The sequence below is a fragment of the Dactylosporangium sp. NPDC050588 genome (assembly GCF_040654975.1).
GTDB lineage: Bacteria > Actinomycetota > Actinomycetes > Mycobacteriales > Micromonosporaceae > Dactylosporangium > Dactylosporangium maewongense.
In genome coordinates this window covers 1-56,277 of record NZ_JBFAJA010000073.1, presented here as the reverse complement: position 1 = coordinate 56,277, position 56,277 = coordinate 1, and the positions used below count along the sequence as shown (strand labels likewise).

Here is a 56,277-nt window from a genome sequence, read left to right as displayed (position 1 = left end):
GCGCGGGCGGGCCGCAGTCTCGTCGAGGTGGCCCTGGCGGCCGGCATCTCCCCCGAGACGCTGCGCAAGATCGAGACGGGCCGCCTCCCGGCGCCGGCGTTCGGCACCGTGGTCTGCCTGAGCCAGGCCCTGGGCGTCCCCCTCAGCGACCTGGCCGACGCCTGGCTCCCCGACACCCCCGTCCGTCAGGCCTCGTAACTTTCACGCGGCCGCTGGCCGTACACCGGCAGCCGACGCATTCCGTTGACCGCCGTCGATGCGGTGGGCCAGGCTCGGGCCATGCCCGGAACTCGATCGCTGCTTCGGCTGGCGTCCGTCGCCGGCACCGCCATGCTCGCCGGCGCCCTGCTGGTGGCCGTCAACGACGCCAACGGCAGCGTGGCGGCCACCCCCGCCCCGCCCCCGCCCTCAACCTCGGGAACGCCCAACACCTCGCCGTTCCCGCCGACCCCGCCCACGAACCTGCGGGCGACCGCGGTGACGTCCACGTCGGTGACGCTGACCTGGACCGCCTCGAGCCGCGGCTGCTGCGCGGTCACCGGCTACGACATCACGTCCATGCCGGCCTTCAACGACTACGGCCGGGTCATCGCCGTCGGCGACGTCACCACGGCCACCGTCACCACCGACATCCGGCCGGGCCAGCAGTACACCTTCCAGGTCTCGGCCCACGACGACCTCGGCCACCGCTCCGGCGGCTCCAACACGGTCGTCGTCGTCACGCCGGTCACCGACACGGGCCCGGACACGGTGCCGCCCGCCGCGCCGACCGGCCTGCGGGCCGACCCGACCAACGGGCCCAGCACCACGCTGACCTGGTCGCCCTCCACCGACAACGTGGCCGTCACCGGCTACAACGTCTACCGCTTCGACGGCGTGTTCATCTCCACGCTGCTGACCACGGTCCCCGGGACCACGTACACGGCGGCCGTGGTGTCGCCCCGCGACCAGTTCTACGTCCGGGCCCGCGACGCGGCCGGCAACGTCTCGATCGCCTCCAACACGGTCGTCGTCACCGGCGGGACCGGCGGGCCGGGCAGCCCGTCCGCGAGCTCGCCGCCAGTGCTTTCATGCCGCGCCACGTTCACGTACACATCGGTGTGGGCCAGTGGGTTCGTCGCCGACGTGACCGTCACCAACACCGGGACGACGCCCATCTCCGACTGGGTCATCACCTTCACGTTCCCCGGCGACCAGCGCGTCACCCAGGCCTGGAACGCCACCTCCGGCCAGACCGGCGCCGCGGTCACCCTCACCCACACGAGCTGGAACCGGGTCATCCCGCCCGGTGGTTCGGTGACCGTGGGCATGTACGGCACCCGGACCGCACCGCCCACCCCGCCGCCGACCGTCTACGTCAACGGGGTGCCCTGCACCGCCTGACTGTCCACATGCGACTCCCGCCCGCACTGCCGTTTCGCCTGGTAGCGTAGACGGTTCCGACGGGCGGGAGGTGCGGGATGCGAGTCGCTTCCGTCCTGCGCACGACCGCGGTCGGCCTGGCGCTGAGCGCGTGCGTCCTGCTGCTCGGGCTCTCCCGGGCCCACGACGCGCTGCCCGGCGACACGTTCCAGTTCGCCCGCGGCACGGTCGCCATCGCCACCGCCGGTGCCGAGACACCGCACGGCAGGAAGCTGCCCGAGTCGCGGGACCTGCGGTCCGGCGCGCCGCACTGGCTCGCCGTGCTCCCACCCGTCGCCGACGCAGACCCCGTCCTGGGGCCGGCGTGCCGCGGCCAGGCCGCCGCCACCGTCCACGCCGGACGGCCGGCTGCGGCGCCGACCTGCCGGGGCCCACCCACCTCCTGAGCGTCCACATTGTCCGCAGCCGCGACCCCGCCGGGGTCGACGGTCTCATCGCGTTGACCCTCAGGAGGTCGTCCGTCATGAACCCCACACCGCCGATCACGCCGGGCCGCCGGCGCTCCCGACCCGGACCCCCACCGCCGCCGGCGCCGCGCATGGCCACCCGGCGGAGCGTCCCGCGCAGCACCAGCGCTCCCCTGCCCGGCATCGGCACGCTGCACGTGCTCGCCGCCCGGGACGGGCACCACGTCGGCGTCATCCGGCACGACGACGACCGGCGGGAGCTCGTCGTGTACGACCCGGCCGACCCGGACACCCGCCTCACCGGGGTCCTGCTCACCGCCGCGGAGGCCCGCACCGTGGCCGAACTGGTCGGCACGACAGGCCCGATGACGCACTGCGCCCGCCTCGACCGGCACGCCGACGGCGTCGCGGTGCTGCAGGTCCTCATCGGGCCGGACTCGCCGCGGATCGGACGGCCCTTGACCGGCACCGGCGTCGCCGGCGCGACCGTGATCGCCGTGGTCCGCGGCGAGCACGTCGTGCCCTCCCCCGGGCCGGACCTGCGGTGCCGGGCCGGCGACATCGTGGTCGTCATCGGGCGGCCGGACGCCGCGTTCGAGGTGATCGACTCGGTGACGGCGGTCTGATGTACCGCTTGCTGTATCGCCAACAGGATCGCTGAGTGCCCTACCGCCGGACGCACCCGGGTGGTGCCATCGAGTGCACCGAGCAACCATGCTCGTCGATGTTGTCCGGAGGCGGTCCCATGCGTTCGCTGTGCAGGCGGTACATCGTGACGGCGCTCGTCGGCATCGTGGGTGCGGCGGTGTCCGCCGTGCCCGCCGGCGCGGCGCCGTCACCGCTCGTCGTCGACCAGGCCTGGGCCGACGAGCTCGTCTCCCTCGCGGGCGCCGACCAGGCGACCTTCGGCGGGGTGAGCGTCGACGAGGCCAGCGACGTCCTGACCATCCGGTACGCGCCGGGCCGGCTCGCCGCGGCGCGTTCCAAGGTGGGCTCCAGCGCCGCCGGTCAGGGCGGGCGGGGATGGCGGGTCGACCTCGTCCCGGTCAGCCACAGCCTGGCCGAGCTGGACGCGGTGCGCCAACGCGTCGGCCGGTGGCGGCCCGGCGGCGCGTCACTGTCGGAGTGGTACGTCGACGTCACCCACAACCGCGTCGCGGTCGGCGTGACGGAGCTGTCGCCGCGGCTGGTGGCCGCCGCGCGGGCGGAGTTCGGCGACCGGGTCGCCCTGCACCAGGCCGCGCGGGCGACCAGGGCGAGCCGGACCGTCGACTGGAAGCCCTGGGCCGCCGGGATCCGGATCACCTCCGGCGGCACGGCCTGCACCGCCGGGTTCTTCGTCGAGGTGCCCGGCACGCCGGCCACCCGCAGGATGGTCACGTCGGGCCACTGCTTCGCCAACGCCGCGGTCGTCTCCAACAACGGTGTCTCGATCGGCACGGTGAGCGGCCGGACGCTGACGGACAACGGCAAGGACGTCGAGTACGTCCTCGGAACCTTCACGCCGTGGACCTACAAGGGCCCGTCGACCAGCGACTACGGTGACACCATCCGCGGGACGAAGGCCTCTGTGGTCGGCCAGACGTTCTGCACCAACGGCGCGTTCGGCGGCGAGGTGTGCTCGGGCACGGTCGACGCGACGAACCTCTGCGTCCTGATGACCGACGGCATCACCACGTGCAGCCTCGACCGGCTGGTCAGCGGCGGCGGTGTCATGACCCGGCTGGGCGACAGCGGCGGCAACGTCTTCACCTATGACGCGGCCGGGCTGAAGATCGGCGGGATGATCGTGGCCATGTCGCCGGGCGGCACCACGACGTACTTCCACCCGGCCGCCGCCGTGACGCCGATGGGCTGGCGGGTCTCCGTCGGCTGACGCTCAGCGCGCCGTGGTGAAGTGCCGCTCCAGGCGGTCGAGCAGCGCGGTGCACCGGCGGACGTCGCCGAGGTCCTCACCGAGGGCCTCGGCGAGCTCGCGGGCCCAGACGGCGCGCAGCGTCCGCAGGTTGGCGGCGGCGCGTTCGGTCGGGTGGACGGCGACGCCGCGGCCGGCGGTGGCGCGGCGGGCGACCATGCCCTTCTCCTCGAGGCCGCGCAGGGCGGTGCTGACGTTGGTGCGCTGGAGCCCGGCGCGGTCGGCGATCTGGCTGGGCGAGGCGCCCGGGAAGAGGTCCACGACCCGCATCACGTGCCGCTCGGTCTCGGTCATGGGCACGACGTCGGGGCCTTCCGGTGTACGGGCGCGCACCAGCCGGCCGACATTGAGGATCAGCTGCGCCAGGTCGGCGAGATCGGTGTCGTTGCCCACGGTTCACATCCTAGTGGATTATGACATCATAGTTATGTGCTGATAACCCTGGCCGGTCAGGACCTGCGCCGCGGGCGGCGGGCCCGGCTGGCGGTGGTGCTCGGCTCGCTCGCCGCGTTCGGCCCGCTCACCATCGACATGTACCTGCCGGCGATGCCCGGCATGGCACACGATCTGCACACCGGCGCACCGCTGGTGCAGCTGACGCTGACCGTCTTCGTGGTCGGGCTCGCCGCCGGCCAGGTGATCGCCGGCCCGCTGTCGGACGCCTGGGGACGCCGCCGGCCGCTCCTGCTGGGCCTGGCCCTGTACGTCGCCGGCTCCCTGTGGTGCGCGTTCGCCCCGGACGTCGGCTGGCTGATCGCCGGCCGGGCCGTGCAGTCCCTCGGCGCCGCGACCGGCGTCGTGCTGTCCCGCGCGATCGTCCGGGACCTCTTCGAGGGCACCGCCATGACCCGCTTCTTCTCCACGCTCATGCTCGTCAACGGCGCCGCCCCGATCCTGGCGCCCGTCGTCGGCGGCCAGCTGCTGACCGTCGCCACCTGGCGGGCGGTGTTCCTGGTGCTGGCCGGGTTCGGCACCGTCCTGTCCGTCGCGGTCGTCCTCGCGCTGCCCGAGTCGCTGCCCCCGCAACGTCGCCGGTCCGGCTTCCGCGACACGCTGCGCGCGTTCCGGACCCTCGGCACCGACCGGCACTATCTGCGGCACGTCCTGGCCGCGGCGCTGATGTTCGCGGCGGCGTTCGCCTACATCTCCGGCTCGTCGTTCGTTCTGCAGGAGGTGTACGGGCTGAGCGCCCAGCAGTACAGCCTCGTCTTCGGCGGAAACGGCCTGGGCATCGTGCTCTTCGGCCAGCTCAACGGGCTGCTCGTCGGCCGGGTCGCGCACGAGCGCACGCTGCTGCGCGGCGCCCTCTGCGTCGCCGTCACGGGCGCCGCCGGCGTCGTCGTCGCCGCCGCGGCCCGCCTGCCGCTGCCGGTGCTGCTGGTCTGCCTGTTCGTCGTCGTCTCGATGCTGGGCGTCGTGCTGGCCAACGCCACCTCGCTCGCCCTCGCCGGGCACGGCGCCTCGGCCGGTGCCGCATCCTCACTGCAGGGGCTGCTGCAGTTCCTGATCGCGGGCGTCGCGGCGTCCGCCATGAGCCTGGCCGGCCAGGCTTCCGCCGTACCGATGGCGGCGACGATGCTCGTCTGTGCCGCCGCGGCGCTCGGCGTGCTGACGCTCGCCCGGCAGCCGGTATCCGCCCGGTCCACTTTCCCGTCCTCGCCGTGACTTCGTTCAGCCGATGTACGTGGCGACGAGCGACGCCGCGGTCGGCGTCACGCGGATCTCCGTTGTCCGTAGCCGCGGATGCTCCAGCCAGAACATGCGTGCATCGTCGAGCTGTCCCGCGTGCCGGGGCGGCCAACCGGTCATGGGCGTGAAGTCATCGATCACCACCACGGCACCGAGGCGGAGCCAGTCGGCCGGTTCGAGTGGTGGCTCATCCGCCTTGCCCTGGCCGCCGCCGTCGAGGACCAGCATGTCGAACGGCGCCTCATCAACCAGATCGCGCCAATCACCGCGGCGGACCTTCACCCGCGGGTCATCGGCGAACAGCTGTTGCGCTCGCTGGGCTCGATGCGGTTCTCGTTCGATGCTGAACAGTTGAGCGTCAGGATGCGCCCCGCTGACCATCCACGCCAGGCCGACGCCGTAACCGGTGCCGGTCTCGGCGATGCGTCCGGCGCCGATCCCAGCGGCCAGCAGCCGCAGCAAGCGACCGTGCTCAGGCAGGCACGACGCGGTGAAACCAGCGTCGCGGGCCGCCGCTACCGCGACGGCGACACGATCCGGCAGATCAAGCTGAGTCTCGTGCCGCGCGGTTCCGCCGATCGCCATAGCCGAATGATGCCGTATCCCGTCACGATGCCGGCGGGTCCGCCGGTCTGGCTCGCTGCGGCTGGATCGTCTCGTGCCGGGCGAGCATCGCCACGAATGAGTGGAGCGATCATGCTGGGTGACGCCGTCGAGTCCGCCGGGGTTGGAGACCCGTACCTGCGCCGCCCAAGTGCTGGCCGGCGCCGGCCGTGCCCCCTTACGCTGCCGCGATGCTCTCCACGATCTTCGACGGCATCGGACGTCATCCGCGATCGGTGATCGGTGGTGTGCTCCGGGCGCTGCACGGCGGCACCGCGCCAGCCGGTCGACGGGCACACCCGGCGAACCCCGTGAACGACCGATGACTGCTGCGCCGCCATCGGTCCGCCTCATCAATGGGTGGTGGCGTGGAGGGCGAGGGCCTCGCGCAGCCCGTCGGTCGCCGTGGCGTAGTCGCCGGTGGCGAGGTGGCCCATGGCCTGGTTCTGCGGTTCGGCCGCACGGTGGCTGTCGACGACCTCACGCTGTGCGGTCACGGCCTGCGCGAACTGCCCGGCCTCGGCAAGCCCGGACGCGAGCGCCATGAGGACCCTCGTGTCGACGTCCGCCGGTCGTGGGCTGGTCCGCCGGGCGGTACGCCGCAGCCTGGTGCCGTGCGACCAAGGCGCGCTCGTCGGCGTGGACGACCGAGCACAGCTGGGCCAGCGAGGCAAACGCCCGCGACGCGCCGGCGAGATGCGCCGTGGCTCCATCGGCCGCCAGGACCCGCCAGAGGTCGGCGGCCTCCTCCAAGTACGGGAGGCTTTGCGCTGGCCGCTCGCGCCGAACCTGCCAACCGAACCTCACCAGGCACTGAGCCAGCTCGGGAACGCCGGCGGCCGGGTCGAGCCTCGCCAGCTCCCGACACTCGGCGATCATGTCCTCGGTGACCAGCTCAGTCCTCATCGAGGCCTCCGTGCCGCTCGGCGAGTGCGATCGGCAACGATACCCGCGCACCCCTTCGATCGACCGGTCCATGCGTTACGGACTACACCTCCGGTTGAGCTGCCGTCACTGACCGGCTCGGGTTCGGGTCCGGTGTGGCGCTTGACGGCGTCGCCGCCCGCTCCACGACGTGGGCAACCAGGAGGGTTACGAGGGTCAGCAGGGCGAGGAAGGTGCGCACCAGGTGCAGTCGCTGCCAGCGGCTGCGGACCTCGGTCCAGTCGTCTGGTGGAGCCTCCGGGTTCCACGTGTCGCCGATGGCGTTGAGTGGCTCCAGCCGGATCACGGTCAGCCCGATGGTGACCACGATGAGCAGGATCGCCACGACCGCCGCGACGAAGGCCGGCTTCGAACGGCCGTAGCCCAGCACCGCGGTGAGGGTCAGCAGGCCCAGACAGGTCAGCAACATCGGTGGCATGGCCCGGCTCATGTCGGTGTTCATGGCTTGCCACCAGCGCGTGTAGGCGTCGGCGGGCAGACGGGTCACGCTCGGCGCGAGGACCACGAACAAGACGCCGCCGGCATACAGCGCGACGAGCGCCGTCGCCAGGGCACGCACGATCTCGAATGACCAGATACGCATGACCGGACTCCACTCGATTGGATTGACTTATATTGAATAGAATGTCTTCCACTGAAAATTCTGACAACATGGTGTCCGATGACCGACAAGCCCAAACGCCGGTACGAGAGCGAACTCCGCCGCGAGCAGTCCGACGGCACGCGCCAGCGAATTGCCGACGCCGCCCGGGAACTCATGCTCGCCCGCGGTTACGCCGACACCACCATGGGCGACGTGGCTGCCGCGGCCGGCGTTGCGGTCCAGACGCTTTACGCCGCCTGCCCCGGAGGAAAGGCAGGCCTGGCGAAGCTGGTCTACGACACGACCCTGGCCGGCGACGCCGCGCCGGTCGCGATGAGCGAGCGGCCGGCCGTGGCGGCGATCATCGCCGAGCCCGACCCGGCGCGCAAACTGCGGCTCTACGCCAGCATGGTGGCCACCACGGCCGAACGCATCGCCCCGGTGCACGCGGTGCTGCGCGCGGCGGCCGGCGGCCTGGGTTCACTCCTGCAGGAGTCGGAGGCCCAGCGCCGCACCGGGACCCGCGGCCCAGCCGGCATGCTCGCCGCGGCCGGCGCCCTGCGACCCGGCATCGACGCGGACCGCGCGGCCGACATCATCTTCGCGCTGACGTCGATCGAGGTCTTCGAACGACTGACGACCACCTGCGGCTGGCCCATCGACGACTACGCCGACTGGCTGACCTCCACGCTCGCCGACGCGCTGCTGCCACACCAGCCGGACCGGCACACGCAGCCCGTGGACTGACCCACAGGCCCGAAACACCAACGCTGCCAGCGTGTCCGTCGAGGAGAAGCCTACGATCATCACCGTGGCCGAGACCGTGATGCTCATGTTCAGCTACTTCGAACACGACTGGGACGAGAGCATCGACAACCCCGAGGCCGCGACCACGGAACTGATGCGGCGCGTCACCGAGGGCGATTGGACACCGTACAGCGGCGACGAACCCGACCCGGACGACATCGCCACGATCGAGGACCTCGAGGCCCGCGCCCGCGAATCGATCGACGCGTGGAACGTGCCCGACGACGCCGTCCGCATCCCCATCGACAAGCTGCGGGCGGTCATCGCCGCCGGCGGCTGGACATTCGTCGCCGGCGAGTTCACGGAGCTCGTCGGAAACCACCACGACACCGAGTACGTCGTCCAACTCACCCGGTAGCCGTGTTCGAGCTGGGGGTTGTGGGGGGTTTGGCTCAGTCGTCGCCGATGTCGAGGGTGTGGTCGGGGCGCAGGATGGCGTCGGCGGGTTCGGATTCGCTCGGGTGCGGGGTGGGGGCCGCCGGTTTGCCCAGGGCGAGCAGGCCCTTTTCGGCGCTGGCGCAGTCCATCCACGCGACGTAGGAGTCGGTGTCGGCGATCCACATGCCGCGGTCGTTCTTGCGCACCTGGTCGGGCTTCGGGAACTCCCAGCGGATGCTGTCGTGCACGGCGGCGATCGGGGTTGGCTGGCGTACGTCGAATGCGTAGACCCAGACGAAGTTGGTGGTGACGCGCAGGGTCTGGATGCCGTCGACCTTGGCGGAGTCGAAGGTGACGCGGCCGCTGACCCGGGGCTGCTCGTCGGGGTCCAGTGTCGCGGACGGGTCGATCCAGGTCACCGCGTTGAGGCGGGTGGCGCCGGTGAGCCACTTCGTGGTCCCGGTGCGGGCGTTCGGCGCCAGCAGCGCGAGGAACGTGGAGTTGTCGTGCCCGACGAGCATCTTCTGGTCCAGGCGGCCGGCCACCAGCGCCTGGTGCACCAGTTGCAGGTCCGCGCCCACCTCGGCCTGGGTGAAGCCGGTGACGGCGGTGGCCGGCGGCATGGTGATCCCGGCGTCGCCCTTGGGGTACGTCGCGGCCGCGGTGCCGTCGAACGGGCCGGTCGGGGCGGCGCTCGCCGAGGTGGTCACGGAGATGCCGCTGGGCACCGGCTGCGTCGGGTAGGCGGCCGGACCCGTGTCGCCGCCGGCCGGATCGGCCGTGAACGCGGCTCTCACATACGGGAAGGCGGCGGCCAGGAGCACCGCCGCGGCGACGGCGCTGGCGATCCAGAGGGTCGTCTTGGCGGCCTCGGACCAACGGAAGAGGCGCGCCACGCGCCCCCAGCGGTGGGCCCGCTTCGCCCGCCGTTCGACGTCCTTGGCCCAGTCGTCAAGCCCGTGGAACGGGTCGTCGTCGTGGTCGTTCATTGTGCTCTCATCCGCCCGGGCTTGATCATCTGGCGGCACAGTATGCACGAGCGGCCGGACGCTGAACAGCCGTCCCGCGGCGACGGCACAGCCACTATCTGGGACGGCGTGATCGGCACCGGGGCGCCACGAGCGCCTGCCAGAACGCCAGGTCGTGCGCAGTCGCTTCCACCAGGTGGGAGGTGTGCGGGCATGGTGTGGGAAATTTGGCTCCGGTACCCACTGTGAGAAACCTGGGCTGCACCGCTAAGGTGCACCGACAGGCCGGGCCAACGCTGTCCCACCGTATTCCGATGCACCCACAGGCAACGGTGGAGGTCAGGCATGCCCGATCCGATGGGCTTCATGAAGTACCGGCGTCAGCTGCCGCTGCTGCGTCCTGTGACCGAGCGGGTCGCGGACTGGCGCGACGTCTACCAGCGCGCGGACTCGCAGCTCATCCACGAGCAGGCCGCCCGGTGCATGAACTGCGGTGTCCCGTACTGCCACAACGGCTGCCCGCTGGGCAACCTGATCCCGGACTGGAACGACCTGGTCCGCACCGGCGACTGGGAGCGCGCGGCCGACGTGCTGCACGCGACGAACAACTTCCCCGAGTTCACCGGGCGGCTGTGCCCGGCGCCGTGCGAGGCCGCCTGCGTCCTCGGTATCGGTGACGACCCGGTCACGATCAAGCAGGTCGAGGTCGAGATCATCAACCGCGCCACCGACGGCGGGCCGCTCAAGCCGTTCCCGGTGGCGGCGCCGTCGGGGCGCAGCGTGGCCGTGGTCGGGTCCGGCCCGGCCGGTCTCGCCGCCGCGCAGCAGCTGGCCCGCGCGGGTCACGCGACCACGGTGTACGAGCGCAGCGACGCGATCGGCGGCCTGCTGCGCTACGGCATCCCGGACTTCAAGTTCGAGAAGCACCACATCGACGAGCGCGTCGCCCAGCTCGAGGCGGAGGGCGTGACGTTCGTCACCAGCTGCCACGTCGGCGAGGACGTGTCGCTCGCGGACCTGCGCAAGCAGCACGACGCCGTCGTCCTGGCCTGCGGCGCGCTCGACGCCCGTGACGTGCCGGACACCCCCGGCCGTGAGCTGAGCGGCATCCACCAGGCGATGGAGTACCTGGAGGGCGCCAACCGGGTCGTCGCCGGCTCGCTGGACGCCCCGCCGATCAGCGCCGAAGGGCGTCACGTCATCGTCGTCGGCGGCGGTGACACCGCGGCGGACTGCCTCGGCACCGCCCACCGCCAGGGCGCGGCCAGCGTCCAGCTCGTCGAGGTCGCCCCGCTGCCCCCGCCGCAGCGCGACCCGGCCCGCAACCCGTGGCCGACCTGGCCGATCATGCTGCGCAGCGGCTCCGCCCACGAGGAGGGCGGCGAGCGCAACTTCGGCTGCGCGATCCGCCGCTTCATCGGCACCGAGGACGGCAAGCTCCGGGCGGTCGAGCTGGTCGACGTCCTGCTCGGCCCGGGCTTCACCCTCACCGAGGTCGAGGGCACGGTCCGCGAGATCCCCGCGGACCTGGCCCTGCTGGCGATCGGTTTCGGCGGCACGCAGGACGGCGCGCACCTCGAGCAGGTCGAGCTGACCCGCAACCGGCGCGGCACGATCGACACCGACGCCGCCTGGCAGACCGACGCGCCGGGCATCTTCGTCGCCGGCGACGCCCGCCGCGGGCCGTCGCTGATCGTGTGGGCGATCGCCGAGGGCCGCTCCGCGGCGGCGGCGGTCCACGAGTACCTCGGCACCGGCGGCGCCCTGCCGGCGCCGATCACCCCGTCCTCGATGCCGCTCGCCGCGCACTGAGCGCACCCGGCGACACCGTGCAGGGCGGAGCGGCATCACCGCTCCGCCCTCCCCCTTTGCGCACCGGGTCCCGCCGGCGCCGTCAGTCGTCGACGGCGAACATCCCGGCGGGGATGCCCGGGGCCTCGTACCGGCGCCAGATCCGGCGGAAGCCGGGCACCTCGAGGTAGCGCCGCACCGCGGCGAGGCCGCTGAGCCAGCCGGCCCAGCCCGGGTAGGGCGGGTTGTCCACGTCGAACCCGCTCTGCACGAACGTGAGCCGGGTCCGGCCGCCCGAGCCCTCCAGCTCCCAGGTGGAGGTGAGCCCGTCGGGGAACCGCAGCGACGCCCGGCGCCCCGGCTCGAACTCGACGAACCTGACGCCGCCCGACGGGTCCAGGTCGAAGCCGCCCATCGCGAACCGGCCGTCCACCCTCGGCTCGATGTCGACGCGGACGCCGGACCATCTGGTGTAGCGCTCCGGCTGGGTGAGCGCGTCGAACACCGCCTGCGGCGCGGCGTCGATGACCACCGAGCCCTGCAGCTGCGGTGAGGTGTAGTCGCACTTCGGGGTCAGCTCGCGCCCCGCCAGGTGGTCGTGCAGGTTCTCCAGGGCGAGCGTCCAGAACGTCTGCAGCTCACCACGCGGCCCGGCCATGTCCGACAGGACCTCCGCGAAGGTCGGCAGGTCCGTCTGCGTCAGGGTGAGCAGCGTGCTCTCCGTGCCGTCGGCGCCGGCCTCGTGCTCGGTCAGGGTGATCTCGACCGTGGTCTCGACACCGCCGACGGTCCAGGCCAGCCGCAGGCCGCGCTCGTCGGCGGACAGCACCCGCTGCCGCGGCTCGGCGCCGTCGGGCGTGTGGCGGCCCCAGAACTGGAACCGGTCGGGCAGCGTCACCTCGGCCTGCTCGGCCAGCCACACCCGCAGCGCGGCCGCGTCGGTCAGCGCGGCGTGGACCACCTTCAGCGCGGCCGGCATGACCGCGCTCAGCCGCAGCTCACTGTGCTCTGTCATTGGGATCTCCTTCGGTACTGCCTACTGGAGCCGCCGAGTTGGGCGAGGTCACTCATGCGAAAGCGAGTCTTTACGTAAAAAGATGTTTTGTCAATCGCCCACGCGCAGCCCGTCCGCCGCCGTGTGAGGCCCGTGTGAGCCGTGTGCCGAGCACGTCCGGCAGTCGCCCCGGCGACGGATCCGGTACGCGGCCGCGGCGACGGCCAGGGCGGCGCCCCATACCGGCCACAGCAGGGCGGGGCCCATCATCGCCAGCTTGTCCGGGTCGGGGTCCAGGTACAGCACGCGGGCGAACATCAGGCCCGCCGACGTGACCGCCATCGCGACGACGACCGCGGGGACGACGGCGAGGCGGTCCGGGCGGCGATGGCCGGCGACACGCTGATCAGCCCGCAGCTGACCGTCCGGCTGCTGCGCCGCCTCCAGCCGCTGCCCGCATCGGCGGCCGGCGTCTCAGGCGTCTCAGGGCTGACCGGCCGGGAGCGGGACGTCGCCAGGGCGGTGGCGGCCGGCGGCACCAACGCGGAGATCGCCGAGTCGCTCAGCATCTCCGCCGGGACGGTGAAGACCCACGTCGCCAGCATCCAGGCCAAGCTCGGCGTGCGGAACCGGGTCGGCATCGCCGCCCGCATGTGGGCCGCGGGCGAGGCCGGCCGGCCGCCCGACCCGGCCGGCTGACACCGGCGGACGACGGACGGTCGCAACCGGGGTGCAGGCGGGGAGCAGCCCGCGGGCCGCGCTCAGCCCCGGACCGTGCGCCCCGATGTCGTGGTGTCGGACGACGGCCAGGCATTCGAGGGGCGGCGGCAGTGCAGCGTTCGCAGCGACGGCGGTGGTACGCCGTGACCGGCCTCGCCGTGATCATGCTGAGCCTGACCGGGCTGAGCGTCACCGGGGTGGCGCAGACCCGCCGGTCGGCGGCGGCCGTCAGCAAGGTGTGCGCGCTCGCCGCCGCGTACGGCCGCATCCACGACGCCGTCATCACCGAGGAGCGCAGCGAGCGGCTGTACCGGGTCGAGCCGGGATCGGTCGTGCGGATGTCGCACACCACCGCGGGCGCGTCGCTGCAGGACGCGCTGCTCGACGTGGAACGCTTCGGCACCGACACCGACCGGCGCCTGGCGACCGAGCTCGGCGCGCTGCACGGGCAGTACCTGCAGGCGGTCACCGACGTCTTCGACGCCGTCGACGACGGTGACGTGGCCCGGATCGACACCGGCCGGGCGCAGTCGCTGTTCGAGCGGATCAACCGGATCGTGCAGACCGCGACCGTCGAGCGGGACGCGCAGGCCGCCCGCGCGCTGCGACACCTTGAGCGGGTCGAGACGCTCGCGTTCATCGCGACGGTCGCCGGGTTCGCGGTCGGGCTGGTGCTGATGACGGTGCTGCTGGTGGCCAGCGTGGGGTACCAGCGCCGGCTGATGCGGCACGCCGCCTCCAGCGAGTACCTGGCCTCGCACGACCCGCTGACCGGCCTGCCGAACCGGACGCTGTTCGCCCGCCGCGCCGCCGACGCGCTGCAGGACGCGCAGGACCGCGGCGCCGGCACCTCCGTGCTGATGCTCGACCTGGACCGGTTCAAGGAGGTCAACGACACCCTGGGCCACCACTACGGCGACGAGCTGCTGCGGCAGGTCGCGGCCCGGACCAGCGCCACGGTGCGCTCCGGCGACCTGGTCGCGCGGCTGTCCGGGGACGAGTTCGCGATCCTGCTGCCGCAGGCTGCCGCGCACGACGCCGCCCGCCTGGCCAACCGACTGCAGAGCGAGCTGCACCGCAGCTTCGTGCTCGACGACGTGACCGTCGACATCGAGGCCAGCATCGGCGTCGCGGCGGCACCGGAGCACGCCACCACGGTCGAGGCCGCCCTGCGCTGCGCCGACATCGCCATGTACAGCGCGAAGGACACCAAGACCGGTGTCGCCGTCTACGACCCTGCGATGCAGGTCGAGGACGGCAGCCGCCTGCTGCTGCTCGGCGACCTGCGCCGCGCCCTGGACAGCACCGACCAGCTCACCCTGCACTACCAGCCGAAGGTCCGGCTCGACGACGGGCAGGTGTCCGGTGCCGAGGCCCTCGTGCGCTGGCAGCACCCGACCCGCGGCGCGATCCCGCCGGCGGAGTTCATCCCCGTCGCCGAGACCACCGGGCTGATCAGCCGGCTCACCCTGTACGTGCTGCGCGCCGCGCTCGGTCAGGTCCGCACCTGGCTGGACGACGGCCTGACCCTGCCGGTCGCGGTCAACGTGTCGCCGCGCTGCCTGCTCGACGCGGGCCTGGTCGGTCACGTCGTCGCGCTGCTGCGCGAGTTCGACGTGCCGGCGTCGCTGCTGCGGCTGGAGGTGACCGAGTCGGCCGTCATGGCGAACCCCGCGACCGCCACCGCCACCCTCACCGAGCTGCACGAGCTCGGCGTCCGGCTGTCGATCGACGACTACGGCACCGGCTACTCGTCCATGGCGTACCTGAAGCGCCTGCCCGTCGACGAGCTGAAGGTCGACCGCACGTTCGTCCTGCACATGGACGCCGACCACGACGACGCCGTCCTCGTCCGCGGCGCGATCGAGCTCGGCCACAACCTCGGCATGACCGTCGTCGCCGAGGGTGTCGAGGGCGTCGTCCACGTCGCCGCCCTGCAGGCGCTCGGCTGCGACATCGCCCAGGGCTACCACTACGCCCGCCCGATGCCCGCCGCCGACCTCAGCCGGTGGATCAGCGACCAGCGCCCCGCCACCGTCCCGGTCGGCTGACGCCGCTCGTTCCACCGCCGCGCAGGTAAGCGCGCAGCCCTCGGCAAGCCCGGGGCTGCGCGCTTCTTGCATGCCTGCCGCATGATCGCCCCACAGGGTCGATCTTGCCGGCCTCGAACCGGCCGAACCGGACCCCTGCTGCGCATCGGCGTGTGTGTCATGAAGCAGAGGTGCACGCAGCACTGCACGGGGACGTCGCCCATGTCCCTGGGCCGTGACCGACCGCCGCCAGCTGTGATCCGCATGGGTTCCAGCACCGCGCCGATCCCACCGACCGGGGAAAGGCCCTCAGCTCACCGGCGTCGGCGTCAGGGTCGCCAGGAGCGCCCGTTGCGAAGGGGTGTCCGACCATGCGTGCCTGCCTGCCCCCGTCCGGTCCTCGATGAGGAGAGCAGCGGTCAGACAGGCACCGGCTCGTACCAGAGACCTGCACGCAGCAACCGGCACGCCGCGGGCCCGTATGTAGGGTCCGCGGCGTGCCGGGAGGGAAGGTCAGCGGCTGGTGGTGGCGGGCGCGGGGGCGTCGCTGAGGCGCCAGCTGTTCTTGCCGGCGGACTTGACCGCGTACATGGCCGTGTCGGCGCGGCGGAGGAGGTCGGCGGCGCCGCCCGGGGCGTCGCTGACGGCGGCGATGCCGATGCTCGCGCCGACCCGGACCGGGTTGCCGCCGATGACGGCGTGGGCGGCGACGGCCTGCACCAGGCGGCTGGCGAGTCCGGCGGCGCGCCCGCCGGTCTGGCCGGTGAGCACGACGAACTCGTCGCCGCCGAGGCGGCAGACGACCGCGTCGTCGCCGGCCTCGCGGGTCAGCCGGCCGGCGACGTCGCACAGCAGCTGGTCCCCGACGACGTGCCCGAAGGTGTCGTTCACCGCCTTGAACCCGTCCAGGTCGATGAGCAGCAGCGCGGTGTCGTCGCCGGTCGCGGTGAACCGCTCGATCGCCTCGTCCACGTGGCGGCTGAACGAGGCCCGGTTCGCCAGGCCGGTCAGCTCGTCGTGCCACGCCTGGTGCCGCAGTTGCTCGGTGAGCGCCCTGTTCTGCGTGAGCAGCCGGTTGTTCTCGTGCAGGGCCGCCAGCTGGCGGGTCGCGACCAGGACCAGCAGGACGCCGGTGCCGGCCAGGACTCCCCCGCGGCGCCAGTCCAGCCCGGGGCCGACGACGGCGACCAGCAGCCCGAACGCGGCGGCGGAGGCGCCGTACGGCAGGACGCTGAACGGCCGGTCGCGGCGGGTCAGGGGCGGCACGGTGCCGGCGACGCTCGCCTGGTGCTGCAGCACCGCCCCGGTCAGCGAGGACAGCTGCGCCAGCAGCAGCAGGACGGTCGGGGCGATCGGCGCTTCCTCCTGCCCGACGGGCAGCGCGGTGGCGACGCCCGACAGCGTGATGCAGGCGGCGTAGCAGGCCAGGGTCGGGCGGGTGAGCAGGCCGGCGCCGACGAGCGCCACGCGGAGCACGCCGAACCCGGCGACGAGCACCGTCACCGGCAGGGCCAGGGTCTCCGACAGCGACAGCCAGCCGAGGTCCGGGGCCCAGTGGCTGCTGACCGTGAAGTACCAGATGAACGCGGCGGTGCCGACGAGCACGATGCCGGCGTCGAGGCCGACGCGCAGCTTCTGCGACCGGCTGTGGGTGACGGTCGGGTAGCGGAACACGGCGTACATGGTGAACACGCCGGCGACCGGGTAGACCAGTTGCGCGCCGTACATCGACACGGACCGCCCGCTGACCGAGGTCGTCAGCAGCGCGGCGAGGTCCACGGCCATGCCGATCGCGTACACCAGCAGCGCCCGCGCCAGGCTGACCCAGAACCGGGCGGCCGCGGGCGGCACCCCGGGGACGCGCGACGTGCGGCGCACCACGAACGTCAGCGCACCGAGCAGCCCGAGGTCGGCCAGGACCGTCACCGGACGGGAGGCGTCCGGCGGCAGCAGCAGCCCGGCCAGCACCGCCAGCATCGCCAGCACCGCACCGGCCGGCAGCAACGCGCCGACCCCGCGAGACAGCCGCATCCTCAACCCTCCTCACCCCTGCCAGCTGGTCGTCGGCAGACATCGGCACCGTCCGGGCCGACTTGAACAATCCCCGCACGCCCGGTCGGCCAGGGTACCGGCGGTGCGGCCACGCTTACCCGGCGCACGGATGGGAACCAGTACCTGCAAGAGGTCCTGCGCAATCCCAGGAGGAGCAGATGCCAGCCGGTTCCAATGCCAAGCGCGAACGGCAGTACGAGCACATCAAGGAAAGCGTGAAACGGCGCGGCAGGTCAACGGACGTCGCCGAGGAGATCGCCGCGCGGACGGTCAACAAGGAGCGGGCCCGCGCGGGAGAGTCCCGGACGGCCAGCCGGTCCTCGATCAACGACGTGTCGTCCGGGCATCGCGGCGGGAAGCGCTCGCATTCAGGCGCTCAGGGGCGCACGAAGGAGCAGCTGTACAACGAGGCCAGGCAGCGCAACATCAAGGGGCGCTCCGCCATGAGCAAGGCCGAGCTGGAGAAGGCGCTGTCCCGCTGAACGGCGCTCAGCGGAGGCTGTCGTCGAGGGTGATGACGACCTTGACGTCCTCGTCGGTGGCGGTGAACGCCTCCGCGGCCCGCTCCAGCGGCACCCGGCGGGTGATCAGCCGGCCGAGCCAGTCCCGGTCGGCCTCGGCCAGCGCGTCCGCGGCCGTGGCGTAGTGGCCGAGGTTGGCGTTCACCGAGCCGACGATCACGTCGTTGTCCAGGACGATCTCCCGGTTGAGGTCGCCGGCGTCGACGGTGACCCGGCGCCCGGCCGAGGAGACGCCGGTGAGGCAGACGATCCCGTACGGTGCGGTGCCCGCCAGCGCGCCGAACACCACCGACCCGACACCGGTCGCCTCGACGACCACGTCGGGGCGCACGGCTGACATGACCGTGTCGATCGGCTCGTGGTGGTACGCGGCGCCGAGGTCGTGGACCAGGCCCGGCTTCGGACCGGCGGTGACGCGGTCCAGCACGTGCACGTCGAGGCCCCGGCGCACGCCGAGCAGCGCGGCCAGCAGTCCGATCGGCCCGGCCCCGGTGACCAGCACGGTCTTCGGCTCGAACCAGGCACGGGCGCCGATCTTCTCGATCTCGTCCCACGCCTTCGCGACCACGCTCGCCGGCTCCAGCAGCATGCCCACGCCGGCGAGGCCCGGGTCGAGCTTCACCGCGTAGCCGGACTCGACGGTCCAGGCCTCGCTGGCGTACCCGTCGAGCTGTTTGATGCCGCGTTCGGTGTACCGGCCGTTGCGGCACAAGTCGAACTGCCCGTGCGCGCAGGCACCGCACGGCACCGGGTCCGGGCGGCGCACCACCCCGACGACCAGGTCTCCGGGCGCGAAGCCGCTGCCGGACGGGGCGTGCCGGACCCGGCCCAGGGACTCGTGGCCGATCACCAGCCGCTGCCGGTCCGGCGGTGCCCACCCGTAGTCACCGTGGGTGATCTCCTTGTCGGTGCCGCACACGCCGACGGCCAGCCCTTCGACGAGCAGTTCGCCGTCGCCCGGCTCCGGGTCGGGGACGTCGGTCACGGCGAGGGATCGCTGCTGCTGCGGGATGACGGTCAGGGCACGCATCCGGTGCTCACCTCCATGATCGATCCGGCTGATGACCGGCGCATCTGCGGCATACCCCGTGCACGGTGCATCCATGTACCGGACACGAATGGCGGCTCCGCCGGCTCCTCAGCGAGGCGCGAGCGGGTGCAGGGCCCGCGGCGGCACCGGGTGTGCGCTGATCTGGCCTTCGGGGTCGGCGACGTAGAGGCGGTCGGCGGCGACCGCCACCGCGAGCGGTGCATCAGGCAGGGCGACGACGTGCCGGGCCGCGCCGGTGAGCAGGTCCCACACGGTGAGCGCGTGCCCCGTCGCGGCGGCCAGGACCGCACGGCCGTGCAGGACGCCGACCGCGGGCGCGCTCAGGTCCTGCACGGTGTCCGGCAGCGCCGGGCCGGCCGGGCGGCGCAGGGCCAGGTCGAGGACGCGGTACTCCCGCCAGTCGGTCTTCACCAGCAGCGCCGGCCGCCGGCCGAGGGCCCACGGGCCCCAGCGGTAGCCGCGCACGAACACGGGCGGCCCGACCGGCCGGCCGCCGATCGCGTCCCACAGCCAGCAGCGCCAGTCGGTCCGCGGCGAGTCGTCGTCGGGCTCCAGCCAGGCGTACGCCCCGCCGGCCACGGCGACGAGCTCGTCCACCCGCCAGCCGCCCGGCGCGCTCCACGGCGCCCGGAGCGCCTCGCCGGTGCGCAGGTGGTGGTAGTGGACGCGCCGCCAGTCGCTGCTGAGCACCGCCGGCCGCCCGGACACCACGGCCGCCGCCACGGTGTAGACGCCGTCGCCGTCCGGTTCGAACCGGCCGACCGGCTCCGGGCCGTCGAGGGTGAGCCGGTGCACGATGCAGTCGTAGCCGCGGCCGCGGACGATCGAGTACGCCTCGCCGTCCGCCGCGAACGTCGACAGGTTCGTGTCGGGGCGGGAGAAGCACCAGTCGTAGGGCATCGGCCACCCGCCGAGCAGCCGGCCCGTGTCCGCCTCGTGCAGCGTGCAGGCCGTGGCCTGGTCGACCGTGCTGAACATGCCCGCGACGACGGCCACGCCGCCGACGGTGGCCGTCCGCAGGGCGCCGAAGTCCCACGTCCGCACCCGACGCATCGTACGGACTCCGGCGGGCGTTCACTCCTTCACTCCTATGTGCTCCATCGGCGGGACGCGCAGCAGGCGGCCGATCGGCAACACCGTGGTGAGCAGGGCGAGCAGCGCCGTGCCGGCGATGACGGTGGCCCAGCCGATGGGCGGCACGTAGGGCAGCGGTTCGCCGGTCACCGCGTGCACCACCATGGTCAGGGTGGCCAGGGCGATCGCCGCGCCCATGAGGACCGCGACGCCGAGGAGGCCGGCCTGTTCGGCGTGGACCATCCGCTTCGCCTGGCCTCGGGTGACGCCGGCGAGGCGGAGCACGGCGAGCTCGCGGCGGCGGGCGAGGGCCGCGATGACCATCGTGTTGGCGGCCGCGAGGGCCGCGTAGCCGACCATGACGCCGACGAGCAGCCTGTTGAGCCAGGCGCTGACGGCGAGGTCGGCGGCGAGCTGCCGGGTCTGGCCGCTGGTGGCGACGAGCGTGCTGCCGGGGTGCCGGGCCGTGAGCGCCGACGGGTCCGCCGGACCGGACGTGCTGATGAGGACCTCGTCGTCGACGTCGCGGGCGGTGTGACCGGCGACCGTGTCGCGCGTCAGGGTGATGTCGCCGAAGCCGAGGCCGCGCTCATAGACGGCGACGAGGGTGAGCCGCACGGGTGTGCCGTCGCCGAGCCACAGCGGGACCGTGTCGCCGATCTTCCAGCCGTGGGTCGATGCTCTGATCGACGATGCGGCCACGGTACCGGTGGACAGGGCAGAAAGGTCGCCCTGGCGCACTCGCAGGTCCATCGTGGCGGTCAGATCCGGCCCGGAGACCGCCTGGGCGCCGACCGTCTCCGCGCCGTCGAGGACCTTCACGATGACGGACGTGCGCCGCACCGACGTGGCGGCCCGGACGCCGGGAAGCTTCCGCGCCTCGTCGGCGGCGCCGGCGGGCAGCCCGGCCGGGGAGACCAGGGCCTGCGAGGCGCGCAGGCCGTCGCGGCGCTGGGCGAGGGTCTGCCGTTCGAGGTTGTCCTGCAGGAACCACACGGATCCGCCGAGCCCGACGGACAGCACCAGCGCGGTGAGCACGGCGGCCGTGCCGCGCGCGTTCGCCTTCAGGTTGGCGGTCGCCAGGTATCCGCTGGTCCCCCACACCGCGCGCAGCACCGGCGCCAGCGCCTGGGCCGCGGCCCGGTTGATCCACGGCGCGAGGAGGCCGAGCGCGGTCACGAACAGGTACAGCATGCCGACCGCGGCGGCGAGCGCCGCCTGCCCGCCGGCGCCGAGCGTGAACGCGCCGGAGGAGCCCGCGCCGGCGAGCGCGACGAGCCCGCAGACGAGGCGCACCTTGCCGCCGCGGGACGGCTCGACCGCCACCTCGCCGAGGGCCTCGACGGGGCGGATCGCGGTGACGCGGCGGGCGGCGATCAGCGCGGACAGCACCGCGACGAGCGTGGTGACGCCGGCGGCCGCGACGGTCGCGAGCGGGCCGTCGGCGATCGGGAACGTCGCGGGGACGAAGCCGCGGCCGACGAGCTGGTCGCGCACCCACCGCGTCGCGAGCAGGCCTGCGGGGACGCCGACCGCGACGGCGGCGAGACCCACCGCGGCCGCCTCAGCCATGATCATCCGGCGGACCTGGCCGGGGGTCGCGGCGACGGCGCGCAGCAGCGCGAGGTCGCGTCGGCGGTGCCGCACCGACAGCCCGACGGTGGCGGCGACGACGAACCCGATCAGCAGCACGACGTACCCGCCGAACGCGCCGCCGGCCTGGATCAGCAGGTCCCGCGCGTCGAGGTCGGCGGATCCCTCGGCCAGGCCGCGGTCCGCGCCGGTGTAGACCTTGGCACCCGCTTCGGCCGCGAGCCCGCGTACCGCCGCCGCGAGGGCGGCCTTGTCGGTGCCGGGTTGCGCGACGACCCCGATGGCGGCGACCCGGCCCGGGTGCGCGGACAGGGTCGCGGCGTGCGCGTCGGTGAAGAACACCGCGGGTGCCGGCCCGTCGACGACGCCGCTGACCAGGTACGTCCGTGCGGCGCCGCCGACGACCAGGCTCGCCTGCTGGCCGGGCGCCATCCCGAGCCGCCGGTCGACCGCGATCTGGTCCTCCGCGGCCGGCGGGGCTCCGGCGACGAGCCGGAACGGTGTCAGTGCGGCACTGGCCCAGCCGTGTCCGGTGCCATCGGGCAACCCGACCGGCACGGGGTCGTCGGCCGCGACGGTGGCGACCCCGGCGAGCCCGCGGATCCGCTCGGCCAGGTCCGCCGGGACGGTCCCGCCCTCGGGGAGCCGTACTGTCGACCGGACGACCTCACCGTCGAGGTCCTTGGCGCTGATGGTGATGTCGCGGTGGGCGACCACCACGTCGGCCGCGGCGTATCGGACCGGATCCGGCTTGTACCGCAGCCCGGACTCGACGAGCGCGCCCATGGCCATGAGGATCATGACGCCCGCGGCGAGGGCGACGAGCGACGCGACCGCCGAACCGGGACGGTGCCGCAGCATCCGCAGTGCCAGTCTGGTCATGCCGCCACCGCCCGGCGGCGGCCCAGCGACGCGAGCTGCTCGGCGATGCGCTCCACGCCCGGCTGCGGCAGGTCGCGCACGATCCGGCCGTCGGCGAGGACCAGGACCCGGTCGGCGTACGAGGCGGCCACCGGGTCGTGCGTCACCATCACGACCGTCTGCCGGTGCTCGTCGACGACGGCGCGCAGCAGGCTCAGCACGTCCGCCGCGGTCTCGGTGTCCAGCGCCCCGGTCGGCTCGTCGCAGAAGATCACCTCGGGGCGGGTGGCGAGGGCCCGGGCGATCGCGACCCGCTGCTGCTGCCCGCCGGACAGCGCGGACGGCCGGTGGTGCAGGCGTTCCCGCAGCCCGACCCGGTCGACCACGTGGTGCAGCCACGGCTGGTCGGGCCGGCCGCCCGACAGGCGCAGCGGGAGCACGATGTTCTCCTGCACCGTCAGCGCGTTGACGAGGTTGAACGCCTGGAACACGAAGCCGATCCGGTCGCGGCGCAGCTTCGTCAGCCTCGTCTCCGACAGCCCGGACAGCTCGGTGCCGCCGATCCACACCCGGCCGGACGTGGCCCGGTCCAGGCCGGCCGCGGTCTGCAGCAGCGTGCTCTTGCCGGAGCCGGACGGCCCCATCACCGCCGTGAACGTGCCGCGGTCGAACCGCACGTCCACGCCGGCGAGCGCGGTGACCGCCTGCGGTCCGGTGCCGTATGTGCGGGTCAGCTGCTCGACGCGGACCGCCGCGCCGGCGTCCTGTCCAACGTTCATGTCCATGCCGACGACGCTATGGCGGCACCCCGTCCATGATCGATCCAGCGTGCTGGCGGACCGTGGTACAGCAGGCTGTACCTGCTCCCGCGCTCAACCTGTGCTCACCCTAGGCGCCGGGTGTCCTCCAGGTGCCGCAGGACCGCCGTCACCCGCCGGTCGGCGCGGTCGTCGGGCGCGAGGCCGAGCTTGGCGAAGATGCTGCGGATGTGCTTGTGCACGGCCCCTTCGGTGACGAACAGCCGCTCCGCGATCGCCGTGTTGCCGAGACCTTCGGCCATCAGGGCGAGCACGTCGCGCTCCCGCGGGCTGAGCAGGCTCAGCGTGCTGTCGGGGCGGGTGCGGGCGAAGAGCTGGCTGACCACCTCCGGGTCGATCGCGGTGCCACCGCCGGCGACGCGGTGCAGCGCCTCGAGGAACTCCTCGACCCGGCCGACCCGCTCCTTGAGCAGGTAGCCGAGCCGGGCCGCTCCCCCGGCGAGCAGGTCGGTGGCGAACGCCTGCTCCACGTACGCCGACAGCACCAGCACCGCGAGGTCCGGCTGGCGCCGCCGCGCCTCGACGGCGGCCACGATGCCCTCGTCGGTGTGGGTCGGCGGCATGCGGACGTCGACGATCGCGACGTCCGGCCGGTGCTCGTCGACCGCGGCCAGAAAGGTGTCCGGCGCGCCGGTGACGGCGACCACGTCGAGCTGCTCGGCCCGCAGCAGCAGGGCCAGGCCTTCCCGCAGCAGGGCGTCGTCCTCGGCGATCACGATCCGCACGGCAGCTCCACATGTATCGTCGTCGGCCCACCCGGTGGGCTGGTCAGGGTGAACCGGCCGTCGTGCGCCTCGACCCGCCGGCGGATGCCGCCGATGCCGGAGCCACGGCCCTCGTCGGCGCCGCCGTGGCCGTCGTCGGTCACCGACACGTGCAGCCGGTCGGTCCTTCTCGTGACGGTGACGGCCACGGTGCCGGCGCCGCTGTGCCGGGCGACGTTGGTCAGCGCCTCGGCGACCACGAAGTACGCCGTCGCCTCGACCGATGCCGCGCACCGCCCCGGCACGTCCACCTCGACGGTGCACGGCACGCCGCAGCCGGCGGCCAGGCCGTCGAGCGCGCCGGCGAGCCCGCGGTCGTCGAGCACCGGCGGCAGGATCCCGCGCACGACGGTGCGCAGCTCCGCGAGCGCCAGCTCGGCGGCGTCGTGGGCGCGGTCCAGCACCTCCGCCGCCAGTGCCGGATCGCGGGCGAGGGCCCGCCGGGCGGCGCCGAGCAGCACGGTGACCGCGACGAGCCGGTTCTGCGCCCCGTCGTGCAGCGACCGTTCGATGCGGCGCAGCTCGACGGCGTGCGCGTCGAGGGCGGCCGCGCGGGTGGCGGTGAGCTCGGCGATCCGCAGCGACATGTCCACGTCCCGCGGCGGCGGAAGCCACCGCCGCCCCGGCGCCGCCTGCCAGCGGGCGATCCGGGGGCCGAGCGCGACGGACACGGCGAGCCAGCCGGCGCCCATGAGCGCGACGGCGAGCGCGTCGGGCAGCCCGTCGATGCGCCAGGTGACGTAGCCGGGGCCGCCCACGTCCGGCGGCAGCGCCCAGTAGTACAGCGGGAACAGCAGGTACTGCACCGCCGACAGCGGCAGCGCGAGCCCGATCATCCCCAGCGCGAACCCGCCCGTGCCGTGGACGGCGACGAACGCGGCATCCCGCCGGACCCACGGGTCGCGCACGGCGTCGCGCCAGCCGGCCGGCACCGGCGGCGGCGACGGCAGGACGGCGTCCCATCGCGACAGTCGCGCCCGCTCCCGGTCGGCCGCCCACCGGGCCGCCTTCAGTGCCGACGGGATGGCCACCAGGCCGATGCCGGCCAGCGACGCGGCCGCCGTGACGAACAGCAGCAGGGACGCGCCGAGCGCGAGGGTCGCCGTGCCGAGCCCGCCGACGACGCGTTCGAACGCGTCGACGGACGCGCGAACCCGGTCCCGGACGAACTGCCGCACGGCAGAGACGATAGGCGACGAGCGGGACGGCCGGCCGCTCGCGCCCCGGAAAGTACAGCCTGCTGTACCCGGGCCGGCGCGTTGGCTGGATCGCCGGCGGTCCGCGGCGGCCATAGCGTTGCCGGCATGACCGACCGTTACCGCATCGCCCCGGCCCAGACCCCCGCCACCGAACGCCGGGGCGTGCTGCGCCCCGTCCTGTGGCTGCTGCTGATCCTCGGCGCAGCCGTCAACGCCACGATGTCCGGCCTCGGCGCCAACCCGTTCGTCGGCGCCGCCTTCGGCGTGCTCACCGTCGCCTGCGCGACCACCCTCGTCGTCCACCACTACCGCCACCGCGCCCGGTGACCTGCCGCCACCGCGCCCGGTGACCTGTCGGCGGCGCGGCCGGCGGGCGCTGCCGGTCAGCACGCGGTCGCGGTGACCGTGCCGGCGGCGTCGAGCGTGATACCGCTGGCGGCGGGCGGCTCCTCGTTCAGGTAGCCGGCCGTCACCAGGTCGCCGACCGCCGCCGGCTTCGCGTGCTCATCGGCGACGTACGCCTGATAGGCGATCTCGACGGCCCGCTTGTCGGCCTCGCAGGCGGTCGACCTGCTTGTGCCGGTGAGGTCGCCGACCGAGGTGACAGCGATCGCGCCGAGCGCGGCGACCACGACGGCCGCAACGAGCATCTCGTTGACCGTGGAGCCGGCGTCCCGCTGCTGCCGGGGCGCCGTGATGCGACGAAGCACGAGGTATTTCTCCATCGAGGGGGGACGGGGACGGGCGGCTGCCGGGACGCGGCGATCCGCCACAGCCGCCCGTCGGCTCCGGTGCGAAACGGTAGCGGTTCGGTTGCAGGCGTCCTGTCCACCGGTCGGGCACGTGTATCCGCCCACCACCCGACACGCGGCCGCTCAGCGCACGGCCGCTCAGCGCACGGCCGCTCAGCGCACGGCCGCTCAGCGCACGGCCGCTCAGCGCACGGCCGTCCGGCGCACGGTCGTCCGGCGCACGGCCGCTCAGCGCACGGCCGCGGGGGCCGGGCCGGTGGAGGCGCGGACGATCAGCCGGGCCGGCAGGGACGTGCGGGTGCCGCCGGGGCGGTCGCGGTCGTTGAGCAGGTCGGCGAGCAGGTCGATGCCGGCCCGGCCGCACTGGTCCTTCGGCTGGCTGACGGTGGTCAGGGCGGGAGTGACCAGGGCCGAGGCCGGGATGTCGTCGAAGCCGACGATGCTCACGTCACCGGGCGCGGTCACCCCCCGGGCGCCGAAGCGGCTGGCGAGACCGAGGCCGATCATGTCGTTGTAGGCGATGACCGCGGTGACGCCGGCGGCCAGGACCAGGTCGGCGACGGCGACGCCGCCCTCGAAGTCGGGTGAGACGTTGCCGGCCTCGACCCCCTCGAGGCCGAGGCCGGCCGCCACGGTACGGAAGGCGCGCAGGCGCTCGCGGTTGACCCATGAGGTGCGGGGGCCGGCGACGTAGGCGACCCGGCGGTGGCCCAGCGCGGCGAGGTGGGCGAGCGCCTGGCGGATGCCGTCGGCGTTGTCGAAGATGATGGACGGCAGCTGGCCGACCCGGCGGTTGAGCAGCACCACCGGCAGGTCGCCGCAGACGGAGCGCAGCTCGTCGTCGCCGGCGCGGGGTGCGCACAGCACGAAGCCGTCGACCTGCTTGGTCAGCGTCCGGATGAGGTCCAGCTCGGTGGCGGGATCCTCGTCGGAGTCGGCCAGCAGCACGGCGAGCCCGAACTCCCGGGCCCGGCGCTGGGCGGCCTTGACGATGCCGGCGAACAGCGGGTTGGCGATGTCGGGCACCAGGAACCCGATGGTGCCGGTGCGCCCGGTGCTCAGCCCCCGGGCGATCCGGTTCGGCTCGTAGCCGAGCTGCGCGACGGCCCGCTCGACCCGCTCCCGGGTCGCGGGCCGCACCTGGTCCGGGGCGGCGAGCGCGCGGGACACCGACGACTGGGAGACCCCGGCGAGCCGGGCGACGTCCTTGATCGTCGCCGCCATCCGCAGCTCCTCACGTCGTCCTGGAAGCGGTTCCAGATCTTGTCAGTTCGTCGACGGTAGCACGAAGCCTATCGATGCGAAACCGGCCTATTGCAAGGTATTGACAAAACTCGCTGCGGCGGACCACTGTGGGAACCGTTTCCGGCGCGCTCCAACCGCCAACCCGCCCGGAGACCCAATTCGCCGCGCGCGCCGCTGCGCACACCTCACCGCCACAAGCGCAACGGATTCGCCCGCACCTGTCGAGGAGAGTCGATGCGATGAAGAGAAGGAACGTGCTCGGCCTGGCCGCCGGGCTGTCGATCGGTGCCGTCGCCGCCGGGCCGGGCCGGGCCGACGCGGCCGTCGGGGAGCAGCTGGGCAACTACGCATCCCACCTGACCGACGCCCGCAGCGTCACCGTCACCAGCACCACGGGCCAGCGGTTGCGGATCACCGCGTACGGCAACCAGATCGTCCGGGTCCGCGCGATCCGCAGCGGCGAGACGTTCTTCGCCGACTCCCGCTACGAGATGGTGGTGCCCGCCAACCACGCCGGCATGGGCGGCACCCTCACGGTCACGAGTGACAGCACCAGCCTGACCATCGTCACCGGCGCGGCCGACGGCATCCGGATCGTGCTGCAGAAGAACCCGCTGCGGCTGGAGTTCTACCACCGCGGCACCGGGGCGCTGCTGGCGAAGGAGGACGCGACCCGCAGCATCACCTGGGGCGGCACCAACAACAGCGTCGTCACCGAGGCGTTCGTCCCGCCGCCCGCCGACGAGCACTTCGTCAAGGCGGGACACGGGCTCTACGGGCGCTCCCCCAGGGTCGACCGCACCGGCGACGTCGTGTCGCACAACTACGGCACCGTCCGCAACGACCAGGCGCCCGCGATCGTGCCGCTGTACCTGTCCACCAAGGGCTACGGCGTCTTCTTCAACACGACCTTCGACACCACGTTCGCCTTCGCCAACGGCACCGCCAGGGACTACGCGTTCTCCGCGGACGATCACAACACCGCCGGCGTGCGGCCGCAGATGGACTACTTCCTCATCAACGGCCCGGAGTTCGCGAAGCTGCTGGACCGCTACACCCACCTGACCGGGCGGCCGCGCCTGCCGCAGATCGCCATCTTCGGGCTGCACATGTCGGACAAGAGCTTCCCCGACGTCAGCGACCAGAACTGGTGGCGCACGAAGATCACCCAGCACCGCAACGCCGGCTACCCGTTCGACCACCACGTCAACGACAACCGCTGGCGCAACGGCACCGGCGCGTGGGGCGGCTCCTGGTTCGAGTTCAGCCCCACGCGGTGGCCGGACCCGGCCGGCTACCAGGCGTGGGCCGCGGAGAACGGCGTCACGATGACGCTGGACTACAACCGCAACAACTCCAACCTCATGGCCGTCTGGGTCGGCGGGCCGCCGCCCGGCTACAGCTTCAAGGCCGGCGACCTCACCGGCGTCGCCGACAGCGGCTCGGTGCCCGACTGGACCAACCCCGCGACCCGCGCCTGGGTGTGGAACGTCTTCTGGACCAAGGCCCTGAACCCGGCGCTGCACTTCCCCGGCGACGGGCTGTGGCTCGACGAGACCGACGAGCTGGGCCCCATCCCGTTCAACGCCGACTCCGCGGGCGGCAAGAAGTGGTCGGAGCTGCGCAACGCGTACTTCTTCTACCTGCACAAGGGCGTCGGCGAGGAGGGCTGGGACCCGCAGGCGGCCGGCCACATCGGCACCGCCAAGCGGCCGTGGACGTGGAGCCGCGGCGCGTCGGCCGGGCAGCAGCGCTACGGCCACTACTGGACCGGCGACATCGCCTCCACCTACGACGAGATGCGCCAGCAGATCCGGGGCATGCTGGCCGGCGGGATCGGCGGATTCCCCTTCTCCAACATCGACGGCGGCGGCTTCCACGGCCAGACCGGCGGCCTGATCCCCGAGCCGTTCTACCGCAACTGGGCGGCCGCCTGGTCGAGCCTGTCGCCGATCTGGCGGCCGCACAGCGGGGCCAGCACCACATCGCAGGGCGCGATCGCGTCCCGCTGGCCGCTCGACCAGAGCGCCGTCATCCAGGCGGACTTCCGCAAGTACGGCGAGCTGCGGTACACGCTGCTGCCGTACATCTACAGCATCGCCCACGAGGCGAGCACCACCGGGATGCCGATGGCCCGGGCGATGGTCATCGACTACCAGAACCAGCCGAACGCCTACTCGCACGACCTGCAGTACATGTGGGGGCCGTCGCTGCTCGTCGCGCCGGTGACGTCCGACGGCGGCGCGACCCAGAACGTCTGGCTGCCCGCCGGCGCCACCTGGTACAACTTCTGGGCCGACATCAAGCACGTCGGGACCGACGCGTCCGACCTGCCCTACGTCACCCACACCGGCGAGATCATCCTCTTCGTGAAGGCCGGCGCGATCCTGCCGAAGTACCAGTACGCGCAGAGCACCGCGTACCTGAACAAGCGGCAGCTGGAGATGGAGGTGTACGCCGGCGCGGACGGCACCTTCAACCTGGTGGAGGACGACGGCGTCACCGAGGCGCACCGCGTCTCCGGCGCCAGGGCCGTCACCACCCTGACCTACACCGACGCGGCGACGAGGACCGTGATCCGGCACCCGCAGGGCACCTACGACGGCGCACCCACCGCGCGCCGGTACATCGTGCGCGTCCACGGCCTGACCGCCCCGGTCGGCATGCGGGTCAACGGCGGCGCGACACTGCCGGCCTACAGCACCGAGGCGACGGCGATCACCAGCGGCGGCGGCACGGTGTGGGACGCCACCCGCAAGGTCCTGTCGGTCGTCACCGCGTCGATCCCGGTCGTCGCCGGCGGCGGGGTGGCGGCCACGGTCGAGCCGAGCGGCGCGGCCTTCCCGGCGGTCACGGGCGGCACCGCGTACCCGGCGGAACGGGCCCTGCTCAGCGGCGCCGTCATCGACACCCGTCACGCGGACTACACCGGGACGGGCTTCATCGACTTCGCCGACACCTCGGCCGGCGGCGCCTATGTCCAGTGGACCGTCAACGTGCCCGCCGCGGGCACCAGGACGCTGGCGTTCCGCTACGCCAACGGCGGCACCGCCAACCGGCCCCTCGCGATCTCGGTCAACGGCACCGGCGTCAACGGCGCCCTGGCGTTCAACCCGACCGGCTCCTGGGACGCCTGGAGCACGACCTCGTTCACCGCGTCCCTGCCCGCCGGCAGCCAGGTCACCGTCCGGGCCACCACGACCGGCGCCAACGGGGCGAACATCGACAGCCTCACCATCACCTGAGCCACAGCGACCGGCTTCCGGCGGACCCGTCGCGGCCCGCCGGGAGCCGGTCTCAGCCGTGGACGGCCACCGGGCGGGGCGCGGCGGGGTCCGGCGCCGTCGGCAGGCTCGGCCACTCGGCGGCGGAGCGGTGCAGCAACGCCTCGACGTCGCCGGCGGGCAGCGGGCGGGCGAAGTGGAAGCCCTGCGCGGTGCGGTACCCGAGCAGGGTGAGCTCGGTCGCCTGGGCCGGGTCCTCGATGCCCTCCGCGACGGTGTCGATGTGCAGGATCTGGCTGAGCCGGATGACGGCCTCCGCGACCGCGGCGCGCGACGGTCTCCAGGGCGCAGATCGAGATCCCGGCCGCCTGCGTGTTGTACAGGTCGGTGAACCGGAACACCACCAGCCCGACGAAGAGCAGGCACACCACTCTCGTCACGTTCGACACACCCATCGCACCGCCCCGGAGCGCACACGTCCGGTCCCCTATCGGACCGGGCCGCGGCGATCTGAGCGCTTCCCGGCTCCCGTCGCGACCTGCCTCTTCGCGGCCATTCTCTTCGCTGCCTATTCCTTCGCTGCGCGCCCGAGGCGGACGGCGGAGATCAGGAAGAAGACGGCGCCGGGGATGGCGTAGGCGATCGCGTTGGTCAGCGCCGGGTCGTCCGCGGCGGCGCCGGCGATGAACGACCCACCGGCGAGCACTGAGATGCCGCCGCTGATGATCATCGGCCACTGGCCGCCCATGCGGCGGCGGGTGACCCCCACGGCCAACTGCACCAGTCCTGCCACGACCGCCCACGCACCCCAGACGCGCAGGACCGCCGGGATGCCGTCGGCGCCGGCGAAGACCAGGCCAGCGGCGGCGAGCAGGCTGACGGCGACGTTCACGTAGAGCAGCGCGGGCGATCCGGTGCCGCGGGAAGCCCGGGCGTCGACGACGGCCGCACCCACGTCGAACAGCGGATAGAGCACCAGCAGCGTCCTGGCGAGCGGGCCGAGGTGCTCGGCGGTCGTGAACATCACGAGGGCCCAGACGATGGCGAACGCGAAGCGGACGAAGTACAGCCTCCGCAGGGCGGACGCCGTCGCCTCGATGCCGGACGTGGTGAGCGTGGTCATGGCGTTCCTCCAGTGGGAGAACGAACGTTCTGTCTTGGCCCAGCGTGCAGGCTTCGCGGAGGCCTGTCAAGACCGAACGTTCTATCTCTAAGATGGAGCCCATGGCACTGGGTGGAGTTTCCGAGGCACGGCAGCGGCTCCTGGTCACCGCCGCCGGGATCTTCTACCGGGAAGGCATCCACTCGGTCGGCGTCGACCGGATCATCGGCGAGGCGAAGGTGACCCGGGCCACGTTCTACCGGCACTTCCCCGGCAAGGAGGACCTCGTCCTCGCCTACCTGCAGGCGGCCGACCAGCAGATCCGGGGACAGGTGGACGCGGCCCTGACCGCCGGCCTCCCGGCCCCCGACGCGCTCCGCGCCGTCGCGGCGTCGATCGCCGAGGGCATCCGGTCGGACGGCTTCCGCGGCTGCGCCTTCCTGAACGCCGCGGCCGAGTACCCGGACCCCGGCCACCCGGTGCACCAGGCCGTCCTGGCACACCGGCAATGGTTCCTCGACACGGTCACCGCCCTGACGGGCAGCGATCCTCGCGCGCAGCGGTTCGTCATGCTCCGCGACGGCGCCATGGCGGCCGGCTGCCTGTCCGACCGCGACCAGGTCTGCGCGACCTTCCTCAGTGGCGTCGACGACCTCATCCGGTCCGGCGCGGGTGGCTCATGAGCGCAGCGCCCGCCCCGGGTACGCGTCCGGCAGCAGCTCGCCGTCGCGGATGACGGGCTCGCCGTTGACCAGCAGATGCCGGACGCCGTGCGACGGTGCCGTCGAGGCGAGCACCGTCGCCTGATCCGTGACCCGCTCCGGGTCCAGCACGACGACGTCGGCGTCCGCGCCGATGCCGAGGTGCCCCTTGCGCCGGGCGGCGGGCGCGTGCGCGTCGAGCAGCCGGGCCGGCAGGTAGGAGCAGCGCCGGAACGCCTCCGGCCAGTCCCAGATCCCGGTCTCCCGCACGAACCGCCGCAGCGCCTTCGCGAACGTGCCGGCCGTGCGCGGGTGGGTCGCGCCTTCCGGCAGCGGCCACTGCCGCGTGTCGCGGGTGCCGTCGTTGAACGTCACCGGCAGCGCGTCGCTGGCCACGATCGTGCCCGGGTCGGCGAACGTGCCCTCCAGCAGCGCACGGTCCGACGGATCCGTCTCGTCGAGGATCTCGATGAGGCACAGCGCGCCGGGCGTGGCCGCCCTGACCTCCCGCAGCCGGGCCGCGTCGGCGATCCGCTCCCCCGACGGCAGCAGCACCAGGTTGTGCGGCCTGACCCCCCACACGTGCAGCCGTTCGGGGGCGAGGAACGCGGCGCCGATGCCCGTGCACGCGGTGCCGTACGGGTACGCCTCGTACGTCACCCGCGAACCCGCCGCGACCGCCGCGTGGATCGTGCCGAGCGCCCGCTCCACGTGCCGGCCCGAGGTGCTGTTGACATGGCAGTAGTGCATCGCGACGCCGGTCTCGGCGGCGGCCGCGGTGACCTCGTCCGCGCCGTCGACGAGCACGTCCGGGTCGGCCTCGATCAGGTTCCGCACGTGCGCGAACACCGGCACCCCGTTGCCGCCGGCCAGCCGGGCGACGTGCAGGAACTCGCTGGGCTCGGCCCGTGGCGTGTACCCGATCGGCACCCCGATGCCCAGCGCACCGTCGGCGAGCTCGCCGGACAGCAGGTCCAGCCACCGGTCACGCTGTGCCGGCGACGACGACGCCTGCCAGTGCTCGTTGCCCATCAGCGCCAGCACGCCGGCCAGGTCCGGCACCGGCTCGACCCCTGCGAGCACCAGCCCCCGGGCCGCCGCCCACGACGCGGAGTACCCGTAGTTCAGCGGCCGCCCCTCCTCGGCGGCCCGCCGGAGCGCGACGGCCACCGGCATCAGCCCGATCTCGAGGTCCAGCGCCGTGGTCACGCCGTCGAACGCCTGCAGCCGCTGCCCGGCGATCGTGCTGACGTGGCTGTGCACGTCGACGAACCCCGGCCCGACGACCAGCCCGGTCGCGTCCACGACGACGGCACCCTCGCTCAGGGTGGCAGGATCGGCGATCGAGCCGTCGCGCACGAGCAGGTCACGGACCTCGTCCGTCCCCGCCCCCGGGTCGATGACACGCCCACCACGAATCACGATCTCGGTCATGCGCCCACCCTAGGACCGCCGGCGCCATCGAGGTTGGTGACCGGCGACAGTTCCGCTCACCCGCGTTCGTCCCGCCGCACCGACCTTCACGACATCCACCCATCTCGGCCACCCGTTGTGCCGCCCAGGGTCGGTAGCGTCGGCGGCATGGTGGACCTCGCGCTCATCGCATTGATCGCCCTGATCGCCACGTACGCCGGAGCGGTCGCGACCGTCACCCGGCTGCGCCCCGCCGGCCCCCGCCGGGCCCTCCTCGAAGGCGCCGCCACAACTGCCGGCGTCGCCGCGTGCTTCGCGCTCATGCTGGCCCTCGCCCGAGTCTGGCTGCCGGGCACCATCATCGTCGCCTCGCTGCTCGCCGGCGCCGTCCTCCACCACACTCTGGTCCGCGACCTCGGCGCCCGCCGCGCGTCGGTCGCCGCGGCCGCCGGCGGCCTGCTGATCGGCGCGAGCTTCCTGTTCGTGTCGTACCTGGCCGTCATGGCCCTGATCGGCGCCGCCGGCGTGTACCTCGTCCTGCGCCTGTGGCTACGCACCCGGCCCGCACTCCTGGTCCTGGGCGGCACCCTCGGCGCCCTGCTCACCGCCTCCGCGGGCGTCTTCGCGCTCGCCCTGTCCACCATGTGACGCCGACCCGCTCACACCACCCGGTCACCGCGGCGTTGTCAGCGGGCGGAGAGCGATCGAAGAGTGTGCACGTATAGCGTCTGGCCCCACCGACTCGAGGATGGTGGAGCTTGTTCAGACGTAGCAGCTTCGGCGTCGTGGCGACCGTGGCCATGGCGTTGTCGATCGCCCTGGGGGCGGCGCCTGCGGGCGCCTCGCCGAATGTCATGTACTACCAGTTCAGGGGCTGGGCAGAGAACGTCCGGACCTGGTGCGTCGACATTCAGGCGGAGACGGCCGGCAACGTCCGCACCAATGTCCAGACCTACCGGTGCCGGGCGGCGTCCGAGCAGCCGCAGGTGCAGTACCAGGCGTTCAGCCAGGAGGGCTTCGCCGGGCAGCCCGACAACAACCGGCGGTTCCGCAACAAGGCCACGAACAAGTGCCTGACCTACAACGTCAACGGGGTCGCGAGTCCGGGCTCCCCGCCCAACGCCGTGTGGGCCGAGGCCTGCGGGCAGGCCGGTCAGGGCTGGCGGCACCCCGCGAACCAGGAACAGTGGGAGGCCATCGAGTATCCCGGCATGTGCCTGGACACCGTGGACCCCAACGGCTATTGGGGCACCGGGATCGACGTGTACCCGTGTAACCCGTACGGGCAGTGGACGCGTTGGGCCATGGACTTTCTGAACATTCCGGACTGAGCGCGGCCGGTGGCCTCAGGGGGCGCGGGAGCCGCGGGCGTGTTCCTGGGCGACGACGGCCTCCAGGTCGGGCAGGCGTTGCAGGCCCCGCAGCGGCTGGGCCATGCGGTGGTTGCCGGTCAAGGCATCGCGGGTGCGGTCGAGCAGTGCCCAGTAGCCGGCGGTGTACGGGCAGGCGTCGGGGCCGAGGCGGTGGCGGGGGTTGTAGCGGCAGCCGTGGCAGTAGTCGCTCATCCGGTCGAGGTACGCGCCGCCCGCCGCGTACGGCTTGGTGGTCATCGCGCCGCCGTCGGCGTACTGGCTCATGCCGATCACGTTGGCGGTCATCACCCACGCGTAGCCGTCGACGAAGCACCGGTGGAACCAGTCGGCGACCGCCGCCGGGCGCCAGCCCCGCTGTAGCGCGTAGTTGCCCAGCACCATGAGCCGTGGGATGTGGTGGACCCAGGCCCGGTCGCGGACGCCGGCGAGCACGTCGGCGAGGCACCGGGCCTGGACGGCGTCGGCGTCCAGCTCGGCGAACCACCGGGGCAGCGGCCGGGTCGCCCGCAGCGCGTTCGAGCGTGGGTAGCCGGCGCCGCGGTACCAGTACAGGTGCCAGACGTAGTCACGCCAGCCGATGATCTGCCGGATGAAGCACTCGGCGCTGGCCGCGGGCACGGCACCGGAGCGGTATGCCTGCTCGGCGGCCCGGTGCCGGAGCGCGGTCAGGACCAGATGCGCCTTCTGCCGGTGGAACACCCGGCGGCGGAACACGGATTTCGCCTCGACGAGCAGCACCGGTTGCCGCGGGCCGTCGAGGAAGTGCGGCCCGAGCTGGTCGGCGAACAGCCAACGCCGGCGCATCTACCGCACGAGCTGCGGACGGCCGGACACGCGTACCGAATCCTGGGCGATGATCATGAGGTCTCCCATTCTACGTCGCGTGCCCGGCCTGTCGGCGGTGGTCAGCTCAGGAAGCTGCCGTACGGGCCGGCCAGGATGGCGTTCTTCTGGGCCTGGCTGAAGTGCGTGTTCGGGTAGTTGTAGAACGACGCGGACATCGGGGTGCCGTCCGTGGAGCTCGAGTCCGGCAGGCCGAAGCCGTGGCCGAGCTCGTGGACCATCCCGCCGTACCAGCGGTTCATCGGGCCGTTGCGGCCGGCGCCGCCGTCCGCGTCGTGGCCGGAGAGCAGGACCCAGCCGGGGCTGGCGCCGCCGCCGGACCTGCCGACGTCCTCGGCGCTGATCTCGCCGACGATCAGCCAGCGGTTGTCGGGGTTGGCGAGGCCGAACCGGCGCCGCAGCTCGGCCTGCATGTTGAACACGACGCACCAGTAGCGGTCGCCGTTCGGGTCGCAGTTGGTGTTGATGTACCAGTTGGTGTCGTGCTCGCCGTTGACCGTCTCGACGACCGTGGCGTTCAGGGCGAACGTCTTGCCGAGCTCCTGGCGGTAGTAGCGCTGCGCCTCGCGCATCACGTTCGCGATGCCGTCCGGGTAGCGCTGGTCGAACGCGACGTCGGTCGGCTTGAGCCAGAACACCCGCACCGTCTTCGTGCCCGGTGTGCCGGGGTTTCCGGGTGTGCTGGAGGCGCTCGGCGACGGCGACGCCGACCTGGTCGGCGAGGCGCTCGTGGTCGGGCCGGCGGTGCCGGTGCACAGCACGTTGTTGAGCCGGAACGTGGCGGGCACCGGGTTCGAGCCGCTCCAGGTGCCGTTGAAGCCGAACGACGTGCTCCCGCCGGTGCCGAGCGCGCCGTTGTAGCCGGCGTTCACCGCCGAGACGCTGGTGCCGGTCTGCGTCACGGTCGCGTTCCAGGCCTGGGTGACGCTCTGGCCGGGGGCAAAGCTCCACGTCAGCGTCCAGCCGTTGATCGGGTCGCCGAGGTTGGTGACCGCCACGTCGGCCCCGAACCCGCCCTGCCACTGCGAGCTGATCGTGTACGTCACCCGGCAGCCCGCGACCGCCGCACCGGCCGACGTGCCGGCGACGACCGCGCCGCCCGCGACGAGGCCGACCGTGGCGGCGACGAGCACGAGGCCCCGGTACCGTTGAAGCCGCATCACATCCCCTTTCATCAATGGACTCCGCCACGGTGCGCCCCGAAAACCTTTTCGGCAAGGTGGGCGGGCGAATCTGCTGGAAACCCGGCGAAACTTTCATCGGAGGGGGTGCCTGCCGTCGCCGCCGTCGCCCAGGGGGGCCGGGCCCACCGACCATTCCGCGCTGATTCCCGGACGGAATCGCAGACGAATTACGATGCAATTGCCGGCGAATTGAATCATCAGCGTGTCCCGCGTGGACAGGGACAGGTGTCCCGAATTGTGTCCTGACCATTGTCCTGGACGTTCGGGCCACTCCCCAGTTCGTGCCACGGTCCGCGGCGAATTGAATCGGCGGCGGCGTCCTATTTCTACATTCCTCTCGTCATCACCGAGATGACCTCGTACAGAGGAGAAAGAGCTGTGAAACGACGACTTCTTCAGGTCGGCGCGGTCGCGCTGGCCGGTTTGTTCAGTGCGATCGTCCTGCCGTCCGGCCCGGCCAGCGCCGCGCCGAATTGCAACGTTCCGGTGCCGCCGCCGGTGTGCGGCGACGGCGGTGGCGACGGCGACCCGGTGGTGCGGGACATCCCCGTGCACGGCACGCTCGACACGGTCACCTACGTCGGCAACGCCGTGCGGGTCACCGGCTGGGCCATCGACCGGGACGGCGGCAACGCGCCGCTCATCGTCGACATCTCCATCGACGGCGCGTGGAAGCAGACCCTCACCGCCAACACGTACCGCCCGGACGTCGCCGCCGCGTACCCGGCGTACGGCTCCTACCGGGGCTTCGACGCGCTCGTCCCGGCGGGTCTCGGCACCCACCAGGTGTGCGCGTGGGGCATCAGCGTCGTCCCCGCCGGCGCCGCGAACCCGGGCAACCCGTCGCTGGGCTGCCGGACGTACACCGCAACCCTCGCCGCCCCGACCAACGTGCGCACCATCTCCAGGGCGGAGGACGGCACCACGGTGTACGGCTTCAAGGACAACTCGGTCGAGGAGACCTCCTTCCGGGTCGTCATCACCCGGCAGTACTGGGAGCAGTACACCGACCCTCGCTGGGGGCAGATGTACCGCGCCTACTACGTCGACCGGCAGTTCACCGTGCCGGCGCAGGCAGGCACGGCCGAGGTGACCGCCACGACCGTGACCGGCGGCTCGGACTGCCGCACGACGGTGTACGCCGTCTCCGGCTCCGTCCAGAGCGCCCCGGCCACCACCGGCTGGTGCTGACCGCCCCCGCCGTCGTCACATGAACGAACGGCCCGGACCCGCCGGAGGATTTCCTCCGGCGGGTCTTCGCCACCACGTGTGCCGCTTCACGGCCGGTCGAAATACATTTAAGCGTCGCAGGTAATACGCCAGATCGCGCCGCCAGACCCACACGCCGTCCGTCAGCAACGACGCACCCGACATCTCCGGAAATCCGTCCGATCCGGAAATGACATCCAGCACGCCTTCGTGGTCAGTCTCTGATGGTGGCGACGACAGTCGACTACACCGCGACGTCGCACCGCGTCGACGGTGGGTTCGGTTCCGGGCGGTGGTTCGCTGGCAGAATTCTGGTGTGCGGCGTATTCGTGACGATCCTGAGTTCGCTGGCGTCGTCGACCGGTACGTTCGCCCGGATCGTCGGTACATGAAGCTGCTGCACGGCAACTTCCTGCGCCAGGCCGAGCCCGAGCGCACCGAGTTCATCCGGGCGCTGACGGATGACGCGGGTCAGGTGACGACGCGTGAAGTTCGATCCGTACGGGTACCGTGACCGCATCGCGGCCATGTGCTTGCTGGCCGCTACCTGAGCGTGCAGGTGACGGCGGTCAGGGGTTGGTTCTGGCCGGTGACGACCATGCCCCAGCTGGTGGTGCCGGCGGGTGGGATGACGGCGTTGTAGGGCTGGTTCGTCGCGGTGACCCGGGTGCCGGACTGGGTCGTGACGGCGTTCCAGGAGCTGGCGATCCGTTGGGTGCCGGCGAAGGTGAACGCCGTGGTCCAGCCGGTCGACGCGGTGGTGCCGGTGTTGCGGACGGTCACCTCGGCCTGGTAGCCGTCGTTCCACGAGCCGGTGACGGCGACGGTCGCGGTGCAACCACCGGCGGACCCTGAAGCAGACACAGAAGCAGACACAGAAGCAGACGCCGAAGGTGACCGCGAGGCCGACGGCGACACAGACCTGGACGGCGAGACCGAGACCGACGGTGAGACCGAGACGGAAGACGAGACCGACGGTGACGCGCCCGTCGTGGTGTACGTCGCCTTGGTGTACGCCTGGCCGCACTGGGCCGAGCAGGCGTCCGGCAGCGCGAAGCTGTACTCGCGGCCGCCGAACAGCGGCGCGTCGGCCGCGTCCCTGGCCCGGATGCGGAACTGGGTGCCGCCGGAGGTGGTGCCGCCGATCACGAACGACTGGCCCATGTCGCCGTTGGGCTGGGCCGCCCGCCAGGCACCGTCGGCGTAGTACTCGACGCCGTGGATGCCGTTGGGCAGGCGGGAGACGGCGATCGCCGGCCACCAGCGCTGCGCGCCGCTGAGGAAGCCGATCTGGATGTCGCCGGAGTAGGCGGGCGCCGGGATGAAGTTCCAGGCGACGTGCCGGTTGTTCCAGTGGTTCGGGTACAGGTCGCCGAGGGTGGAGCCGTTCTTCGAGAAGCGGTTCAGCGACGCCTTGGACAGGTCCAGGTGGTACGGGTCGTCGCGGCACCAGGCGTTCGTGTCGGCGCAGCTGTCGGCGACCAGCATGTTCAGCACGCCGCCGTTGTAGGCGTCGGCGGTCCAGGATCCGTTGCGGCAGAACGGCTGGCCGAGGGCGCCGTCGTTGGTGCCGGTGCAGTAGTCGGCGATCTTCACCTGGACCCAGCGCCCGCAGTTGCGGCCGTTGTCCCACACGCCCATCTTGTCGGCCATCGCCGGCGGCACCGGCCGGGTGTTGTAGCTGCCGTCGCCGGGGGTGTCGAAGACGTTCAGGGCGACGAAGTCCTGCGTCTCCAGCTCCGCCTGCGGCAGCCCGCAGCCACCGTACGGCGAGCCGAGCCCGTCGAAGTAGGTCGCGTTGCCGGTCACCGGCGCGACCGGTGGCGGCACCGTCGCCTCGGCGGCGGGCAGTTGCAGGTACGCCACGAGCAGGGCGGCGCACGCGCCGGCGGCACCGAGGACGGCGAGCCTCTTCGTCATGGCGCACACGCTCGCGCCGCCCGCGGCCGACCGTCAACGGTGGCCGGCCCGTGCCCCGCGGTGACCTCGGCGCGACGGCGAAACTTCCACACGGCCGTCGTCACCGTGAACAGCCAGACGGTCAACGACAACGAGGCCGGCGACTGGCTCGAATGGGCCTACGGCCACGGCTTCGGCGACACCTTCGACGCCGTCGCGTACCACCCGTATCCGGACTTGTTCCGCGGCTCCGCCCTGTTCTCCGGCTGCGGCCGTTTCACGCTCTGGCTGCAGGGCGACGGCAATCTCGTCATGCACGACCGCGGCGTGCCGTACTGGGTGCGCGGCGGCCACAAGGGGTACCGGCTGACCAGCCAGCACGACGGCAACCTGGTCCTCTACGACCACGCCGACCGGCCGCTGTGGGCGTCCGGCACCAGCGGACGCGGCGACGCCACGCTGTGGATGCAGGAAGACGGCAACCTGGTGCTCTACCCGCACGCGGGCGGCTCTGCCTGGGCGAGCGGCACCGTGCGCCCCTGAAGGCGGGTCATCGCGCCCCGCCGCGGCCGGCGCCGGCCGACCTTCGCCGGCTCGGCGTGGTCAGCCGGCCGCGGCGCGGCGGGCGCGGAAGTCGCGGACCTTACGCCGGTTGCCGCACTCCGACATCTGGCACCAGACGCCCTTGCGGTTGCGGGCGTGGTCGTAGAAGGCCCAGCGGCAGTCCTCGGCCGGGCACAGCTTGAGCCGCTCCCAGGTGCCGTCGAGGGCGGCGACCGCCACGACCGCCAGCAGCCGGGCGGCGAGCGGGTCGGTGGCGTCCTCCCCCGCCGTGAGCCGCGCGGACTCGCCGCCGAGGCGCAGCCGGAGGGGCTGGGCGGCGGCGATCGCGTCCAGGGTGGCGGGATCGCCGTCGATCGCGTCGCGCAGCGCCGTGCGCAGTGCGACGGCGTCACGCAGGGCGGGCGGGGACACCTCGGGCAGGTGTCGCCGGCACCACGCGGCGAGGCCCGTGGCGTCGGTGAGCTGGTCGGTGCCGTGCTCCAGGTCGAGCGTGTTGGCGAAGGACCGCACGATCTCCAGGGCTCCGGGTGCCTCCTGTGGTTTCATTGCGCCGCCTCCGGTAACCGGTAAACTGCTTTAAAGGTTACATCATCGAGGTGCGGACGGAGTGACGCCATGGCAGCGCAGACCTCATCGAGCCCTCCGGTCACGGTCGCGGCGGCACGCGGGCCCGAGCCGGCCCGGCGCGGGCAGGGCCGGCTGGCGGGTTACGCGGCGGTGGTCGTGGCGGCGGCGCTGTGGGGGTTCGGCGGGACCGTCGCCAGCCGCCTCTTCGACGCCGGCGTCGACCCCCTCGAGCTCGTCGCGACCCGCACGTTCATCACCCTCGCCGGGCTGGCGCTGCTGGTCGGCGCCGGCCGCGCCACCCGCCGGCAGGACCGCCAAGAGCGCCAAGACCGCCAGGAGCACCGAGACCGGCAGGACCGGCAGGCGGCGCCGGAGCGGGCCGGCTGGGCCGTGACCGTCGGGTTCGGCGTCTCGGTGGCGGTGGCCAACGGCTGCCTGTTCCTGGCGATCCAGCACCTGCCGGTCGCGGTGGCGATGGTGCTGCAGAACCTGGCCCCGGCCCTCGTGGTGGGCTGGCTGATCATGCTCGGGCGGCGGCGGATGAGCCTGCCGCTCACCCTCGGTCTCGCCGCGGCGCTGCTCGGCGTGGCGCTGGTCGTGCGGCTGCCGGAGACGTCCTGGGGGCAGCTGGACCTGGTCGGCATCGGCTTCGGCCTGGCCACGGCGGCGGGTGTCGCGGCGTTCTCCGTGCTCGGCAGCGCGGCGACGCGCGCGCACGGCGCGCTGCGCGCCAACGTGTACGCGTTCGCCGTGTCCAGCGTGGTGTGGCTGGTGGTGCTGGCGCCGGGCGGCGCGCCCGGCATCACCCGGCACGGCGACCAGTGGCCGGGGATCATGTTCGTCGGGGTGCTGGGCACGTTGGTGCCGTTCCTGCTGTACGCGTGGGGCACGGCACGGGTCGGCGCGCAGGCCGGCGCCGTGAACATCTCGCTGGAGCCGGTGTTCAGCGCGGTGCTCGCCTGGTGGTGGCTGAGCCAGCGGCTGACCGCGATGCAGATCGCCGGCGGCGTCGTGCTGGTCGGCGCCGTCATCGCCCTGCAACACCTGCGGGACCACCCCGAAAGGGAGCACCAGGAAAGGGAGCACCCGGAGCGCGACCCGCGGGAGGGACCGGATGGCGCCCTGAAGAAGCAGCCGGACGACGACCCCGGTCGCGGCAGATGACCGCGCCGTTACCGGTGTGTTGCCTTTGACGGAAAGCTCCCCCGGCCACCAGGAATCGACAGTCACGGCTGATGCGACTCCGGCTACTGATAGTTATGCTTCGATATCGTTGCGGTGATGCCACCGTCGACGCTCGGGAGCCTGAAGTTGGAGTCCGATGGAGCTGCGGGTGCTGGGGCCGATGGAGGTCGTCCACGAAGGCCGGCGATGGACCATCTCCAGCACCCGCAGCGGCACGGTGCTGGCCTGCCTGGCGGTCAACAGCGGCCTCGTCGTGCCGGTCGCCGACCTCATCGAGGCGGTGTGGCCCGAGCCACCACCGACGGCCCGGTCGCAGATCCAGATCTGCGTCTCCCAGCTGCGCCGGACGCTCGCCGAGGCCGGCCGCGCTTCGGCCGTGATCACCCGCACCGGCGGGTACCAGCTGCGGATGGCGCACGAGGAGATCGACGCCCACCGGTTCGGCCAGTTCGTCGACGAGGGTCGCCGGCTGGCCCGGGAAGGGTTCACCGAGGAGGCGCTGGAGCAGCTGCGCGCCGCGGAGGCCATGTGGTTCGGCCCGGCGCTGCCCGGCATCCCGGGCGAGCCGGCCGAGGCGTGGCGGCGGCAGCTGGAGGAGGCCCGCGACACCGCGGTCGAGGAGCGCATCCGGCTGGAGCTGGCCACGGGCCGGCACGAGGAGCTGCTCAGTGAGCTGGAGCGGCTGGCGGTGGTGCACCCGCTGCGGGAGCGCATCCACGCGCATCTCATGCTCGCGCTGTACCGGTGTGACCGTCAGGCCGAGGCGCTGCAGGTGTACCGGCGGGCCCGCCAGCTGCTGGTGGAGCGGCTCGGCGCCGATCCCGGGCCGGAGCTGCAGCGGCTGGAGCGGGCGATCCTCACCCAGGACCCGGCGCTGGACCTGCCGCCGACCGCCGGTCCGGTCGCGGCGCTGCGCACACCCGCCGGGGCGCCCGGGCCGCCGCGGCAGCTGCCGATGGACGTCGCCGACTTCACCGGCCGCGAGAAGCTCGTCGAGGAGATCCAGGCGGCGCTGACGGCGCGCCGGGACGACCCGCAGCAGCCGGGCAGCTCACCGGTGGTGGCGATCAGCGGCCCGGGCGGCGTCGGCAAGACCAGTGTCGCGGTGCACGCCGCGCACGGCCTCGCCGACCAGTTCCCCGACGGGCAGCTGTACGCGAACCTCGGCGGGCGGCCCGGCTGGGAACGGGTGCCGGAGGTCCTGGCGCAGTTCCTGCGGGCGCTGGGCACCAGCGGCCCGGCCATCCCGGAGAGCGTCAGCGAGCGCGTCGCCCAGTTCCGCAGCCTGCTCGCCGGGCGGCGGGTGCTGGTGCTGCTGGACAACGCCGCCGACGAGACGCAGGTGCTGCCGCTGCTGGTCAACGCGCCCGGCTCCGCGGCGATCGTCACGTCCCGGGTGCGGCTGACGGCGCTGCCGGGCTCGCACCAGTTCGACGTGCAGGTGCTGTCCGGCCGGCAGAGCGCGTCGCTGCTCTACAGCATCGTCGGGCCGCGCATCCTCGCCGAGCCCGACGAGGCCGACGAGCTCGCCGCGCTGTGCGGGCACCTCCCGCTGGCCTTGCGGATCGCCGGCGCCCGGCTGGCGTCCCGCCCGCACTGGCGGGTCGAGCGGCTGGTCAGCCGGCTGCGGGACGAGGCGCAGCTGCTCGACGAGCTCGTGCACCGGGACCTGTGCGTGCGCGGCACGCTGCGGCTGAGCTACGACAGCCTGCCGCCGGAGACCCGGCGGCTGCTGCGCCGGCTCAGCGTGCTGCCCGGCGACGACTTCCCCGCCTGGATCGCGATGCCGCTGCTGGAGGCCGGGCACGACGTCGTCGAGGACTCGCTGGAGCGGCTGGTGGACGTCCGCCTGCTGGAGGCGCACGCCGACGAGACGACCGGCGCCGTGCGGTACCGCTTCCACGACCTCGTGCGCGCCTTCGCGCGGGAGCTGCTCGCCGCCGAGGAGCCCGACGGTGTCCGCGAGGAGCTCGTCCGGCGGGTCGTCGCGGGCTGGCTCACGGCCGCGGAGCTGGCGCACCGCCGCGAGTACGGCGGCGACTACACGATCGTGCACGGCACCGCGCCGCGCTGGCCGTTACCCGACCCGGTGACCGGGCCGATGCTCGCCCGCCCGATGGAGTGGCTCGAGCTGGAGCGGCTCAACCTCGTCGCCGCGGTCCGCCTGGCCGGCGACGCGGGGCTCGCCGAGCACTGCTGGGACCTGGCGTTCACCCTGGTCACGCTGTTCGAGACGCGGGCGTACTACGACGAGTGGGCCGAGACCGCCGGCATCGCGCTGCACGCCGCCCGCCGGGCCGGCGACCGCCGCGGCGAGGCGGTCACGCTGCACTCCCTCGGCACCATGCACATGTTCCTGCGCAACCCGGACCGGGCCGAGCCGAAGCTGCGGCAGGCGCTGCGGCTGCTCGACAGCGTCGACGACCCGCACGCCGCCGCGCTGGTCCGGCGCAACCTCGCCTACCTGGACCGGCTGCGCGGCGACGCGACGGCGGCCCTGGACGGCTACCGGGCGGCACTGACCGCCCTGCGGCGGGCCGGCGACCTGGTCGCGGAGGCCCACGTGCTGTCCAACCTGGCCCGGGTCCGGCTCAGCCAGGGCGCCCCCGACGAGGCCAGGGAGCTGGTCGAGGAGGCGCTGAGCATCTGCCGGTCGGTCGGGGTGCGGCGGGTCGAGGCGCAGGTGCTGCACCGCGTCGGCGAGGTGTACCTCGACACCGGCGATCTCGGTCGCGCCGCCCAGGCCTTCGAGCAGGTGCTGCACCTGGTCCGCAGCGCCGCCGACCGTACCGGTGAGGCCCACGCCCTGCACGGTCTCGGCACCGTGCACGCGAGGGCCGGGCGGACCGCGCGGGCCCGGGCGACGCTGCAGCGGGCCGTGCAGGTGGCCCAGCGGGTCGCCGAGCCCGTCGTGGAGGGGCAGGCGCTGTTCGAGCTGGCCCGGCTGCCCGACCGCGAGCCCGGCGAGGCATCCGCGCAGCTGGCCGCGGCGCTGGAGATCTTCGACCAGCTCGGGGCCCGCGGCTGGCACGCCCGGGCCGCCCAGGCACTGCGCGACCTGCACGAAGACGCCCCCTGATCCGGACCTGATCCAGGGGGCGCACTGCCCGTGCCGCCCGCTACCGCGGGTGACCGACGACGGCGACGGCCGGACTGCTCCAGCCCGTCTCCGCCTTCACCTGGCCGGGGCCGCGCACGACGGCGGCGGCCGGCAGGACAGCGACCAGCGCGGCGGCGGTCACGACGAACCGACGAATCATCGGGGCTCTCCTCACGTGGTGCGGACTGCGGTCGCACCGGTTCTACCCGGGCCGCTATCGTTTCGCTTTCGCCGCGCCTTCGCCGGCGTGCCGCCCCGCCGGATAGCCGCGGGATAACCGGCCGAATAGGGCGCGGGCACAACCTCCTTGCGAACGACGCCGAACACGCGAACGACGCGAACGACGCCGAACACGCGACAACGCGACAGACAGCCGACGCGAGGAGATGGCAGATGACGATCGTCGAACAGCCCGCCCGCCGCACGACGGCACAGCTCCCGCCCGCTGGGAGCATCGAAGGGCTGCAGCTGGTCGAGGTGCTCACCGGGGTGGCCCTCGACACCTTGCGGGAGGTGACCAGCGCCCGGCCGGGCCCGGTCACCGCGGGCGGGCCCGCCGCGGTACGCGAGGCCGCCGGGCGGCTGCTCGCCGGGCCGCTGCTGCCCGAGGAGCCGGGCGACCCGGTCGAGACGTTCCGGCGGTTCGTGCGCGAGTTCGCGACCTGGTCCGTCGACATCAGCCACCCCGCCGCGGTGGCCCGCATGCAGTGCCCGCCGACCCCGGTCGCGGCCGCCGCCGAGCTCGTCCTCGGCGTGCTCAACCAGTCGCTGCACGCCTGGGAGGCCGGGCCGTGGGCGCTGGAGCTGGAGCGGTACGTCATCCGCAACCTCTGCGACGTCGTCGGCTACGGCCCGGCGGCCGGCGGCACGATCACCGCCGGCGGCAGCATCTCCAACCTCATGGCGATCCTGACCGCCCGGGACAGCGTGATGCGCCGCGAGTCCGGGGTGGTGCCGTTCTTCGACGGCCTCGCCGGGACCGGCCGGCGGCCGGTCGTGCTGGCCACCGACGCGACCCACTTCTCCATCGGCAAGGCGGTCGGGATCACCGGCATCGGCGAGCAGGCGATCGTGCGGGTGCCCAGCGACGCGCTGGGTCGGCTCGACCCGTCGCAGCTGCAGCGGACGCTGGAGAACCTGCCCGACGACGCCGTGCCGGTCGCGGCGATCGCCTGCGTCGGCTCCACCGATCAGGGCTGGGTCGACGACCTGCCGGCCCTGGCCGACGTGTGCGGGCGGTGGGGCGTGTGGCTGCACGCCGACGCGGCGTACGGCGGCGGCGCCCTGTTCTCGCCGCGGCTGCGCGGACGCCTGGCCGGCCTCGAGCGGGCCGACTCGGTGACGCTGGACCTGCACAAGTTCGGCTGGACCCCGGCGACCTCGGGCATCTTCCTGGTGTCCGACGCCGCGCACCTGGCGCCGCTGTCCGGGCAGACGACCACGACGCTGAACGCCGACGACGACAAGGCCGCGGGTTACATCGGCCTGTACGGGCAGTCGGTGCAGGCGACCCGCCGGGCGGAGGCGTTCAAGATCGCCGTGACGATGGGCGCGCTGGGCCGCGCGGGCATGGCCGAGATGGTCGACGGCTGCCACGACCTCGCCCGGTACGCGGCCGGCCAGGTCGCCACGCACCCGCGGCTGGAGCTGGCCGCCGAGCCGTCGCTGAGCACCGTGCTGTTCCGGTACCTGCCGGCCGGCGCCGACGGCGACGACGCCCGGCTCGACGCGTTCAACGGCGCGCTGCGCCGGGAGCTGATGGACCGCGGGGTGGTGCTGCTGGCCCGCACCAGGGTCCGCCGCGCCGACGGCAGCCAGCCGGTCTTCCTGAAGATCATGGTGCTGAACCCGGCCACGACACCGCAGGAGATCGACGAGATCCTGGCCGGCATCGTGGCGGTCGCCGACGAGCGTGCCGGCCGCGAGGGGGCGTGAGCGATGACCGCCACCGTGCACCGGCCATCGCCGGACACCATCGCGGCCACGGCACCCGAACGGCGGTTCGCGACCACGGACTCCGCGGACAACAGCGTCCGTGACGGGATGCGGCGCCTGCCCGGCGTGCTGCAGCTGCCGCTGACGATGCTCACCGGCCGCCCGTACACGGGACAACGCCGCCTGCACCTCACGCCCACTGCCCATCTGATCGCGGCGCTGGCCTCCATGGCGGCCGGTCTGGCGCTGAGCGGGGCGGCGCTGGCCCTCGGCGGGTGGTGGCTGTGGCTGCTGCTGCCGGGCTGGGCGAGCACCCTGCACGGCGCCCGCAACCAGCGGATGATGATGTTCCACCAGTGCGCCCACCGCAACATGTGGGCCAGGCGCGGGCCGGACCGGGTGCTGGGCAAGATGATCGCCGGGCTGCTGATGGTGCAGGAGTTCGAGCGGTACAGCACCGAGCACGTCGCCGACCACCACGCGCTGCACCACATGACGCTGCGGGACCCGACCGTGCAGGCGTTCCTGGTGAGCCTGGAGCTGCGCCCCGGCATGACCCGCGAGCAGATGTGGCGGCGGGTGCTGGGCAAGCTCGTCTCGCCGGTGTTCCACGCGCGGTTCCTGTGGGCGCGGGTGCGCTCCTACGCCCACGCCGCCAGCCCGCTCGAACGGGCGCTCACCCTCGCCTGGTACGCCGGGCTGGCCGTCGCGGCGACCCTGCTGGACGGCTGGGCGCTGCTGCTGCTCGGCTGGGTGCTGCCGATGACCCTGTTCTTCCAGGTCAGCAACACGCTGCGGTTGTGCGTCAAGCACACGTTCCCCGGCCGGGACGTCGAGTCCCGCCGCGGCAAGGAGTACTTCGCGAGCCTCACCAACGCCATCTGCATCGGCGAGCCGGTGCCCGCGGCCGGCCTGCGCGGCGGTGCCCGGCTGCGTGCCTGGGCCCGCTGGTGGACGCGGATGCTGCTGGTGCACCTGCCCAGCCGGTACCTCGTGCTCACCGGCGACACGGTGTGCCACGACTTCCACCACCGGCGGCCGATGACCCGCGACTGGGCGAACTACATCTTCGCCCGCCAGGACGACGTGCTGACGGGCCACAAAGGGTGGCCGCCGTACCGCGAGATCTGGGGCATGGTGCCCGCGATCGACCTGGTCTTCGAGTCCCTGTCGCTGGCCGACCCGGACGAGTTCGACCGGGCGCGGCTGGCCGAGGCGAGCGACCGCGAGCTGTTCGCCGCCTTCGACGACTGACTGTCCCCCAGAGGATTCCCAAAGGAGCGAACCATGCAGCGACTCGTCATTCTCGGCGTGGCACACAGCGACGCCCACGCGGTGGCCAACCATCTCATCGCGATGCAGCTGCGCGAATACGGCTTCACCGTCGTCAATCTGGGCGTCTGCACGCCCCTGGCCGACTTCGCCGCGGCGCTGGAGGCCAACCCCACCGCCGAGGCGGTCGTCATCGGCAGCCTCAACGGCCACGCCTACGCCGACCTCGCCGACCTGCCCGCGCTGCGGGCCGCGGGACGGCTGCGCTGCCCGGTCGTGCTCGGCGGGAACCTGACCGTCGGCAGCCACAAGTCCGCCGGCGGCATCGAACGGCTGCGCGGCCTCGGCGTCGACCACATCCTCGAGAACCCGTTCGAGCTGCCGGTGGTGCTCGACCTGATCCGCGAGGCCGCGACCGCTGGGAGGGTGGCGGCCGGTGTCTGAGACCGTCGAGTGGGCCGGGATGCGCATCGACCGGTCCACCGCCGCAGACCTGCCGCAGTGGCGGGAGACCGTCGACGCGCTGCGCACCTCCACCCGGCCGCGGGCCGCCGACGCGCTGCGCGCCGCCCACCGCACCGGCCGGCCGATCGCGCAGCCCCGCTGCGGGGTCGGCGGCCACGAGGAGATGCTGGAGCTGCTGCGCCGCCTCGAGCCGGCCGGGCCGGGCATGCTGACGGTCACGATCGACTCGTACACCCGGCTCAAGCAGTTCGACCGGGCCGCGCAGGCGCTGCGGGAGGCGCCGGCGGACCTCAACGGCTACCCGCTCACCGTGCACGGCTGGCGGCGCGGCCGGCAGCTGCTGGACGCCGTCGGGGTGCCGCTGGAGGTCCGGCACGGCTCGCCGGACGCCCGGGACCTGTTCGCGGTGGCCCTGGCGGCCGGGTTCACCTCGTTCGAGGGCGGCGGCATCGGATACAACGTGCCCTACTGCAAGGACGTGCCGTTCGCGACGTCAATGGAGGCGTGGCGGCAGGTCGACGCGGTCTGCGGGGCGCTCGCCGACGACGGCGTGATCGTCGACCGGGAGCTGTTCGGCACCCTGACCGCGGTCCTGGTGCCGCCGTCGATCAGCCTGGCCTGCACGCTGCTGGAGGCGATCGCCGCGGTGCGGGAAGGGGTGCGCTGCCTGTCGATCGCCTACCCGCAGGGCGGTGAGGTGCACCAGGACGTGGCCGCGCTGCGCAGCATCCGTGCGCTCGCCGCGCGGTACCTGCCGCCGCACGTCGCGGTGCACCCGGTGCTGCACGAGTTCATGGGGGTGTTCCCGCGCGGCCGGGGCACCGCCGACGCCCTGATCCTCTACGGCGGGCTGGTCGCCAGGCTCGGCGGCGCCGACAAGATCATCAACAAGACCAACCAGGAGGCGTACGGGATTCCCGACGCCGACGCCAACGCCCTGGGCATCCGTACCGCCCTGATGGGCACCTCGGAGCTGCTGGACTTCGTGGCGCTGGACGAGGCCCGCATCGACGAGGAGATGTCGTGGCTGCAGCGGGAGGTCGCGGAGCTGGTCGACCCGGTGCTGCAGGACGGTGACGTGCCGGCCGGGGTCGCCGGGGCGTTCGCGGCGGGGCGGCTCGACGTGCCGTTCAGCGCGAGCGTCCACGCCCGGTCGCTGGTCGTGCCGGCCCGCGACGCGACCGGCGCGATCCGCTACCGCCGCACCGGCGAGCTGCCGTTCTCCGCGGCCGTGCGGCAGCGCAACGACCGCCTCACCGACACCGGCGCCGCGGCACCGGACCGCTTCATCCAGGCGGTCACCGCCGACATCAACTACTTCCTCCGCGACGAGCCGGCTTCCGTCTGACCACCGAAAGGGTCCTGTGATGAGCTCGCACCGAACGAACGCCGAGGCGACCGCGGCCGACCGGGCGCACGTGTTCCACTCCTGGTCGGCGCAGGGGGCGCTGCGACCGCTGCCGGTGGCCGGCGGGCTCGGCAGCCGCTTCTGGGACCTGGAGGGCAACACCTACCTCGACTTCTCCTCCCAGTTCGTCAACCTCAACATCGGCCACGCGCACCCGAAGGTCGTCGAGGCGATCCAGCGGCAGGCAGCGACGCTGCCCACGATCGCCCCGCACTTCGCCAACGACCAGCGCTCCGAGGCGGCCCGGCTGGTCGCGTCGCACGCCCCGGACGGGCTCACCAAGGTGTTCTTCACCAACGGCGGCGCCGAGTCCAACGAGCACGCGGTGCGCATGGCCCGGGTGGTGACCGGCCGGCCGAAGGTGCTGTCGGCGTACCGGTCCTACCACGGCGCCACGCACACCGCGATGCACCTGACCGGTGACCCGCGCCGCTGGGCCACGGACACCGGCGCCGCCGGCGTCGTGCGCTTCTTCGGCCCGTACCTCTACCGCAGCGCCTTCCACGCCACCACCGAGCAGGAGGAGTGCGACCGGGCCCTGGCCCACCTGGAGCAGGTCATCGCGCTGGAGGGCCCGGGCACGATCGCGGCGGTGCTGCTGGAGCCCATCGTCGGCACCAACGGCGTGCTCGTCCCGCCGGCCGGCTACCTGCCCGGCGTGCGCGACCTCTGCGACCGGCACGGCATCCTGCTCATCTTCGACGAGGTCATGACCGGGTTCGGCCGCACCGGCGCCTGGTTCGCCGCCGACCACTGGGGTGTCCGGCCCGACCTGCTCACGTTCGCCAAGGGCGTCAACTCGGGCTACGTCCCGCTGGGCGGGGTCGTCCTGTCCGACGCCGTCGCCGCCGCGTTCGACGAGCGCCCCTACCCGGGCGGGCTGACGTACTCCGGGCACCCGCTCGCCTGCGCCGCCGCGGTCGCCACGATCACCGCCATGCGGGAGGAGGGCATGGTCGAGCACGCCGCCCACCTGGGCGAGCACCTCATCGGCCCGCGCCTGGCGAAGATCGCCGACGCCCACCCCAGCGTCGGCGAGGTCCGCGGCCTCGGCGTCTTCTGGGCCGTCGAGCTCGTCCGCGACCGCGCGACCCGGGAGATGCTCGTCCCGTTCGGCACCGCGGGCGCGCAGGGCGCCGTCGGCGAGGTCGTCGCCGAGTGCCACCGCCGCGGCCTGTGGCCGTTCGCCCACTTCAACCGCATCCACGTCCTGCCCCCGTGCAACACCACCGAGGCCGACGTCCACGAGGGCCTGGACATCCTGGACGCCGCCCTGGACCTCGCCGACCGCCACGTCACCCGTCAGCCGCATCTGCGGACCACGACACGCGACGCGTGATTCCTCCGGCGGCACGCCTGGCGATACCATCACCATCACCATCATCGGAAAAGGCGACGGGAAAGTCCGCATTCAAGATTGGGCTTGAGTGGGGCGGGTCGAGCCAGCCGCCGCGACAGCGGCCGAGTCTCTCGAGGCATTGACGAGCGAGGCAACCGTAGCGCTCTCGACGATGCCTTCGGCCACGCGCGCCACCGCCGTCTCGGGCACCGGCTTCTTCGTCACTCCCGACCTGGTCGCGACCTGCGCGCACGTCGTCGCCGGCGACGTCGCCGACCTGCCCGACTTCGTGCGCGCACGCGACACGGTCACCGGTGAGGAGCTCACGCTGCGGGCCGTGCCGGAGCTCTACTTCCGGCACCGCGACGGCATCGACCTCGCCCTGCTCAGCATCACCAGGTCCGTGCCGGCCGCGGGTCGCGCGTTCGTCCTGCCGTCGACGGACCTGGTCGCCGGGGACCGGCTCTGGACCTGCGGGCATCCGGCCGGCGACGTCCCCGCCGGCTTCAGGTACCAGGGAACGTCGCGACACAAGCTCAAGCCGGCCGGCCGGCTGCCGCGGCTCTTCGGCGCCCCGCTCCAGGGCAGCGCCAGCGGCAGCCCGGTCGTCAACCTCCGCACCGGGGCCGTCTGCGGGCTGCTGTGCCTGTCCGACGACGGCGGCGCGCACCTCGTGCCGATCGGCGCCGTGCTGGAGCGCTGCGCCGAGGCCCAGGCCCTGCTTGACGCCGGCGCCACCGCGCACGGGCGTTGGCTGGCCCGGCTCAGCGACGAGCAGCTGCTGGCCGGGGCGTGGCCGGTGCCGACCAAGCGCCTGCGCGGCTACCTCGACGCCGCCGAGAAGGCCGCGCAGCGGCACCCCTACCAGGAGCTGATGGTCCCGCAGGACCACGGGGCACACCGGATGCCGGCGCTGTCGGAGATCTACGTGTACCAGCTGGCCACCGGCGAGAACGAGGAGGCCCGCGACGGCATCGAGGCGACCGACCTCGTCCCGATCGCCGCGGATCAGATCTTCGAAGGCACCGGCGACAGCGTCCTGCTCGGCGACGCGGGCTCGGGCAAGTCCAGCCTGCTGCAGTCGGCCGTCTGGACCTCGGTGCAACGCTGGGAGCGGGACGTCGACACGGTCGTGCCGGTGCGTGTCCGCGCCGCCCAGCTGCTCGGCAGGAAGATGCTGCCGGAGCTCGTCGCGGCCGCCGTCAACGAAGAGCTCGGCGCGGTCGGCGCCGGGCAGCAGTGGCCGGCCGGGTTCTTCGCCACGCCACCGATGGCCGGCGTACGGTGGCTGGTCCTGGTCGACGGCCTCGACGAGATCATCGAGTACCGCGACCGCAAGGCGGTCATCGACAAGATCGTGGGCTTCCGGGCGCTGTCGGACCGTGCCGCGCACCGGTTCGTCGTCGCCACCCGGCCGCTGACGGAGATCGACCACTACGCCGGCCCCGACTTCACCCCCGCGGCCTTCCGCCTGCTGCCGTTCACCGATCAGCAGTTCGTGCAGTTCGCGCAGCGATGGTTCGAGCACCTCGGCTCGCCGGAGCCCGGCGACCGGGCCGCAGACCTGCTCGACCGGATACTCGGCGGCGGCCTCGACGACCTGTTCCGGATCCCGCTGGTCGCGATGATGATCTGCAAGCTGGTCGCGGACCAGCCCGGCGACGCGCTGCCGTCCTCCAGCATCGAGCTGTATCAGCGGTTCGTGTCCATGCTGACGGAGCGGCTCTTCCGCTCTGATCTGCGCGCGTCGCTCAACCGGGTGGCCGGCGACTACGGCGCCGAAGCGCTGCCGGCGGTCGACCGCCTGCTGAGCCAGGTCCACCCGCTGGCCTGCCGGCTGGCCTGGCGGCAGCGCACCGACCAGCGCACGGACGCGCTCGCCGCGATGGTGGAGTGGACCGCGCACCTGCGACCCCCGCACCTGCCGGACAGCACGTGGCGGGTGCTGGTCCGCGAGACGCTGCGCCGCACCGGCCTGCTCGTCGAACGCGACGGCCGCTTCCAGTTCCTGCACCACAGCATCGCGGAGTTCCTCGCCGCCCTGCACGTCGACGCCGACCGGCGCCTGCGCGCCGACGAGTTCGCCGCCGTATTCCGGGCCCGCCGGGGCGGCTGGTCCACGGCGCGGCCGCGCTGGCGGCATCCGTACGCCCGGTTCCTGGCGTTCCTGTGGCGGGACCGCGAGGACCTCGGCGAAGCGTTGCGGCACATCGCCGCCGGCGGCGGCCTCGACGGGGGCCTGTTCATCGCGGCGCTGCGCCACGACGGCGTGCCGGTGCCGCCGGCCGCCCTCGCGATGGCGGTGAAGACGCTGACACCGTTCGCCGGCAGCGGCCGCGACCTGCCCAGTCGACGGTCCGCGATCGATGCGGTGACCGTGCTCGACCGGGCGGCCGGGGCCCGCCTGCTGGTCGCGGCGGCGACCGATGCCGCCGTGGACAAGCTGGGACGGCGTTGGGCTGTCGAGACGCTGGCCGGGCTGGCCGACCGGCGGGCGGCGGCCCGCCAGTCCGCGCACCGCCGCGACGGCGTGCCCCGCGATCACCGGTGGGCGCTCAGGGTGCTCGCGTCACGGCCCGGCCCGGCGGGCGCGGACCTGCTCGCGAAGCTCGCGGCCGACCGCGGTCTGGACGGGGTCGACCGGGAGTGGGTGTTCCAGGCGCTCGAGCGGGCGGGTGACCCGCGGGTGGGAGGGCTGCGGACCGCGGCGATGGGCGTGTATCCCGTGGGCCTGACCGAGCCCAGTAGGGTGGTCGGCCCGGCCGACGGTCTCATCGGTGCGGCACCGAGCGGCCGGCGGGTCCGCGCGCGGTTCGCCCGGTTCAACGCGCCGTGGCAGAGCCCGGCGGTGAGCGAGGTGCTCGAGCCGCTGATCGCCCAGCACAGGGCCGTCCACCCGAAGGCCGACCTGCGGCTGCTGCAGCGGGCGTATGACATGGCCGAGCACTTCCACAGGGGGCAGTACCGCGAGTCCGGCGACCCCTACATCACCCACCCGCTCGCCGTGGCCACGATCCTCGCCGACCTGGGGATGGACACCGCGACCCTGGTCGCGGCGCTGCTGCACGACACGATCGAGGACACCGACTACACGATCGAGCGGTTGCAGCACGACTTCGGCGGCGAGGTCACGCTGCTCGTCGACGGCTTGACCAGGCTCGACAAGGTCAAGCTGCGCGGCGCGGCGAAGCCCGAGACGATCCACAGGATGATCGTCGCCACGGTCAAGGACCCGCGGGTGCTGGTCATCAAGTTCGCCGACCGGCTGCACAACATGCGGACGCTGACGTTCGTGCCCCGCACGAAGCAGGAGCAGAACGCCAAGGAGACCCTGGAGATCCTGGCGCCGCTGGCGCTCCACCTCGGCATGAACGCGATCAGGCGGGAGCTGGAGGACCTCGCGTTCGCCACGCTCTTCCCGAAGCGGTTCGACGAGATCAGCCGGCTCGTCGCCGAACACACCCCGCAGCGCGACTCGCTGCTGCGCACGGTCACGCGGAAGGTCGCCACCGACCTCAAGTCAGCGAAGATCAGGTCGGAGGTCATGGGCCGGCCGAAGCACCTGTTCTCCATCTACCAGAGGATGATCGTCCGCGGCCGTGACTTCGGCGACATCTACGACATGGTCGGCGTGCTCGTCCTGGTCGACACGGTCCCGGACTGCTATGCCGCGCTCGGTGTCATCCACGAGAACTGGCAGCCCGTCCCGGGGCGGTACAAGGACTACATCGCGATGCCGAAGTTCAACATGTACCAGTCGCTGCACACCACCGTGATCGGGCCGAACGGCAGGCCGGTCGAGCTGCAGATCCGCACCTACGCGTTGCACCGCACCGCCGAGTACGGCATCGTCGCGCACTGGCGCTACAACGCGGGCAGGGACGCCGCGATCGCCGAGCCCGGGACGGGACCGGCGGAGTTCCTCGACGCGCTGCGTCTCGACCTGTCCGGCCGGGAGGTCTACGTCTTCACGCCCAAGGGCGACGTGATCGAACTGCCGGCCGGCGCGACGCCCGTCGACTTCGCCTACGCCCTGGACACCGGCATCGGCCACGCGTGCATCGGCGCGCGGGTCAACGGCAGGCTCGTGCCCTTGGAGGACGCCCTGTCCAGCGGCGACGTCATCGAGGTCTTCACGTCGAGGTCCGAGACCGCCGGCCCGCCCCGGGAGTGGCTGGGCTTCGTCAAGAGCCCCGAGGCCCGCACCGCGATCCGGCGGTTCCACGACCGGGACCGCCGGGAGGACGCCGCCGGGTGCTGCCCGTACAGGTGGCGATGACGACCTTCGGGCTGGCCGTGCCGTTCGCGGCGG

51 protein-coding genes and 3 pseudogenes (1 of these 54 only partly in view) are annotated in these 56,277 nt (G+C 73.0%); 30 read left to right on the top strand and 24 right to left on the bottom strand.

The features are described 5' to 3' along the window. From AB0I21_RS40585 to AB0I21_RS40565, 5 genes are all read left to right on the top strand, one after another. Nucleotides 1-198, top strand: partial view of a helix-turn-helix transcriptional regulator gene (locus tag AB0I21_RS40585; protein ID WP_344507401.1) — the 3' portion only. It extends 69 nt beyond the left edge of the window; 198 of the gene's 267 nt are visible here — the last part of the coding sequence; its start codon lies beyond the left edge, outside the window; its stop codon occupies nt 196-198. An 81-nt stretch (nt 199-279) separates the two neighbouring features. Then, on the top strand, nt 280-1,383 hold the full coding sequence (locus tag AB0I21_RS40580) for a cellulose binding domain-containing protein (protein WP_360569009.1): 1,104 nt from the start codon (nt 280-282) through the stop codon (nt 1,381-1,383). A gap of 77 nt (nt 1,384-1,460) precedes the next feature. After that, a complete protein-coding gene (locus AB0I21_RS40575; protein WP_360569008.1) occupies nt 1,461-1,808 on the top strand; it encodes a hypothetical protein in 348 nt (115 codons plus the stop codon). A gap of 77 nt (nt 1,809-1,885) precedes the next feature. Next, on the top strand, nt 1,886-2,455 hold the full coding sequence (locus tag AB0I21_RS40570) for a TrkA C-terminal domain-containing protein (protein WP_360569007.1): 570 nt from the start codon (nt 1,886-1,888) through the stop codon (nt 2,453-2,455). A gap of 119 nt (nt 2,456-2,574) precedes the next feature. Next, nucleotides 2,575-3,705, top strand: a complete 1,131-nt coding sequence (locus AB0I21_RS40565; RefSeq protein WP_360569006.1) for an alpha-lytic protease prodomain-containing protein — start codon at nt 2,575-2,577, stop codon at nt 3,703-3,705. Between the two features lie 3 nt (nt 3,706-3,708). On the opposite strand, the gene AB0I21_RS40560 is transcribed toward AB0I21_RS40565, so the two are convergent. Beyond that, nucleotides 3,709-4,137, bottom strand: a complete 429-nt coding sequence (locus AB0I21_RS40560; RefSeq protein WP_344507391.1) for a MarR family transcriptional regulator — start codon at nt 4,135-4,137, stop codon at nt 3,709-3,711. A 36-nt stretch (nt 4,138-4,173) separates the two neighbouring features. Between AB0I21_RS40560 and AB0I21_RS40555 the strand changes: the two genes are divergently transcribed. Then, nucleotides 4,174-5,409: a multidrug effflux MFS transporter gene (locus AB0I21_RS40555; RefSeq protein ID WP_360569005.1), complete on the top strand. Its 1,236-nt coding sequence runs from the start codon at nt 4,174-4,176 to the stop codon at nt 5,407-5,409. Nucleotides 5,410-5,415: 6 nt separating this feature from the next. Here the strand turns inward: AB0I21_RS40555 and AB0I21_RS40550 are convergent, their stop codons facing one another. Then, nucleotides 5,416-6,018: a class I SAM-dependent methyltransferase gene (locus AB0I21_RS40550; RefSeq protein WP_360569004.1), complete on the bottom strand. Its 603-nt coding sequence runs from the start codon at nt 6,016-6,018 to the stop codon at nt 5,416-5,418. A 209-nt stretch (nt 6,019-6,227) separates the two neighbouring features. Between AB0I21_RS40550 and AB0I21_RS40545 the strand changes: the two genes are divergently transcribed. Further along, complete coding sequence (locus AB0I21_RS40545) at nt 6,228-6,362, top strand: hypothetical protein (RefSeq protein ID WP_360569003.1); 135 nt, start codon at nt 6,228-6,230, stop codon at nt 6,360-6,362. A 27-nt stretch (nt 6,363-6,389) separates the two neighbouring features. Here the strand turns inward: AB0I21_RS40545 and AB0I21_RS40540 are convergent, their stop codons facing one another. Both AB0I21_RS40540 and AB0I21_RS40535 read right to left on the bottom strand, forming a co-directional pair. Then, nucleotides 6,390-6,581: a hypothetical protein gene (locus tag AB0I21_RS40540; protein ID WP_360569002.1), complete on the bottom strand. Its 192-nt coding sequence runs from the start codon at nt 6,579-6,581 to the stop codon at nt 6,390-6,392. Between the two features lie 443 nt (nt 6,582-7,024). Then, on the bottom strand, nt 7,025-7,564 hold the full coding sequence (locus AB0I21_RS40535; RefSeq protein WP_360569001.1) for a DUF1772 domain-containing protein: 540 nt from the start codon (nt 7,562-7,564) through the stop codon (nt 7,025-7,027). A 78-nt stretch (nt 7,565-7,642) separates the two neighbouring features. Here AB0I21_RS40535 and AB0I21_RS40530 point away from each other — a divergent pair, with 78 nt between their 5' ends. Both AB0I21_RS40530 and AB0I21_RS40525 read left to right on the top strand, forming a co-directional pair. Beyond that, nucleotides 7,643-8,311 (top strand): TetR family transcriptional regulator, encoded by a 669-nt coding sequence (locus tag AB0I21_RS40530; protein ID WP_360569000.1) that lies wholly within the window; start codon nt 7,643-7,645, stop codon nt 8,309-8,311. Nucleotides 8,312-8,375: 64 nt separating this feature from the next. Further along, a complete protein-coding gene (locus AB0I21_RS40525) occupies nt 8,376-8,729 on the top strand; it encodes a hypothetical protein (RefSeq protein WP_360568999.1) in 354 nt (117 codons plus the stop codon). Nucleotides 8,730-8,763: 34 nt separating this feature from the next. Here the strand turns inward: AB0I21_RS40525 and AB0I21_RS40520 are convergent, their stop codons facing one another. Then, nucleotides 8,764-9,738: a hypothetical protein gene (locus tag AB0I21_RS40520; RefSeq protein WP_360568998.1), complete on the bottom strand. Its 975-nt coding sequence runs from the start codon at nt 9,736-9,738 to the stop codon at nt 8,764-8,766. A 324-nt stretch (nt 9,739-10,062) separates the two neighbouring features. Here AB0I21_RS40520 and AB0I21_RS40515 point away from each other — a divergent pair, with 324 nt between their 5' ends. Continuing rightward, nucleotides 10,063-11,529, top strand: coding sequence for a glutamate synthase subunit beta (locus tag AB0I21_RS40515; protein ID WP_360568997.1), 1,467 nt, complete (start codon nt 10,063-10,065; stop codon nt 11,527-11,529). Nucleotides 11,530-11,611: 82 nt separating this feature from the next. Here the strand turns inward: AB0I21_RS40515 and AB0I21_RS40510 are convergent, their stop codons facing one another. Both AB0I21_RS40510 and AB0I21_RS40505 read right to left on the bottom strand, forming a co-directional pair. Beyond that, entirely contained in the window at nt 11,612-12,523 is a 912-nt protein-coding gene (locus AB0I21_RS40510) for an SRPBCC domain-containing protein (RefSeq protein WP_360568996.1), read from the bottom strand. A 90-nt stretch (nt 12,524-12,613) separates the two neighbouring features. Beyond that, on the bottom strand, nt 12,614-12,844 hold the full coding sequence (locus AB0I21_RS40505; protein WP_360568995.1) for a hypothetical protein: 231 nt from the start codon (nt 12,842-12,844) through the stop codon (nt 12,614-12,616). Between the two features lie 45 nt (nt 12,845-12,889). Here AB0I21_RS40505 and AB0I21_RS40500 point away from each other — a divergent pair, with 45 nt between their 5' ends. Together AB0I21_RS40500 and AB0I21_RS40495 are read left to right on the top strand one after the other, a co-directional pair. Next, nucleotides 12,890-13,201, top strand: coding sequence for a LuxR C-terminal-related transcriptional regulator (locus AB0I21_RS40500; protein WP_360568994.1), 312 nt, complete (start codon nt 12,890-12,892; stop codon nt 13,199-13,201). Nucleotides 13,202-13,365: 164 nt separating this feature from the next. Further along, on the top strand, nt 13,366-15,273 hold the full coding sequence (locus AB0I21_RS40495) for an EAL domain-containing protein (RefSeq protein ID WP_360568993.1): 1,908 nt from the start codon (nt 13,366-13,368) through the stop codon (nt 15,271-15,273). Between the two features lie 492 nt (nt 15,274-15,765). Here AB0I21_RS40495 and AB0I21_RS40490 read toward each other — a convergent pair whose 3' ends face one another. After that, the gene (locus AB0I21_RS40490) at nt 15,766-17,283 is read right to left on the bottom strand and encodes a GGDEF domain-containing protein (protein ID WP_360568992.1); all 1,518 of its coding nucleotides are present in this window, start codon (nt 17,281-17,283) and stop codon (nt 15,766-15,768) included. Nucleotides 17,284-17,462: 179 nt separating this feature from the next. Between AB0I21_RS40490 and AB0I21_RS40485 the strand changes: the two genes are divergently transcribed. After that, nucleotides 17,463-17,786 carry a plasmid stabilization protein gene (locus AB0I21_RS40485; protein ID WP_344507357.1) on the top strand — a complete coding sequence of 108 codons (324 nt, stop codon included), beginning with the start codon at nt 17,463-17,465 and terminating at the stop codon, nt 17,784-17,786. 7 nt (nt 17,787-17,793) lie between these two features. On the opposite strand, the gene AB0I21_RS40480 is transcribed toward AB0I21_RS40485, so the two are convergent. The 6 genes from AB0I21_RS40480 to AB0I21_RS40455 all read right to left on the bottom strand — a co-directional run bounded on the left by AB0I21_RS40480 (nt 17,794) and on the right by AB0I21_RS40455 (nt 25,164). After that, the gene (locus AB0I21_RS40480) at nt 17,794-18,855 is read right to left on the bottom strand and encodes a glucose 1-dehydrogenase (protein WP_360568991.1); all 1,062 of its coding nucleotides are present in this window, start codon (nt 18,853-18,855) and stop codon (nt 17,794-17,796) included. Nucleotides 18,856-18,963: 108 nt separating this feature from the next. Beyond that, complete coding sequence (locus AB0I21_RS40475) at nt 18,964-19,920, bottom strand: hypothetical protein (RefSeq protein WP_360568990.1); 957 nt, start codon at nt 19,918-19,920, stop codon at nt 18,964-18,966. Between the two features lie 30 nt (nt 19,921-19,950). Next, nucleotides 19,951-22,425 (bottom strand): FtsX-like permease family protein, encoded by a 2,475-nt coding sequence (locus AB0I21_RS40470; protein ID WP_360568989.1) that lies wholly within the window; start codon nt 22,423-22,425, stop codon nt 19,951-19,953. Beyond that, the gene (locus tag AB0I21_RS40465; protein ID WP_344507350.1) at nt 22,422-23,189 is read right to left on the bottom strand and encodes an ABC transporter ATP-binding protein; all 768 of its coding nucleotides are present in this window, start codon (nt 23,187-23,189) and stop codon (nt 22,422-22,424) included. Before AB0I21_RS40465 ends, AB0I21_RS40470 begins: the two co-directional genes overlap by 4 nt. Nucleotides 23,190-23,287: 98 nt before the next feature. Next, on the bottom strand, nt 23,288-23,947 hold the full coding sequence (locus tag AB0I21_RS40460) for a response regulator transcription factor (protein WP_360568988.1): 660 nt from the start codon (nt 23,945-23,947) through the stop codon (nt 23,288-23,290). Further along, nucleotides 23,935-25,164 carry a sensor domain-containing protein gene (locus tag AB0I21_RS40455; RefSeq protein ID WP_360568987.1) on the bottom strand — a complete coding sequence of 410 codons (1,230 nt, stop codon included), beginning with the start codon at nt 25,162-25,164 and terminating at the stop codon, nt 23,935-23,937. The genes AB0I21_RS40460 and AB0I21_RS40455 overlap by 13 nt, the downstream gene beginning before the upstream one ends. A 126-nt stretch (nt 25,165-25,290) precedes the next feature. Between AB0I21_RS40455 and AB0I21_RS40450 the strand changes: the two genes are divergently transcribed. Then, nucleotides 25,291-25,512 carry a hypothetical protein gene (locus tag AB0I21_RS40450; protein WP_360568986.1) on the top strand — a complete coding sequence of 74 codons (222 nt, stop codon included), beginning with the start codon at nt 25,291-25,293 and terminating at the stop codon, nt 25,510-25,512. Nucleotides 25,513-25,568: 56 nt separating this feature from the next. On the opposite strand, the gene AB0I21_RS40445 is transcribed toward AB0I21_RS40450, so the two are convergent. Next, nucleotides 25,569-25,895 (bottom strand): hypothetical protein, encoded by a 327-nt coding sequence (locus AB0I21_RS40445; protein WP_360568985.1) that lies wholly within the window; start codon nt 25,893-25,895, stop codon nt 25,569-25,571. Between the two features lie 270 nt (nt 25,896-26,165). Further along, on the bottom strand, nt 26,166-27,161 hold the full coding sequence (locus AB0I21_RS40440; RefSeq protein WP_360568984.1) for a LacI family DNA-binding transcriptional regulator: 996 nt from the start codon (nt 27,159-27,161) through the stop codon (nt 26,166-26,168). Between the two features lie 260 nt (nt 27,162-27,421). Here AB0I21_RS40440 and AB0I21_RS40435 point away from each other — a divergent pair, with 260 nt between their 5' ends. Further along, entirely contained in the window at nt 27,422-30,427 is a 3,006-nt protein-coding gene (locus tag AB0I21_RS40435) for a TIM-barrel domain-containing protein (protein ID WP_360568983.1), read from the top strand. A gap of 52 nt (nt 30,428-30,479) precedes the next feature. Here AB0I21_RS40435 and AB0I21_RS40430 read toward each other — a convergent pair. Together AB0I21_RS40430 and AB0I21_RS40425 are read right to left on the bottom strand one after the other, a co-directional pair. Next, nucleotides 30,480-30,731 (bottom strand): annotated as a pseudogene (locus AB0I21_RS40430) (EAL domain-containing protein); the annotation flags it as partial. A gap of 243 nt (nt 30,732-30,974) precedes the next feature. Further along, nucleotides 30,975-31,529 (bottom strand): hypothetical protein, encoded by a 555-nt coding sequence (locus AB0I21_RS40425; RefSeq protein ID WP_360568982.1) that lies wholly within the window; start codon nt 31,527-31,529, stop codon nt 30,975-30,977. Between the two features lie 101 nt (nt 31,530-31,630). Here AB0I21_RS40425 and AB0I21_RS40420 point away from each other — a divergent pair, with 101 nt between their 5' ends. Further along, nucleotides 31,631-32,191: a TetR/AcrR family transcriptional regulator gene (locus tag AB0I21_RS40420; protein WP_360568981.1), complete on the top strand. Its 561-nt coding sequence runs from the start codon at nt 31,631-31,633 to the stop codon at nt 32,189-32,191. Here AB0I21_RS40420 and AB0I21_RS40415 read toward each other — a convergent pair. After that, on the bottom strand, nt 32,186-33,643 hold the full coding sequence (locus AB0I21_RS40415; protein ID WP_360568980.1) for an amidohydrolase family protein: 1,458 nt from the start codon (nt 33,641-33,643) through the stop codon (nt 32,186-32,188). The genes AB0I21_RS40420 and AB0I21_RS40415 overlap by 6 nt on opposite strands. Nucleotides 33,644-33,790: 147 nt before the next feature. Here AB0I21_RS40415 and AB0I21_RS40410 point away from each other — a divergent pair, with 147 nt between their 5' ends. Both AB0I21_RS40410 and AB0I21_RS40405 read left to right on the top strand, forming a co-directional pair. Then, entirely contained in the window at nt 33,791-34,270 is a 480-nt protein-coding gene (locus AB0I21_RS40410; RefSeq protein ID WP_360568979.1) for a hypothetical protein, read from the top strand. 110 nt (nt 34,271-34,380) lie between these two features. Continuing rightward, on the top strand, nt 34,381-34,953 hold the full coding sequence (locus AB0I21_RS40405) for a hypothetical protein (RefSeq protein ID WP_360568978.1): 573 nt from the start codon (nt 34,381-34,383) through the stop codon (nt 34,951-34,953). A gap of 15 nt (nt 34,954-34,968) precedes the next feature. Here the strand turns inward: AB0I21_RS40405 and AB0I21_RS40400 are convergent, their stop codons facing one another. Together AB0I21_RS40400 and AB0I21_RS40395 are read right to left on the bottom strand one after the other, a co-directional pair. Further along, nucleotides 34,969-35,799, bottom strand: a complete 831-nt coding sequence (locus AB0I21_RS40400) for a hypothetical protein (protein WP_360568977.1) — start codon at nt 35,797-35,799, stop codon at nt 34,969-34,971. Between the two features lie 101 nt (nt 35,800-35,900). Continuing rightward, a complete protein-coding gene (locus AB0I21_RS40395; protein ID WP_360568976.1) occupies nt 35,901-36,998 on the bottom strand; it encodes a cellulose-binding domain-containing protein in 1,098 nt (365 codons plus the stop codon). A 402-nt stretch (nt 36,999-37,400) separates the two neighbouring features. Between AB0I21_RS40395 and AB0I21_RS40390 the strand changes: the two genes are divergently transcribed. Together AB0I21_RS40390 and AB0I21_RS40385 are read left to right on the top strand one after the other, a co-directional pair. After that, nucleotides 37,401-38,213, top strand: coding sequence for a hypothetical protein (locus AB0I21_RS40390; protein WP_360568975.1), 813 nt, complete (start codon nt 37,401-37,403; stop codon nt 38,211-38,213). Between the two features lie 208 nt (nt 38,214-38,421). Further along, nucleotides 38,422-38,745 carry a DUF6000 family protein gene (locus tag AB0I21_RS40385; RefSeq protein WP_360568974.1) on the top strand — a complete coding sequence of 108 codons (324 nt, stop codon included), beginning with the start codon at nt 38,422-38,424 and terminating at the stop codon, nt 38,743-38,745. Nucleotides 38,746-38,774: 29 nt separating this feature from the next. On the opposite strand, the gene AB0I21_RS40380 is transcribed toward AB0I21_RS40385, so the two are convergent. Continuing rightward, complete coding sequence (locus AB0I21_RS40380; protein ID WP_360568973.1) at nt 38,775-40,151, bottom strand: cellulose binding domain-containing protein; 1,377 nt, start codon at nt 40,149-40,151, stop codon at nt 38,775-38,777. A 105-nt stretch (nt 40,152-40,256) separates the two neighbouring features. On the opposite strand from AB0I21_RS40380, the gene AB0I21_RS40375 reads away from it, so the two are divergent. After that, nucleotides 40,257-40,673: a hypothetical protein gene (locus tag AB0I21_RS40375; RefSeq protein ID WP_360568972.1), complete on the top strand. Its 417-nt coding sequence runs from the start codon at nt 40,257-40,259 to the stop codon at nt 40,671-40,673. A gap of 60 nt (nt 40,674-40,733) precedes the next feature. On the opposite strand, the gene AB0I21_RS40370 is transcribed toward AB0I21_RS40375, so the two are convergent. Beyond that, a complete protein-coding gene (locus AB0I21_RS40370) occupies nt 40,734-41,240 on the bottom strand; it encodes a CGNR zinc finger domain-containing protein (protein WP_360568971.1) in 507 nt (168 codons plus the stop codon). A gap of 69 nt (nt 41,241-41,309) precedes the next feature. Here AB0I21_RS40370 and AB0I21_RS40365 point away from each other — a divergent pair, with 69 nt between their 5' ends. Then, entirely contained in the window at nt 41,310-42,425 is a 1,116-nt protein-coding gene (locus tag AB0I21_RS40365; protein ID WP_360568970.1) for a DMT family transporter, read from the top strand. Nucleotides 42,426-42,582: 157 nt separating this feature from the next. Beyond that, a complete protein-coding gene (locus tag AB0I21_RS40360) occupies nt 42,583-45,525 on the top strand; it encodes a BTAD domain-containing putative transcriptional regulator (RefSeq protein WP_360568969.1) in 2,943 nt (980 codons plus the stop codon). Nucleotides 45,526-45,565: 40 nt separating this feature from the next. On the opposite strand, the gene AB0I21_RS40355 is transcribed toward AB0I21_RS40360, so the two are convergent. Further along, on the bottom strand, nt 45,566-45,706 hold the full coding sequence (locus AB0I21_RS40355; protein ID WP_360568968.1) for a hypothetical protein: 141 nt from the start codon (nt 45,704-45,706) through the stop codon (nt 45,566-45,568). Between the two features lie 233 nt (nt 45,707-45,939). Between AB0I21_RS40355 and AB0I21_RS40350 the strand changes: the two genes are divergently transcribed. From AB0I21_RS40350 to AB0I21_RS40320, 7 genes and pseudogenes are all read left to right on the top strand, one after another. Next, nucleotides 45,940-47,481, top strand: coding sequence for a pyridoxal-dependent decarboxylase (locus AB0I21_RS40350; protein ID WP_360568967.1), 1,542 nt, complete (start codon nt 45,940-45,942; stop codon nt 47,479-47,481). A 3-nt stretch (nt 47,482-47,484) separates the two neighbouring features. Further along, complete coding sequence (locus AB0I21_RS40345; protein ID WP_360568966.1) at nt 47,485-48,735, top strand: fatty acid desaturase; 1,251 nt, start codon at nt 47,485-47,487, stop codon at nt 48,733-48,735. A gap of 33 nt (nt 48,736-48,768) precedes the next feature. Beyond that, nucleotides 48,769-49,197: a cobalamin-dependent protein gene (locus tag AB0I21_RS40340; protein WP_360568965.1), complete on the top strand. Its 429-nt coding sequence runs from the start codon at nt 48,769-48,771 to the stop codon at nt 49,195-49,197. After that, on the top strand, nt 49,190-50,566 hold the full coding sequence (locus AB0I21_RS40335) for a methylaspartate mutase (protein ID WP_360568964.1): 1,377 nt from the start codon (nt 49,190-49,192) through the stop codon (nt 50,564-50,566). Before AB0I21_RS40340 ends, AB0I21_RS40335 begins: the two co-directional genes overlap by 8 nt. Nucleotides 50,567-50,585: 19 nt before the next feature. After that, nucleotides 50,586-51,965, top strand: a complete 1,380-nt coding sequence (locus AB0I21_RS40330; protein ID WP_360568963.1) for an aspartate aminotransferase family protein — start codon at nt 50,586-50,588, stop codon at nt 51,963-51,965. A 172-nt stretch (nt 51,966-52,137) separates the two neighbouring features. Further along, nucleotides 52,138-52,593 (top strand): annotated as a pseudogene (locus AB0I21_RS40325) (serine protease); the annotation flags it as partial. A 2,151-nt stretch (nt 52,594-54,744) separates the two neighbouring features. Next, a pseudogene (locus tag AB0I21_RS40320) lies at nt 54,745-56,214 on the top strand (RelA/SpoT family protein); the annotation flags it as partial. Between the last annotated feature and the right edge of the window lie 63 nt (nt 56,215-56,277).

Coding starts and splice junctions, on each gene's coding strand:
- AB0I21_RS40580 (WP_360569009.1), top strand. CDS start 280: ATGCCCGGAACTCGATCGCTGCTTCGGCTGGCGTCCGTCGCCGGCACC.
- AB0I21_RS40575 (WP_360569008.1), top strand. CDS start 1,461: ATGCGAGTCGCTTCCGTCCTGCGCACGACCGCGGTCGGCCTGGCGCTG.
- AB0I21_RS40570 (WP_360569007.1), top strand. CDS start 1,886: ATGAACCCCACACCGCCGATCACGCCGGGCCGCCGGCGCTCCCGACCC.
- AB0I21_RS40565 (WP_360569006.1), top strand. CDS start 2,575: ATGCGTTCGCTGTGCAGGCGGTACATCGTGACGGCGCTCGTCGGCATC.
- AB0I21_RS40550 (WP_360569004.1), bottom strand. CDS start 6,018: ATGGCGATCGGCGGAACCGCGCGGCACGAGACTCAGCTTGATCTGCCG.
- AB0I21_RS40545 (WP_360569003.1), top strand. CDS start 6,228: ATGCTCTCCACGATCTTCGACGGCATCGGACGTCATCCGCGATCGGTG.
- AB0I21_RS40540 (WP_360569002.1), bottom strand. CDS start 6,581: ATGGCGCTCGCGTCCGGGCTTGCCGAGGCCGGGCAGTTCGCGCAGGCC.
- AB0I21_RS40535 (WP_360569001.1), bottom strand. CDS start 7,564: ATGCGTATCTGGTCATTCGAGATCGTGCGTGCCCTGGCGACGGCGCTC.
- AB0I21_RS40530 (WP_360569000.1), top strand. CDS start 7,643: ATGACCGACAAGCCCAAACGCCGGTACGAGAGCGAACTCCGCCGCGAG.
- AB0I21_RS40520 (WP_360568998.1), bottom strand. CDS start 9,738: ATGAACGACCACGACGACGACCCGTTCCACGGGCTTGACGACTGGGCC.
- AB0I21_RS40515 (WP_360568997.1), top strand. CDS start 10,063: ATGCCCGATCCGATGGGCTTCATGAAGTACCGGCGTCAGCTGCCGCTG.
- AB0I21_RS40510 (WP_360568996.1), bottom strand. CDS start 12,523: ATGACAGAGCACAGTGAGCTGCGGCTGAGCGCGGTCATGCCGGCCGCG.
- AB0I21_RS40505 (WP_360568995.1), bottom strand. CDS start 12,844: ATGGCGGTCACGTCGGCGGGCCTGATGTTCGCCCGCGTGCTGTACCTG.
- AB0I21_RS40500 (WP_360568994.1), top strand. CDS start 12,890: ATGGCCGGCGACACGCTGATCAGCCCGCAGCTGACCGTCCGGCTGCTG.
- AB0I21_RS40490 (WP_360568992.1), bottom strand. CDS start 17,283: ATGCGGCTGTCTCGCGGGGTCGGCGCGTTGCTGCCGGCCGGTGCGGTG.
- AB0I21_RS40485 (WP_344507357.1), top strand. CDS start 17,463: ATGCCAGCCGGTTCCAATGCCAAGCGCGAACGGCAGTACGAGCACATC.
- AB0I21_RS40480 (WP_360568991.1), bottom strand. CDS start 18,855: ATGCGTGCCCTGACCGTCATCCCGCAGCAGCAGCGATCCCTCGCCGTG.
- AB0I21_RS40470 (WP_360568989.1), bottom strand. CDS start 22,425: ATGACCAGACTGGCACTGCGGATGCTGCGGCACCGTCCCGGTTCGGCG.
- AB0I21_RS40465 (WP_344507350.1), bottom strand. CDS start 23,189: ATGGACATGAACGTTGGACAGGACGCCGGCGCGGCGGTCCGCGTCGAG.
- AB0I21_RS40450 (WP_360568986.1), top strand. CDS start 25,291: ATGACCGACCGTTACCGCATCGCCCCGGCCCAGACCCCCGCCACCGAA.
- AB0I21_RS40440 (WP_360568984.1), bottom strand. CDS start 27,161: ATGGCGGCGACGATCAAGGACGTCGCCCGGCTCGCCGGGGTCTCCCAG.
- AB0I21_RS40435 (WP_360568983.1), top strand. CDS start 27,422: ATGAAGAGAAGGAACGTGCTCGGCCTGGCCGCCGGGCTGTCGATCGGT.
- AB0I21_RS40425 (WP_360568982.1), bottom strand. CDS start 31,529: ATGACCACGCTCACCACGTCCGGCATCGAGGCGACGGCGTCCGCCCTG.
- AB0I21_RS40420 (WP_360568981.1), top strand. CDS start 31,631: ATGGCACTGGGTGGAGTTTCCGAGGCACGGCAGCGGCTCCTGGTCACC.
- AB0I21_RS40415 (WP_360568980.1), bottom strand. CDS start 33,643: ATGACCGAGATCGTGATTCGTGGTGGGCGTGTCATCGACCCGGGGGCG.
- AB0I21_RS40410 (WP_360568979.1), top strand. CDS start 33,791: ATGGTGGACCTCGCGCTCATCGCATTGATCGCCCTGATCGCCACGTAC.
- AB0I21_RS40400 (WP_360568977.1), bottom strand. CDS start 35,799: ATGCGCCGGCGTTGGCTGTTCGCCGACCAGCTCGGGCCGCACTTCCTC.
- AB0I21_RS40395 (WP_360568976.1), bottom strand. CDS start 36,998: ATGCGGCTTCAACGGTACCGGGGCCTCGTGCTCGTCGCCGCCACGGTC.
- AB0I21_RS40385 (WP_360568974.1), top strand. CDS start 38,422: ATGACATCCAGCACGCCTTCGTGGTCAGTCTCTGATGGTGGCGACGAC.
- AB0I21_RS40380 (WP_360568973.1), bottom strand. CDS start 40,151: ATGACGAAGAGGCTCGCCGTCCTCGGTGCCGCCGGCGCGTGCGCCGCC.
- AB0I21_RS40370 (WP_360568971.1), bottom strand. CDS start 41,240: ATGAAACCACAGGAGGCACCCGGAGCCCTGGAGATCGTGCGGTCCTTC.
- AB0I21_RS40365 (WP_360568970.1), top strand. CDS start 41,310: ATGGCAGCGCAGACCTCATCGAGCCCTCCGGTCACGGTCGCGGCGGCA.
- AB0I21_RS40360 (WP_360568969.1), top strand. CDS start 42,583: ATGGAGCTGCGGGTGCTGGGGCCGATGGAGGTCGTCCACGAAGGCCGG.
- AB0I21_RS40355 (WP_360568968.1), bottom strand. CDS start 45,706: ATGATTCGTCGGTTCGTCGTGACCGCCGCCGCGCTGGTCGCTGTCCTG.
- AB0I21_RS40350 (WP_360568967.1), top strand. CDS start 45,940: ATGACGATCGTCGAACAGCCCGCCCGCCGCACGACGGCACAGCTCCCG.
- AB0I21_RS40345 (WP_360568966.1), top strand. CDS start 47,485: ATGACCGCCACCGTGCACCGGCCATCGCCGGACACCATCGCGGCCACG.
- AB0I21_RS40340 (WP_360568965.1), top strand. CDS start 48,769: ATGCAGCGACTCGTCATTCTCGGCGTGGCACACAGCGACGCCCACGCG.
- AB0I21_RS40330 (WP_360568963.1), top strand. CDS start 50,586: ATGAGCTCGCACCGAACGAACGCCGAGGCGACCGCGGCCGACCGGGCG.